Origin of the sequence: Thermocrispum municipale DSM 44069, from assembly GCF_000427825.1 — a bacterium.
Taxonomy (GTDB): Bacteria; Actinomycetota; Actinomycetes; order Mycobacteriales; family Pseudonocardiaceae; genus Thermocrispum; species Thermocrispum municipale.
In genome coordinates this window covers 230,687-286,548 of the sequence record NZ_ATYT01000005.1, presented here as the reverse complement: position 1 = coordinate 286,548, position 55,862 = coordinate 230,687, and the positions used below count along the sequence as shown (strand labels likewise).

General features: G+C 69.0%; 58 protein-coding genes and 2 pseudogenes (1 of these 60 cut by a window edge). 17 read left to right on the top strand and 43 right to left on the bottom strand.

The window, feature by feature from the left end:
* Positions 1-149 precede the first annotated feature (149 nt).
* Positions 150-809 (bottom strand): VC0807 family protein, encoded by a 660-nt coding sequence (locus YWM_RS22485; RefSeq protein ID WP_052344623.1) that lies wholly within the window; start codon positions 807-809, stop codon positions 150-152.
* Positions 806-1,699, bottom strand: a complete 894-nt coding sequence (locus YWM_RS0106595; protein ID WP_052344622.1) for an alpha/beta fold hydrolase — start codon at positions 1,697-1,699, stop codon at positions 806-808. Before YWM_RS0106595 ends, YWM_RS22485 begins: the two co-directional genes overlap by 4 nt.
* A gap of 11 nt (positions 1,700-1,710) precedes the next feature.
* On the opposite strand from YWM_RS0106595, the gene YWM_RS0106590 reads away from it, so the two are divergent.
* The gene (locus YWM_RS0106590) at positions 1,711-2,364 is read left to right on the top strand and encodes a TetR/AcrR family transcriptional regulator (RefSeq protein ID WP_245565939.1); all 654 of its coding nucleotides are present in this window, start codon (positions 1,711-1,713) and stop codon (positions 2,362-2,364) included.
* A 145-nt stretch (positions 2,365-2,509) separates the two neighbouring features.
* Here the strand turns inward: YWM_RS0106590 and YWM_RS22480 are convergent, their stop codons facing one another.
* From YWM_RS22480 to ahcY, 6 genes are all read right to left on the bottom strand, one after another.
* Positions 2,510-2,833, bottom strand: coding sequence for a ComF family protein (locus YWM_RS22480; RefSeq protein WP_043659886.1), 324 nt, complete (start codon positions 2,831-2,833; stop codon positions 2,510-2,512).
* Between the two features lie 638 nt (positions 2,834-3,471).
* A complete protein-coding gene (locus tag YWM_RS0106580) occupies positions 3,472-5,199 on the bottom strand; it encodes an LpqB family beta-propeller domain-containing protein (protein WP_028850052.1) in 1,728 nt (575 codons plus the stop codon).
* Positions 5,196-6,818, bottom strand: a complete 1,623-nt coding sequence (gene mtrB / locus YWM_RS22475; RefSeq protein ID WP_084612230.1) for an MtrAB system histidine kinase MtrB — start codon at positions 6,816-6,818, stop codon at positions 5,196-5,198. Before mtrB ends, YWM_RS0106580 begins: the two co-directional genes overlap by 4 nt.
* Positions 6,819-6,920: 102 nt before the next feature.
* Complete coding sequence (mtrA, locus tag YWM_RS0106570) at positions 6,921-7,598, bottom strand: MtrAB system response regulator MtrA (protein WP_028850051.1); 678 nt, start codon at positions 7,596-7,598, stop codon at positions 6,921-6,923.
* A gap of 36 nt (positions 7,599-7,634) precedes the next feature.
* On the bottom strand, positions 7,635-8,348 hold the full coding sequence (locus YWM_RS22470; protein ID WP_084612214.1) for a dTMP kinase: 714 nt from the start codon (positions 8,346-8,348) through the stop codon (positions 7,635-7,637).
* A gap of 333 nt (positions 8,349-8,681) precedes the next feature.
* The gene (gene ahcY / locus YWM_RS0106560) at positions 8,682-10,157 is read right to left on the bottom strand and encodes an adenosylhomocysteinase (protein ID WP_028850050.1); all 1,476 of its coding nucleotides are present in this window, start codon (positions 10,155-10,157) and stop codon (positions 8,682-8,684) included.
* A 141-nt stretch (positions 10,158-10,298) separates the two neighbouring features.
* Here ahcY and YWM_RS0106555 point away from each other — a divergent pair, with 141 nt between their 5' ends.
* Entirely contained in the window at positions 10,299-12,650 is a 2,352-nt protein-coding gene (locus YWM_RS0106555) for a hypothetical protein (protein ID WP_052344620.1), read from the top strand.
* Positions 12,651-12,704: 54 nt separating this feature from the next.
* Here the strand turns inward: YWM_RS0106555 and YWM_RS0106550 are convergent, their stop codons facing one another.
* From YWM_RS0106550 to YWM_RS0106525, 6 genes are all read right to left on the bottom strand, one after another.
* Positions 12,705-13,637, bottom strand: a complete 933-nt coding sequence (locus YWM_RS0106550; RefSeq protein ID WP_028850048.1) for a cation diffusion facilitator family transporter — start codon at positions 13,635-13,637, stop codon at positions 12,705-12,707.
* A 68-nt stretch (positions 13,638-13,705) separates the two neighbouring features.
* Entirely contained in the window at positions 13,706-14,926 is a 1,221-nt protein-coding gene (manA, locus tag YWM_RS0106545; protein WP_028850047.1) for a mannose-6-phosphate isomerase, class I, read from the bottom strand.
* A 1-nt stretch (position 14,927) separates the two neighbouring features.
* The gene (locus tag YWM_RS0106540; RefSeq protein ID WP_028850046.1) at positions 14,928-16,022 is read right to left on the bottom strand and encodes a hypothetical protein; all 1,095 of its coding nucleotides are present in this window, start codon (positions 16,020-16,022) and stop codon (positions 14,928-14,930) included.
* Complete coding sequence (locus YWM_RS0106535; protein WP_028850045.1) at positions 16,019-16,240, bottom strand: Trm112 family protein; 222 nt, start codon at positions 16,238-16,240, stop codon at positions 16,019-16,021. The genes YWM_RS0106540 and YWM_RS0106535 overlap by 4 nt, the downstream gene beginning before the upstream one ends.
* A 25-nt stretch (positions 16,241-16,265) precedes the next feature.
* Positions 16,266-17,624: a phosphomannomutase/phosphoglucomutase gene (locus YWM_RS0106530; RefSeq protein WP_028850044.1), complete on the bottom strand. Its 1,359-nt coding sequence runs from the start codon at positions 17,622-17,624 to the stop codon at positions 16,266-16,268.
* A 64-nt stretch (positions 17,625-17,688) separates the two neighbouring features.
* Complete coding sequence (locus YWM_RS0106525) at positions 17,689-18,054, bottom strand: DUF3499 domain-containing protein (RefSeq protein WP_028850043.1); 366 nt, start codon at positions 18,052-18,054, stop codon at positions 17,689-17,691.
* 129 nt (positions 18,055-18,183) lie between these two features.
* Between YWM_RS0106525 and YWM_RS0106520 the strand changes: the two genes are divergently transcribed.
* The gene (locus YWM_RS0106520) at positions 18,184-18,618 is read left to right on the top strand and encodes a metallopeptidase family protein (RefSeq protein WP_028850042.1); all 435 of its coding nucleotides are present in this window, start codon (positions 18,184-18,186) and stop codon (positions 18,616-18,618) included.
* Here the strand turns inward: YWM_RS0106520 and YWM_RS22465 are convergent.
* A complete protein-coding gene (locus YWM_RS22465) occupies positions 18,585-21,965 on the bottom strand; it encodes a glycosyltransferase (protein WP_342664930.1) in 3,381 nt (1,126 codons plus the stop codon). The two genes, YWM_RS0106520 and YWM_RS22465, sit on opposite strands and share 34 nt — an antisense overlap.
* 60 nt (positions 21,966-22,025) lie before the next feature.
* Positions 22,026-22,310 (bottom strand): WhiB family transcriptional regulator, encoded by a 285-nt coding sequence (locus tag YWM_RS0106510; protein WP_028850041.1) that lies wholly within the window; start codon positions 22,308-22,310, stop codon positions 22,026-22,028.
* A 341-nt stretch (positions 22,311-22,651) separates the two neighbouring features.
* Here YWM_RS0106510 and YWM_RS0106505 point away from each other — a divergent pair, with 341 nt between their 5' ends.
* On the top strand, positions 22,652-23,461 hold the full coding sequence (locus YWM_RS0106505) for a site-2 protease family protein (protein WP_028850040.1): 810 nt from the start codon (positions 22,652-22,654) through the stop codon (positions 23,459-23,461).
* A 3-nt stretch (positions 23,462-23,464) separates the two neighbouring features.
* Here YWM_RS0106505 and YWM_RS0106500 read toward each other — a convergent pair whose 3' ends face one another.
* Genes YWM_RS0106500 through YWM_RS0106485 form a run of 4 tightly spaced genes read right to left on the bottom strand, consistent with a single transcriptional unit; the run spans position 23,465 to position 26,348 of the window.
* On the bottom strand, positions 23,465-24,232 hold the full coding sequence (locus tag YWM_RS0106500; RefSeq protein ID WP_342664931.1) for a hypothetical protein: 768 nt from the start codon (positions 24,230-24,232) through the stop codon (positions 23,465-23,467).
* Positions 24,117-24,683 carry a hypothetical protein gene (locus YWM_RS22460; protein ID WP_342664929.1) on the bottom strand — a complete coding sequence of 189 codons (567 nt, stop codon included), beginning with the start codon at positions 24,681-24,683 and terminating at the stop codon, positions 24,117-24,119. The genes YWM_RS0106500 and YWM_RS22460 overlap by 116 nt, the downstream gene beginning before the upstream one ends.
* Positions 24,680-25,513, bottom strand: coding sequence for an N-acetyl-1-D-myo-inositol-2-amino-2-deoxy-alpha-D-glucopyranoside deacetylase (mshB, locus tag YWM_RS0106490; RefSeq protein ID WP_028850038.1), 834 nt, complete (start codon positions 25,511-25,513; stop codon positions 24,680-24,682). The genes YWM_RS22460 and mshB overlap by 4 nt, the downstream gene beginning before the upstream one ends.
* Positions 25,506-26,348 (bottom strand): phosphoribosylaminoimidazolesuccinocarboxamide synthase, encoded by an 843-nt coding sequence (locus tag YWM_RS0106485; protein WP_028850037.1) that lies wholly within the window; start codon positions 26,346-26,348, stop codon positions 25,506-25,508. The genes mshB and YWM_RS0106485 overlap by 8 nt, the downstream gene beginning before the upstream one ends.
* A 367-nt stretch (positions 26,349-26,715) precedes the next feature.
* Here YWM_RS0106485 and YWM_RS0106480 point away from each other — a divergent pair, with 367 nt between their 5' ends.
* From YWM_RS0106480 to YWM_RS0106460, 6 genes and pseudogenes are all read left to right on the top strand, one after another.
* The gene (locus YWM_RS0106480) at positions 26,716-28,353 is read left to right on the top strand and encodes a peptide ABC transporter substrate-binding protein (RefSeq protein ID WP_028850036.1); all 1,638 of its coding nucleotides are present in this window, start codon (positions 26,716-26,718) and stop codon (positions 28,351-28,353) included.
* A gap of 131 nt (positions 28,354-28,484) precedes the next feature.
* Positions 28,485-29,408: an ABC transporter permease gene (locus YWM_RS0106475; protein WP_028850035.1), complete on the top strand. Its 924-nt coding sequence runs from the start codon at positions 28,485-28,487 to the stop codon at positions 29,406-29,408.
* Positions 29,401-29,616, top strand: a pseudogene (locus YWM_RS26770) (ABC transporter permease); the annotation flags it as partial. The gene YWM_RS0106475 and the pseudogene YWM_RS26770, both read left to right, overlap by 8 nt.
* 321 nt (positions 29,617-29,937) lie before the next feature.
* Positions 29,938-30,705: pseudogene (locus YWM_RS26765) on the top strand (ABC transporter permease); the annotation flags it as partial.
* 6 nt (positions 30,706-30,711) lie between these two features.
* Positions 30,712-31,749 carry an ABC transporter ATP-binding protein gene (locus tag YWM_RS0106465; RefSeq protein WP_043659883.1) on the top strand — a complete coding sequence of 346 codons (1,038 nt, stop codon included), beginning with the start codon at positions 30,712-30,714 and terminating at the stop codon, positions 31,747-31,749.
* Entirely contained in the window at positions 31,742-32,740 is a 999-nt protein-coding gene (locus YWM_RS0106460; protein WP_028850033.1) for an ABC transporter ATP-binding protein, read from the top strand. Before YWM_RS0106465 ends, YWM_RS0106460 begins: the two co-directional genes overlap by 8 nt.
* Positions 32,741-32,875: 135 nt before the next feature.
* On the opposite strand, the gene YWM_RS0106455 is transcribed toward YWM_RS0106460, so the two are convergent.
* Positions 32,876-33,664, bottom strand: coding sequence for a helix-turn-helix domain-containing protein (locus tag YWM_RS0106455; RefSeq protein WP_028850032.1), 789 nt, complete (start codon positions 33,662-33,664; stop codon positions 32,876-32,878).
* Positions 33,665-33,782: 118 nt separating this feature from the next.
* Here YWM_RS0106455 and YWM_RS0106450 point away from each other — a divergent pair, with 118 nt between their 5' ends.
* Complete coding sequence (locus YWM_RS0106450; protein WP_028850031.1) at positions 33,783-34,184, top strand: hypothetical protein; 402 nt, start codon at positions 33,783-33,785, stop codon at positions 34,182-34,184.
* 171 nt (positions 34,185-34,355) lie between these two features.
* On the opposite strand, the gene YWM_RS0106445 is transcribed toward YWM_RS0106450, so the two are convergent.
* Positions 34,356-36,083: an ABC transporter family substrate-binding protein gene (locus YWM_RS0106445; protein WP_052344617.1), complete on the bottom strand. Its 1,728-nt coding sequence runs from the start codon at positions 36,081-36,083 to the stop codon at positions 34,356-34,358.
* Between the two features lie 108 nt (positions 36,084-36,191).
* Entirely contained in the window at positions 36,192-38,090 is a 1,899-nt protein-coding gene (gene typA / locus YWM_RS0106440) for a translational GTPase TypA (protein WP_028850029.1), read from the bottom strand.
* A gap of 190 nt (positions 38,091-38,280) precedes the next feature.
* On the opposite strand from typA, the gene YWM_RS26385 reads away from it, so the two are divergent.
* Positions 38,281-38,457 carry a hypothetical protein gene (locus YWM_RS26385; RefSeq protein ID WP_169720964.1) on the top strand — a complete coding sequence of 59 codons (177 nt, stop codon included), beginning with the start codon at positions 38,281-38,283 and terminating at the stop codon, positions 38,455-38,457.
* 24 nt (positions 38,458-38,481) lie between these two features.
* On the opposite strand, the gene YWM_RS0106430 is transcribed toward YWM_RS26385, so the two are convergent.
* From YWM_RS0106430 to YWM_RS0106415, 4 genes are all read right to left on the bottom strand, one after another.
* A complete protein-coding gene (locus YWM_RS0106430; protein WP_028850028.1) occupies positions 38,482-38,784 on the bottom strand; it encodes a YciI family protein in 303 nt (100 codons plus the stop codon).
* Positions 38,785-38,860: 76 nt separating this feature from the next.
* On the bottom strand, positions 38,861-39,253 hold the full coding sequence (locus YWM_RS0106425) for a (deoxy)nucleoside triphosphate pyrophosphohydrolase (RefSeq protein ID WP_052344616.1): 393 nt from the start codon (positions 39,251-39,253) through the stop codon (positions 38,861-38,863).
* Positions 39,250-40,608 carry a sensor histidine kinase gene (locus YWM_RS0106420; protein ID WP_052344615.1) on the bottom strand — a complete coding sequence of 453 codons (1,359 nt, stop codon included), beginning with the start codon at positions 40,606-40,608 and terminating at the stop codon, positions 39,250-39,252. Before YWM_RS0106420 ends, YWM_RS0106425 begins: the two co-directional genes overlap by 4 nt.
* A 15-nt stretch (positions 40,609-40,623) precedes the next feature.
* Positions 40,624-41,316, bottom strand: coding sequence for a response regulator transcription factor (locus YWM_RS0106415; RefSeq protein WP_028850025.1), 693 nt, complete (start codon positions 41,314-41,316; stop codon positions 40,624-40,626).
* 135 nt (positions 41,317-41,451) lie between these two features.
* Between YWM_RS0106415 and YWM_RS0106410 the strand changes: the two genes are divergently transcribed.
* The 3 genes from YWM_RS0106410 to YWM_RS0106400 are packed head-to-tail and all read left to right on the top strand — an operon-like array spanning position 41,452 to position 44,506.
* The gene (locus YWM_RS0106410) at positions 41,452-42,594 is read left to right on the top strand and encodes a LolA family protein (protein WP_028850024.1); all 1,143 of its coding nucleotides are present in this window, start codon (positions 41,452-41,454) and stop codon (positions 42,592-42,594) included.
* A gap of 11 nt (positions 42,595-42,605) precedes the next feature.
* Positions 42,606-43,637, top strand: coding sequence for an ABC transporter ATP-binding protein (locus YWM_RS22450; RefSeq protein WP_084612212.1), 1,032 nt, complete (start codon positions 42,606-42,608; stop codon positions 43,635-43,637).
* Positions 43,634-44,506, top strand: coding sequence for an ABC transporter permease subunit (locus tag YWM_RS0106400; protein WP_028850023.1), 873 nt, complete (start codon positions 43,634-43,636; stop codon positions 44,504-44,506). The genes YWM_RS22450 and YWM_RS0106400 overlap by 4 nt, the downstream gene beginning before the upstream one ends.
* Here YWM_RS0106400 and YWM_RS0106395 read toward each other — a convergent pair whose 3' ends face one another.
* Positions 44,507-45,559: a thiamine ABC transporter substrate-binding protein gene (locus YWM_RS0106395; RefSeq protein WP_028850022.1), complete on the bottom strand. Its 1,053-nt coding sequence runs from the start codon at positions 45,557-45,559 to the stop codon at positions 44,507-44,509. It lies immediately after the preceding gene.
* A 53-nt stretch (positions 45,560-45,612) separates the two neighbouring features.
* Between YWM_RS0106395 and YWM_RS0106390 the strand changes: the two genes are divergently transcribed.
* Complete coding sequence (locus tag YWM_RS0106390) at positions 45,613-45,927, top strand: 4a-hydroxytetrahydrobiopterin dehydratase (RefSeq protein WP_043660007.1); 315 nt, start codon at positions 45,613-45,615, stop codon at positions 45,925-45,927.
* A gap of 1 nt (position 45,928) precedes the next feature.
* Here YWM_RS0106390 and YWM_RS26085 read toward each other — a convergent pair whose 3' ends face one another.
* The 10 genes from YWM_RS26085 to YWM_RS25585 all read right to left on the bottom strand — a co-directional run bounded on the left by YWM_RS26085 (position 45,929) and on the right by YWM_RS25585 (position 52,347).
* Positions 45,929-46,096 (bottom strand): hypothetical protein, encoded by a 168-nt coding sequence (locus tag YWM_RS26085; RefSeq protein ID WP_156914672.1) that lies wholly within the window; start codon positions 46,094-46,096, stop codon positions 45,929-45,931.
* Positions 46,097-46,153: 57 nt separating this feature from the next.
* Positions 46,154-46,678: an MmcQ/YjbR family DNA-binding protein gene (locus YWM_RS0106380; protein WP_028850020.1), complete on the bottom strand. Its 525-nt coding sequence runs from the start codon at positions 46,676-46,678 to the stop codon at positions 46,154-46,156.
* Between the two features lie 46 nt (positions 46,679-46,724).
* Entirely contained in the window at positions 46,725-47,636 is a 912-nt protein-coding gene (gene bla, locus YWM_RS0106375; RefSeq protein WP_028850019.1) for a class A beta-lactamase, read from the bottom strand.
* Between the two features lies 1 nt (position 47,637).
* Positions 47,638-48,195: a GNAT family N-acetyltransferase gene (locus tag YWM_RS22445; RefSeq protein WP_052344614.1), complete on the bottom strand. Its 558-nt coding sequence runs from the start codon at positions 48,193-48,195 to the stop codon at positions 47,638-47,640.
* A gap of 71 nt (positions 48,196-48,266) precedes the next feature.
* Positions 48,267-48,788, bottom strand: coding sequence for a putative immunity protein (locus tag YWM_RS0106365; protein WP_028850018.1), 522 nt, complete (start codon positions 48,786-48,788; stop codon positions 48,267-48,269).
* 197 nt (positions 48,789-48,985) lie between these two features.
* The gene (locus tag YWM_RS0106360; protein WP_028850017.1) at positions 48,986-49,315 is read right to left on the bottom strand and encodes a nuclear transport factor 2 family protein; all 330 of its coding nucleotides are present in this window, start codon (positions 49,313-49,315) and stop codon (positions 48,986-48,988) included.
* A gap of 95 nt (positions 49,316-49,410) precedes the next feature.
* Positions 49,411-50,250, bottom strand: coding sequence for an alpha/beta fold hydrolase (locus YWM_RS0106355; protein WP_084612210.1), 840 nt, complete (start codon positions 50,248-50,250; stop codon positions 49,411-49,413).
* Positions 50,251-50,498: 248 nt separating this feature from the next.
* Positions 50,499-50,969: an NUDIX domain-containing protein gene (locus tag YWM_RS0106350; RefSeq protein WP_028850015.1), complete on the bottom strand. Its 471-nt coding sequence runs from the start codon at positions 50,967-50,969 to the stop codon at positions 50,499-50,501.
* Positions 50,970-51,049: 80 nt separating this feature from the next.
* Positions 51,050-51,706 (bottom strand): dTMP kinase, encoded by a 657-nt coding sequence (gene tmk, locus YWM_RS0106345; RefSeq protein WP_028850014.1) that lies wholly within the window; start codon positions 51,704-51,706, stop codon positions 51,050-51,052.
* Positions 51,703-52,347 (bottom strand): radical SAM protein, encoded by a 645-nt coding sequence (locus tag YWM_RS25585; RefSeq protein WP_084612209.1) that lies wholly within the window; start codon positions 52,345-52,347, stop codon positions 51,703-51,705. The genes tmk and YWM_RS25585 overlap by 4 nt, the downstream gene beginning before the upstream one ends.
* A gap of 423 nt (positions 52,348-52,770) precedes the next feature.
* Between YWM_RS25585 and YWM_RS0106335 the strand changes: the two genes are divergently transcribed.
* On the top strand, positions 52,771-53,466 hold the full coding sequence (locus tag YWM_RS0106335; RefSeq protein WP_028850012.1) for an ArsR/SmtB family transcription factor: 696 nt from the start codon (positions 52,771-52,773) through the stop codon (positions 53,464-53,466).
* 82 nt (positions 53,467-53,548) lie between these two features.
* On the opposite strand, the gene YWM_RS22440 is transcribed toward YWM_RS0106335, so the two are convergent.
* From YWM_RS22440 to YWM_RS0106310, 5 genes are all read right to left on the bottom strand, one after another.
* Entirely contained in the window at positions 53,549-53,908 is a 360-nt protein-coding gene (locus YWM_RS22440) for an ACT domain-containing protein (RefSeq protein ID WP_052344613.1), read from the bottom strand.
* Positions 53,905-54,360 (bottom strand): OsmC family protein, encoded by a 456-nt coding sequence (locus tag YWM_RS0106325; RefSeq protein ID WP_028850011.1) that lies wholly within the window; start codon positions 54,358-54,360, stop codon positions 53,905-53,907. The genes YWM_RS22440 and YWM_RS0106325 overlap by 4 nt, the downstream gene beginning before the upstream one ends.
* Positions 54,361-54,519: 159 nt before the next feature.
* Positions 54,520-55,329, bottom strand: coding sequence for an alpha/beta fold hydrolase (locus tag YWM_RS0106320; RefSeq protein WP_169720963.1), 810 nt, complete (start codon positions 55,327-55,329; stop codon positions 54,520-54,522).
* Between the two features lie 11 nt (positions 55,330-55,340).
* Positions 55,341-55,643 carry a HigA family addiction module antitoxin gene (locus YWM_RS0106315; RefSeq protein WP_028850009.1) on the bottom strand — a complete coding sequence of 101 codons (303 nt, stop codon included), beginning with the start codon at positions 55,641-55,643 and terminating at the stop codon, positions 55,341-55,343.
* On the bottom strand, positions 55,630-55,862 hold the 3' portion of the coding sequence (locus YWM_RS0106310; RefSeq protein ID WP_028850008.1) for a type II toxin-antitoxin system RelE/ParE family toxin. It continues 49 nt past the right edge of the window; only the last 233 of its 282 coding nucleotides appear in the window; the start codon falls outside the window, past its right edge — the gene reads right to left on this strand; the stop codon is at positions 55,630-55,632. Before YWM_RS0106310 ends, YWM_RS0106315 begins: the two co-directional genes overlap by 14 nt.

Sequence of the window (55,862 nt, the reverse complement as noted above, 5' to 3'; positions counted from 1 at the left end):
TTCGACCTGAGCCTCACACCCAGACAACGGCCCCCGCGCGCGGAAGGTTCCACCGATCGCGCTACCGCGTGAAATGCGCCAATTGCGCCGGACGGCGCGGCTGTGCCCAGTTTGCCCACCCGCGGTTGCTTGCCGGGCAGGAGCCACCGCTACGAAGAACCGACGGCCGGCTGCGATCGAGCTGCGCCGCTGGGATCTTCATAACGGGACTGCACCCTGGACGAGTACCACATGGTCCACACCGACAGCAGCGCCACCGATCCGAGCAGCAGGATCAGGCTCAGCGCGACCATCAGGTCCGCAGGCAGGAGATAGACCAGCGGAACACGCAGGACGGATTCCACTATCAGCGCCACGCCCCACACCGCGGTCATCAGTACGAAAGCACGTCCGAACTGCGGGATGGATGCGCACAACCGGTCGATTTCGTCGCGCTTGGCGCGCGTCGAGCCGGCCCGCACGGCGGCGAGAACGAGCGGCTTGTCGCCGAAGCAGCTGGCGATGAGGACGACAGCCGCGACCGCGGTGCTGAACGACTCCTTCACCAGGAGGAACTTCTCGTCCCCGGACACGAACGACAGCAGCAGGCCCACCCCGAGCACCGCGGCCAGCAATGCGGCGAATCCGTCGAAGGACCGCTGCTTCACCGCCACGAAAGCCAACCGCGCGGCGGCGCAGCCGGCACCACTCAGGAGGGCGAGCCACTCACCAGCACCTGCCAGACGCATGCCGTAGTAGGCCGCCAGCGGAAACCCCGCGTCCCAGAGCAGCAGTGTCAACAGTGGCCTGGCCTCGGACGACCTACTCATTCCCGCCCCCGCCGCTCGACCGAGGAGAGGAACGCAAGCACCCGCGCGTTCACGGCAGCGGCCGACTCACCGGCGATGGAATGAGTCGCCGACGGCCACAGCTCGCACTGCGCATCGACGAGCAGCCGACGCGCCCGCTCCACTGCCTTCCGGCCGTCGTGCATGACGCTCCGGCCACCCAACAGCACAAGCGCGGGCACCCGGAGGTCCCGAAGCTGGGCGTCGGTGAACACGCGCGGCGTCGGCAATCCGATCCGGAACGTCCGCATACCCTCCTCGATGACGCGGGCGACCGGATCGTCGACGTCGACCTCTGCCCCGTCGGAGATCCAGCTGATGAACGCGGGCCTCCCCCAACGCCGCACCACCGGCAACACTGCCAGCGCGCTGCGCGCGATCAGGCCGGCGGTGAATCGGGCGAAGGTCTGTACCGGCTCGATCAGGGTGAGCGAGGCCAGGCGAGAGGGTTCGTGCACCGCATAGTTCGCGGCCAGCCACCCACCGAACGAATAGCCGACCAGGTGGACATCCTCCAGGGCCAGCTCCGCAAGAACAGTACTCAGCCAGGCAGCCTGGTCAGCACCGTCGCGGATGGGCGCGGTCTGCACGCTACGGCCCGCTTCCCCGATGACGTCGACCGAGTACACCGGGCCGTTGCGGTCGACGAACGCCTGGAGGTTGGGCTGCCACATCACGGTGGCGCCGGCCCGTCCGTGCAGGAGCACCATCGGCGATGGTCCGGGCGCGCCGAATCGGTACACCCGAGCCGTCCCGAACGCCGTCTCGACGTCGAACCGCTCAGCGGCAGGCGGCAAGGCGGTGAACGCCGACTCGTACGCCGCGAAGTACTCGTCGCGCGCCTGCGCCGAGACGAATCCACCGAGCCCCACGGGTCCTCCTTTTGACGATACGATCGGACTATAAAAGCTCGGGCGGATTTTTGCAAGCCGATCGTATTGCGAAAGGGGTGCGTCGCGTGCCCAAGCGCGTCGACCATGAGGAACGCCGACGGCTCATCGCCGCCGCGGTCCGGCGGATAGCGGCCGATCGCGGGTTGGAAGGGGTGAGCCTGGGCGAGGTCGCTGCCGAGGCAGGCATTTCCAAGGGGTTGGTGCAGCACTACTTCCCCTCCAAGGACGCGATGCTGCGCTATGCGACCGGAACGTTGCGCGAACAGGTCGACAACAGCGTCGGTGACAATCTCCCGGACGGGCTGCCAGGGCTTCGCATGCTCGTACACGCGCTGCTTCCCCGCGATGCGGCAAGCCGGACGGATGCGCTGGTGGCCAACGCTTTTCTGGTTCGCGCGTTGAAAGACCCGGTGATCGCCGAACGTTTCCGGGAAGGCCATGAGCAGCTTCGGAAAGCAGTGGCCGCGATGGTCACCGCTGCTCAGCAAGCGGGTGAACTGTCCGCGGACTGCGATCCCGTCACCGAGGCCGACCTGCTGATCGCGGTGGCTCTCGGTTTGAGCGATGCGGTCCTGCTCGGCCATCGGACACTCGAAGAAGCCGAAAGCCTCATCGATCGTCAGATTGCCCGGCTCGCGCACTGACCGCGAAGGCCTCGGGCCCGGCCCGATGCACTGTGGCGATCCCATATCCGTCGCCCGAACACCACCTGCTGAAGCCTTGCGTTGTGCGTGGCCGGCCGGCGCCCGGGCCTGACCCGGCCGAGGCAGCGCGCGATGCGCGGGTCGGTCACCGAACCCAGCGGAAGGCCTGCACCGAGGTCAGCGTCAGCACCACGGCGACGGACAGCCCTGCCTTGGTGAGCACCCGGACGACTTCCGTGGCCGTCGTTCCGGTCGTCAACACGTCGTCGAGGACCACGACCTCGGCACCGGGAGGAGGGCGACCGGCGGGGACAAGATGGATACGCCCCGCCAGGTTCGCCGCTCGCGCGACCGCTCCGAGACCCACCGCGTCCTGCACTCCTGCGGCCAACCGGAGTGCAGGCGCAACCGCGGTCGCGACGCCTCGTGACGCCATCACCGCGGCACATTCCTCGGCGAGCAGCTGCATATGCGGTCCACCGCGTCGGCGCGCGGCGGTTCGCTTGGACGGCACTGGCACCAGGTAGATCGTGTTCCTCGGCGGCCTCGCCGAAGGTGACGTGTTCCTCGGCGGCCCCGCAGAAGATGAACAGATCTCGGCAGGAGCGACACGGGCCCGCGCCCCAGATTCCTTGACCGCGGCACCGCCTTGGCTGCGATCGCCCGGAGCGCTCCCCGTAGCAGCGGTGTTGCGGTGGATCCGTTCCGCTTCACCAACAGGCTCTTGCCGGGGCACGCACAGGTTCAGCACCCCGCTTGCCAGCACACGACCGAGCGGCTTCGCCAGATCGCGCCGCCTCCGCTCCTTGAACGCCAGCACCACCTGCCGCGCCGGCCCGCGATACCCGGCCATCGCGTACGCAGGCGTGCCGCTCGGCAGCGTGACCGGCAGCGGATGCGGACCAGTGAATTCTCGGGTGCAGCGCAGACAGCACGCTTCGCTCGGCGCACCACAACCCGCGCACCGGGACGGAAGGACCAAGTCGAGCAATCCCATGCGCCAAGCGTGACGCCGCCTCGGCGCCTGCGCGAGAGCTCACCGGCAAACAGCGTTACGAGTGCGCCATTCATCCACGTTTTTCGCACCGAGTGGAGCCGTGTGTGCGCTCAACCCGGGTAGAAGGGTGACTGCATGCCCTCCTGCGTGTTCCGCTGGGAATCCCACGGCTCGCCGGTCGACGAAACGGTCCACAAGCCGTTCTCGTCAGCGGCGAGCACACGGCCGCTGGGCAGTGCGGTGATCCCGCTGATCGGCGGCTGCAGGTTCGCAGCGTTGTAGATCGCGGAGGTGAAGCCATCAACGGACACCTGAACGACCGGCTGGGAGTTCGATTCCGTCGCGACCACCAGCTCGTGCTGGGTCGTCCAGTCCACGTCCTTGACGTCGGCCAGCATCGCCGGCTGGAGGATGCGCGGCGTGGTCAGCCGAACAGTGTTGTTCGTGCGCTGCACGGCCGCGACGACCAGCTTCGCGTCGGCCACCATGGCAGCTCGGGTGCCGTCCCTGGACAGCCGGAACGCGGTGATCCGGCCGAACGTAGCCAACTCCTTGGAGTCGACCGTCCTCGGCACCCAAGCTCCGTCCTGAGTCAACTGCGCGCGGACCACCCGCTTGCCGTCGACGACGGTCCACACCTCGTAGCTGACCTTGTTCTCCGGGTAGGCCGGCTGCCACGTGGGCCGGGTCATGCGCTTGCCGCGGATGTTCACCGGGGCGAGAGCTTTACCGAGCTCACCCACCCGCAGCCGGACGCGGTTGCCGATCTTCTCCACCGCCGCGAGCTGGCCGCCCTCCAGCGACTGGGCCGCGCTGACGACGTCGTACTCACCATTGCCCGCAGGTCCCGAGATCGGCGCGCCGTTGGCCAGCGAGCGGATCGTGCCGTCGAGGACCGCGTAACCAGGACTGTCGGCGATCTTCGGCGTGGGCGGTTTCAGGTCGCTGCGTCGCCAGTCGGTGCGGTCCGGCAGCAGTGGTTTGCCGTCCGACTGCAGTCGCACCAGGTCCACGTTCTCCAGCGACATCACGACCTGGGTGACGATGCGCCTGCGTTCCTCCGGGCTGACCCCGACCAGCCCGGTCAGCGGCACTTCCAACGCCGTGCCCACCTCACGCACGTTGGTTTCCATCGTCGCGGCGGCCAGCGGGTCGTCCACCGCGTTGCGAATCGAATAGGAGGGGCCGCTCAGCAGCAGGTGCATGATCCGGCTGCTCAGGCCCTCCGCGGGCTGCGCGGCGACATAGCGCAGGTCCGGAACCAGCACGTCGCTGTTGGGCGCGTAGAAGTACAGCCGCGTGGTGAAGTAGTACCGGCTGAACTGCTCCTTGTTGGTGATCACCTTGCTGGGCAGCTCGACGATCCGCCACTCGCCGGTGTCGGGCTGCCTGCGCAGCCGGAGCTTCTGCTCCATCGGCTCGTTCAGCGGGGTGAACGAGCGGTCCGGCCCGAGCTTGCCGATGACGGTGCCGATCAGGGTGATGACGGTTTCGTTCTCGTCCTGCGGCTGCTCGGACTGGGGCGCCCGAATGGTGTTGAAGTTGTCGTCGAGGATGTGCACCTCGCTGCGCGGCTTCCACTTCTTCGCCGTGTCCGGCGCGAGGTATTGCCGGGAAGCCGCATACAGGTCGGCCTCCAGCGCGTTCGCCTCCACGAAAGCACGCACGACGTCCGCGGCGGGAAGATTCTTCTCCGGCGGCTGCAACGGCTCGGTGAGCTCAGACCCGGTGGTCGCGGCACGGATCGCCTGCGGTTTGGTTTCCAGCGGCAGGTTCGCACAGCCCGCCGCAGCAAGCACGACCGCGATGGCGAGCACACCGAGCTTGCGGGACTTCATCGGCTCACCTCCGCTCGATCGCCACCGCGGCCCGCCTCGTCGCCGCTGGGAAGCGCGCTGGTCGCACTCCCGTTAGGGGATCCCTCCGGGGGATCCGGCGGGAGTGGCAGCGGGCTGCTGGTCACGGTGTTTCCCTGCTCGCGTGGGAGGGTCAGTCGGAAACACGCACCTTTGCCGGGCTCGCCCCACGCGACGAGTTCGCCACCGTGCAGGCGGGCGTCCTCCTGACTGATGGCAAGGCCGAGGCCCGTGCCGCCGGTGTGGCGGTTGCGTGACGGGTCGGCGCGCCAGAACCGGTTGAACACCAGCTCCTCCTCCCCCGGGCGCAGACCGACACCGTAGTCGCGCACCGCGATGGCGACCGCGTCGTCGCTCACGGCCATGATCAACCGTACCGGTTTGCCTTCACTGTGGTCGACCGCGTTGGCCAGCAGGTTGCGCAGGATGCGCTCGACACGACGGGCGTCCACTTCTGCGCTGGCTTCGGCCTCGGGCAGCACCAACTCGATCGGTGTGCCCGCGGTGCCCGCCAGCACCCGGACCTGCTCACGAACGCGCTCGACGATCGGGCGCAGGTCGATGAACTCGGCCGACAGCTCCTCCACGCCGGCATCCAGGCGGCTGATCTCCAGCAGGTCGCCGAGCAGGGCCTCGAAGCGGTCCAGCTCGTCGACCAGGAGCTCCGCGGAGCGGGCCAGGCCGGTCGGGAACTGCTCGCGGGAAGCGTGCAGCACGTCTGCGGCCATCCGGACCGTGGTCAACGGGGTGCGCAGCTCGTGGGAGACGTCGGAGGTGAACCGGCGCTGCAACTGGCCGAACTCCTCCAGCTGCTGGATCTGCTGCTGGATGCTCTCGGCCATCTCGTTGTAGGACACGGCGAGCTTGGACAGGTCGTCCGTGCCGGCAACCGGGAGGCGCTGGTCGAAGTCGCCTTCGGCGAATCGGGCGGCGGCGGTCGCGGCGCGGCGCACCGGGAGCACGACCTGCCTGGTCACCAGGTTCGCGATGCTGGCGACCAACAGCAGCAGCACGAACCCGCCGACCAGGAACGTGTTCTGCACCGTGTTCACGGTGTTCTGCTCGGCGGTCAGCGGGAACAGCAGGTACAGCTGGAGCGGGCGGCCGGTCGCCGCCGTCATCGGTTCACCGATGATCAGATAGGTCTTGCCCTGCACGGTGTGGATCTGCTGCGACTCCTGCCGCTGCTCGACGAAGCGACGCAGATCCTCCGGCACCTTCCAGTAGTCACCTGCGGCGATCGGCTCGTCTCCGCCTGCGACCGTGCCACCGACCAGCACGGGCTCGAAGATGCCCGCGGCGGAACCTTCCGGGTCCTGCGACGAGGGGGCCGAGAAGGTGATCTGCTTGCGCGCATTGTCCAGACGCTCACGCAACGTCTCCGGCGAGATGTCCACACCGGCGAGCTCGTTACGCGCGGTCTCCAACACGGAGCGGGCTTGTGCCAGTGCGGCCTTCTCCTTGGCGTCCAGCAGCCGCTCGGCGATCTGGTACTGCAGCACCATGACCAGGACAAAGACCACCGCGGACGACAAGGCCAGCGTCGACACGGTGACCTTGAACTGCAGGGAACTGCGCCACAGATCGCCGACAGCCGCCATGCGGGCGCGACCGAACGCCACGACCCGGCGAGCCACCCGGCCTAACCGGCGACCGACGTCTTTCACCTGCACGCTTTCAGACTAGATGTGCCCGTTGTGTGGTTACGGTGGGCCGGCCTTGTACCCGACCCCGCGCACGGTCAGCACGACCTCGGGGTGTTCCGGGTCGCGCTCCACCTTGGACCGCAACCGCTGGACGTGCACGTTCACCAGCCGGGTGTCGGCAGCGTGCCGGTAGCCCCACACCTGCTCCAGCAGCACCTCGCGGGTGAAGACCTGCCGCGGCTTGCGCGCCAGCGCCACGAGCAGGTCGAACTCCAGCGGAGTGAGCTGGATCTGCTTGCCGTCGCGAGTGACCTCGTGGCCGGGCACGTCGATGGTCAGATCACCGATGGTCAGCGTTTCCGCGGGCTCGGACTCCAGCCTCCGCAACCGTGCCCGCACACGCGCGACCAGTTCTTTCGGCTTGAACGGTTTGACGACGTAGTCGTCGGCGCCGGACTCCAGGCCGAGGACCACGTCCACGGTGTCGCTCTTGGCGGTCAGCATCACGATCGGCACGCCGGACTCGTTGCGGATCGCCTTGCAGACGTCGATGCCGTTCATGCCCGGCAGCATCAGGTCGAGCAACACCAGATCCGGCTTCAGCTCGCGTACCGCGGGCAATGCCCGAGAGCCGTCCGCCACCACGGCGGTGTCGAAACCCTCACCGCGCAGCACGATGGTGAGCATCTCGGCGAGGGCCGGATCGTCATCGACTACCAGTACGCGTGCCTTCATGACCCTATGTTCGCACTTTCGGTGTGATCTGTTCCTTCAGGCCCCGGCGGTGTCGGCCTGTCTCTTACGCCGAACGGCCTCTTCATGGCCCGTTCGGGTGATCTCGGAGTCGAAACCCAGGTCGATCGCCAACTTCCGCGCGTCGACCTCGTGCTCGCCGTCGACGACGTGCCACTCCGACAGCCAGGCCGCAGCCGCAAGATCATCGTAGACGGAGGCCACTCGGGCCTGAAGCTGTCCGTCGGATTCGTAGCTGTCCCGGCCACGCGCCGCGTCGGCGGCAGCGCGACCACGAGCCCGTTCCCCAGCAACATCCGGCGGTACCCGCAGCAGAATCTGCGCATCGGGTACCGGGAGGTCGAATCGCTCGATCTCCAGCTCGCGCACCCAGGCGACGAACTCACCGTCGACGCTTTGCTGCAACCGAGCGGCGCCGTACGCAGCGTTCGATGCGACATAGCGGTCGACCAGCACGACGTCGTGGCGCTCGAGTGCCTCGCGCAACTCGCCAGCGGCGTCCCTGCGATCGAGGGCGAACAGCAGCTGAAAGCCGTAAACCGACTCCGTCACATCCCCCAAACGGCCGTGCAGGCCGTCCCGGATGAGGTCCGCGTGCACGTCCACCCCGTAGCGCGGGAAGGCCACGGTGTGAACGCCGGCCCCGAGGCCTTCAAGATGTTTCTTCAGCGCACGCATCACGGTGTTCTTGCCTGCGCCGTCCAGGCCCTCGATGACCAGCAGCTTTCCCACGGCCCCGAGCCTACGACGTCGCTTGCCGGCGTGATCGTGCGGCGTCGCTTCGAGGCGAGTCGGCGTGCGGGCACGACGCTGCGGGGACGATCGTGACTCTCAGCCGACGGTCGCGAGGCAGCCAGGCCGGATGAGGCACTGGCCGCCAGGGCGAACAGGCCGCAGGGCGGGCAGGACGCCGGGGCGCCAAGGCGGGCAGGACGCCGGGGCGCCAAGGTGGGCAGGACGGCGGGACGCCAAGGTGGGCAGCCCCCTGAGCAGCGCCGAAAGCCCCCTGACACACCGCGGCGGCAGCCGCATCGGGTGCCGGCTGCCGCCACGAGAACCCGAGACTCAGTACCGGTAGTGGTCCGACTTGAACGGGCCCTCGACGTCGACGTCGATGTACTCCGCCTGCTCCTTGGTCAACTTCGTCAGCTCGCCGCCCAGCGCCTGCAGGTGGATGCGCGCCACCTTCTCGTCCAGCTTCTTCGGCAGCCGGTAGACCTCGTTGTCGTACTCCTCGTGCTTGGTGAACAGCTCGATCTGCGCGATCACCTGGTTGGAGAAGCTGTTCGACATCACGAAGCTCGGGTGGCCGGTGGCGTTGCCCAGGTTGAGCAGCCTGCCCTCGGACAGCACGATGATCGACTTGCCGTTGGGGAACACCCACTCGTCGACCTGCGGCTTGATGTTGATCTTCTGCACGCCCGGGTAGCGGGCCAGACCCGCCATGTCGAGCTCGTTGTCGAAGTGGCCGATGTTGCCCAGGATCGCCTTGTCCTTCATCTGGGCCATGTGCTCGACCGTGACCACGTCCCTGTTCCCAGTCGCGGTGATCACGATGTCCGCGACGTCCAGCACCGACTCCAGCCGCTTGACCTCGTAGCCGTCCATCGCCGCCTGCAACGCGCAGATCGGGTCGATCTCGGTGATGATCACGCGGGCGCCCTGGCCGCGCAGCGATTCCGCGGCGCCCTTGCCGACGTCGCCGTAGCCGCAGACCACCGCGACCTTGCCACCGATCAGCACGTCCGTGCCGCGGTTGATGCCGTCGATCAGCGAGTGCCGGATGCCGTAGCGGTTGTCGAACTTGGACTTGGTCACCGAGTCGTTGACGTTGATCGCCGGGAACAGCAGCTCACCGGCGGCGGCCATCTGGTTCAGCCGCAGCACACCCGTGGTGGTCTCCTCGGTGACACCCCGGATGCCTTCGGCGATCGTGGTCCACTTCTTCGGGTCGGCCGCCAGCGAGGCCTGCAGCCGCTCCAGGACGACGTTCCACTCCTCGGAGTTCTCCTCGTCGACCGGCGGCACGACCCCGGCGTCCTCGAACTCCTTGCCCTTGTGCACCAGCAAGGTGGCGTCGCCGCCGTCGTCCAGGATCATGTTCGGCCCGCCGTCCGGCCAGGTGAGCATCCGCTCGGTGCACCACCAGTAGTCCTGAAGGGTCTCGCCCTTCCACGCGAACACCGGAACGCCCTTCGGCTCCTCCACCGTGCCGTGCGGCCCGACGACGACCGCGGCCGCGGCATGGTCCTGCGTGGAGAAGATGTTGCACGACGCCCAGCGCACCTCGGCACCCAACGACACCAGCGTCTCGATGAGCACCGCGGTCTGCACCGTCATGTGCAGCGAGCCGGAGATCCGCGCACCACGCAGCGGATAGACCTCGGAATACTCCTCACGCAACGCCATCAGACCCGGCATCTCGTGTTCGGCGAGCCGGATCTCCTTCCTGCCGAATTCGGCGAGTTCCAGATCAGCGACGGCGAACTCGATGCCGTTGCGCGTCTGCACCGGTACCGACGGCGGGTTTTCTGCGGTCATAAGGCGTTTCCTCCATGCGTGGTCGTCCTTCGAACACTACCGTGAGCCTGCTGGTCGAAGACCAACGTGGTGCCGGCGCTCGCGCACCGCGCAGGCATCGGCCGAGCCACCCCACCGACACCGAGAAAACGCTGGTCATCAATGTCACTGCCTGGCCAAGACGCCCGAGTCGTCGAACTGCGCGTCCCCGGACTGGTCGGCGTGACCGGGGAGCAACTGCTGGACTCCGTGGCCACGGTCACCGTCGCGGGGGACGAGGCCGGTGAGCTCGTGCGCCCGGCCGACCGGTTGCGCCGTCCCGCGCCCGGACCCGTCCTGCAGGCTCTGGGCCGCTCGCTGCCCCGCACGCTGGAAGGCTACTTGTGGGGCAAGATGACCTCCGGCGGCGCGGTGAAGGCCACCTGGGCACTGCTGTTCCCGTTCTCGCTGGCCAACGTCGCACACGGCATGCTGCCCGCGCCGGCCGGGCGTCCGGGGCGCGCGCTGGTGGCCGTCTGTCAGTCGTTGCTGCGCGTCATCGGACTTCTGCTCACCGCGCTGCTGGTGACCCAACTCGGCGTGATCAGCCTCGACCTGCTCGCCACGCAATGCCTCGGCGGCAGCGAGGAATGCTTGGGGTGGACGCCGAGCCGGCTGCGGGACAGCGAGCAGCTGCGGATGGCCCTCGGCCTGCTGCCACCGGTTCTCGTCGTCGCGGCGATGCACCGCGTGTCCGTGGTCAGTTGGCGGCATGCCGGAGTCCGCACACGGCCTGCGGCCGAAACCACGAGCTCGCGGGCTCGAACGGGCAAGCGACTGGCAGGCGACGTTCTGCAGCCCGGCCCGAACGCGGCGCTCCTGCGGACTTTGCACACTCTCACGTCGCTGCTGTGCATCGCATTGTTGCCCCTCGGCGGACCATTCATTCCGCAGGCCGACACCCGGGCCCAGGTGACCTGGATCGTCACCCTGGGTTTGCTGGTGCTGGTGTTCGTGGCCGTCGCCGCGCTGGACGACGTCGCAACGGGACTTCGCCGGTTGCTCCCGCGGTCCGCACGCACCGTGGGCATCGCGGTCGCGCTCGCGCTGATCATCGCCGCCGGCCTCACAGCCGCCCCACGCGGCGCCGACCGCGCGGGCCTGGACTCGATGACCGAAGGCATCCTCGGCGCGCTGGTGCTCGTCTGGCTCGTCTTCGCGCTGACCCTGATCCCGCTGGCACTCCTTGCCCGGCGGGAGTGGAAGCACCTGCCACGTCGGCTACGCCCCTGGCTGGGCGGCTGGGCCGCGGCGCCGACCGTGCTGCTGGCCGGGTTGATCGGTGCCGGTTTCGGAGCAGGCCTGGCCATCTCCATCCGTGAGCTGCTCAACGCGACATCGCTGGCCCTGCCCGCGAGCTACCAGGCCATCACCATGCTGTGGGGCGCGGGCACGATCATCGCCGCGCTGCTGTGGATCGGATTCCGGCTGATCGCCGTCCCGATTCGCAGACGCAGGCGCGGCATCCCGCCCATCGTGCGCCTCCTGCAAGCCGACGACGAGGAGCAACGGGAAGCGGCGCACGCGTGGGCGACCGCGATCCTCGAGCGCAAGCACCTGCATCGGCTGGTGGCCTCGCTGACGTTGCTGCTCGCCGCTGTCGCCACGGTGCTGATCGCACGCCGGATCGGCGGCTGGGAGATGCCCGACGAACTGCGCCTGCTCGACGACGTCGGCGTGCTGGCACTGGGTGTACTGGCCGCGGGCCTGCTACGCGTCGTCTACACCGCCGCCAGGCAAGCGGGTCGCAGCCGGCATCTCGGCGCGCTGGCCGACCTCGTCTACTTCTGGCCGCGCCGTGCGCACCCGATCGTTCCGCCGTCGTACGCCCTCAAGGTCATCCCGGATCTGGTCGACCGCGCCCAGCAACACCTGGCTGAGCCGAACACCCGGCTGGTACTGGCCGGTTACAGCCACGGTGGCCTGCTCGCCCTGATCGCGGCGGCGCGGCTGACCGAAACCTGCACCCCCGAGCAGGTCGAACGCCTCGGACTGATCACCGCGGGCACTCCGGCGCAGTGGGGCTACCAGCGCGCTTTCCCCGGCCTGTTGCCGACGGGTGAGCTGGCCGAGTTGTTCGGGCGGTTACAGGGGCGGTGGCGCGGACTGTGCCGGGGCACCGATCCGTTCGGCGGCGGGGTGACCACATGGCGCCACCAGGTCGTCGGAGGCAAGTTGCTCGGTATCGGCTACACCGCCGACGGCGGCATCAGCCCGCTGCCGCCCGCCGTGCCAGGGGTCTCGTCGGCACTGGTCATCGGCGGGGACCACTGGCTGTCCGACCCGGTCGCCCAGCAACCGGACGTGGACCGGCGATGGGCGCCCGGAATCCTGCGGCACAGCGACTACCTGGTGGACCCGGAGTGGGATCGCGCGGTCGCGATCGCCGCGGGCTTGGAGCAACCGCAGACCCCCGCGCCCAGGCGGAACGGCGAGCAGTCGTCGTGGCTGAGCGACCTGCCGCGGATCCCGTGAGCGGGTAGGGATCTCGGCGCACCGGGCCGCCCGCAACCAAGCGGGGCGGCGACCTCAGCTCTTGCTTTCCGCCAACAGCTCGCGATCCAGGTCCGGCTCCAGATAGATCAACCTGGCCGCGGGCACTTTGGCCCGCACCCTGGCCTCCGCCTGGTCGATCGCCCGCGCCACCTCGGGCAGCTGCAAGCGCGGTTTGAGCGCCAGCTTCGCGGCCACCAGCAGCTCTTCCGGGCCGATGTACTGCGTCTTGATGTGAATGACCCGCTCGACCTGCTCGTCGGCTTCGAGCTCGCGGACGATCGTGTCCAGCTCCTCCGCGGGCGAGCCCTCACCGATCAGCAGGCTCTTCATCTCGATCACCAGGATGATCGCGATGATGCCGAGCAGCACGCCAATACCCATCGTGCCGACCCCGTCCCACACCGGGTCACCGGTCAACACGGTCAGCCCGACACCGCCGAGCGCCAGCGCCAAACCGATCAGCGCTCCCGCGTCCTCCAACAGCACCACGGGCAACTCCGGCACACGCGACTGCCGGATGAACTGCCACCACGTCGCATCGCCCTTGAGCGAGGTGGATTCCTTGATAGCGGTGCGGAAGCTGAGCGACTCCAGCACGATCGCCACCACCAGGATGGCCACCGCAACCAGCGGGGATTCCAGTTCGTGCGGCTCGATCAGTTTCTCGACGCCCTCGTACAGCGCGAACAGCGACCCGAGGGAGAACAGCATCAGGGCGACGATGAACGACCAGAAGTACCGGTCACGGCCGAAGCCGAACGGATGCTGGGTAGTGGCCCGACGCTTCGCGGTCCGCTGGCCGAGCAGCAGCAAGCCCTGATTCGTGGTGTCCGCTACCGAGTGAACACCTTCGGCCAGCATCGACGACGACCCGGTGATGGCGGCACCGATGAACTTCGCCGTCGCGATTCCCGCATTGGCCAGCAGCGCGGCGATGATTGCCTTGGTACTACCCTCGGCGGCCACGTACGTCCTCCCCTTGCGTGCTAGCGAGACGTCGGGAGCTTAATCGACGCACGGTCAGGTAGTGCTGATCACCCGGTGGTCGCCCGGAACACCTGCGCCCCCGCGGACTCCGCGGGCCGCACCGCCACCGGTGGCTCGCTGGCGGGCAGCCACACCGAGCGGCCACGCGGGACGGTCAGCTCACGCTCACCGCGCAGCACGATCGACCCCTCGCTGCACAACACGATCTGCGGACGGCCGCCGGACAGCACGACCTCGTCGGTGTCACCGCCCGACCACTCGATGCGCGACAGCTCGAATTCCGGCGCCGGGGTGCGGTAGACCCGTATCCGGGGCTCCTGCGCATCCGGCTCGCCCGTGCTCACCGGCATCTCGCGACAGGTGAAATCCAGGACGCGCAGCAGCTCGGGCACGTCGACGTGCTTGGGCGTCAACCCGCCGCGCAACACGTTGTCCGAGTTGCCTTGCAGTTCGATTGCCATGCCGCGCAGATACATGTGCAGGTTGCCCGCGGGCAGGAAGATCGCTTCCCCCGGCTGCAGCGTCAGCCGATTCATCAACAGCGACGCCAGTACGCCCGCATCGCCCGGATGACGATCCGCCAGCTCCAGCGCCGTCCGGCAATGCTCGGTGAACTCACCGCCGGCGTCCACGTGCTCCGCGCACGCCTTCAGCACGGCGGGAAGCAGCTCGTCGAGATGCTGCTGCGGCATCGTGATCCACGTGGTGAACAGTGCACGCAGACCGTTGGCGTCCGGCTGACCGGCCAGCAACCCCGCGCTCTTGGCCAGTTCCGCCGAGTCCAACGCGCGCAGCAACTCGACCGTGCGCTCCGCGGGTGCGAAGCCGGCCATGGCATGGAACTCCGTCAGCGCGCAGACCAGCTCGGGCTTGGGCGTCGGGTCCGGGTAGTTGCGATGCGCCGCCTTGCGCGGAATCCCCAACTCCTCCTCCCGCGCATAGCCTTCCGCTGCTTGTTCGGCCGACGGGTGGGCCTGCAACGACAGTGGCTCCTCGGCGGCCAGCACCTTGAGCAGGAACGGCAACCGGTCGGAGAACCGACGGGCCACCTGCGGCCCGAGCTGCCCTGCCGGGTCGGCATCGATCAGCTCGAGCAGACTCTGCTCGCCCCCGTCCGGACCGGCCACCCGGGACGGATCGCCCGGGTGGGCGCCCATCCACAGCTCGGCCTCAGGATGGTCGGACGGGGACGGCCTCCCGGTGAACTCGGCCAGTGCGGTCCGCGACCCCCAGGCATACGGACGCACCGCGTTACGCAGCAGCCGCATGTCAGGCCTGCACCGGGCGGTAACGGCCGACGGTTCCCGCGGCGAGCCCGAGGTACAACGCCGCCATCTCCATGCGTAGCGCCAACACCGCGGCCAGCGCCGGTTCCGCCACACCCAGTTCATCGGCCATGTCGAGTACCTCCGCTTCTGGCAACACCTCGTGCGCTGACCGCCGCACCACGCCTGCCGCTGCTGACGTGCGGATGGCCAGCAACAGCAGTCGCAGCCGCCGCGCGGGCTCCGGCGACACATCCGGGTCGTCCGGATCGGCGAAGATGTTCGCCCCCGTGTGCTCGTTGACCGCGGCCCGGTGCAGCGCCACCCGGGTCACCGCGTGCCGGTACTCGGCGGCGTCGGCCACCACTGCGGCCTCGGCGGCCAGCACATGCGCCGCGTACCCGGCGACGGCACCCGCCACCGGGTCCAGCCCCCACAGCAGCGGCGTCCGGTCCACCCAGCGCAACGCCAGCGACTTCGCCGGGTTCACGAACGACTCGTGGCCGAGATGGTTCCGCTCCGCCTCCGCGTCGAGTTGATCGGCCACCAGGTCGGCGTCCACCGACAACAGGTCGAGTGCGGACACCGTGAGCAGCCCGGTGATCAGCGCGCTCGTGAAGCTCTCCGGAATCGCCCCGCTCAGTTGGGGTGAGATGACCAGCCCGTGGCCGGCGATCGAGGCGGCAACCGGCCCGTCCGGTGGCGCGGTCAGCACAACCGCGGCGCCGTAGCGTCCCGCGCGGTCCAGCGACGCGGCCAGCTCCTCGTCACCGGGATCGGCCGTGTAGGCGAACACGACGTCCAACGCGCCCACCCAGCTCGGCACGACATCGCAGGTCACGATCGGCACCGGGCATCCGGGCGAGAGCATGCTCGCGATCACCCGGGTGGCGGCTCGGCCGATGCCCTGCCTGCCGACGAGCACCAGCGCGCGCGGCCGCCCGACGTCCAACCGCGACCGCAAGTCCAGCTCGGCCGCGATCTCGGCGGACGCCCGCACCTGCGCACCGGACATGGCGGCCGACCGCAGCCTGCTCTCGGTGTCGGCCTCGGCCAGCCGCACCGGGTCGTCAAGCAGCGTGTCGTCGAAGGTCGTCATTGCTCGCTCGCGCCGTCCGATGTCGTCCGCCCCGGCTCGATCGCCTCGTCCAGCAGCAGCACCGGAATCCCGTCGCGCACCGGGTACTGCCGCCCGCACTCGGTGCAGGTCAACGCATCCGCGTCCGGATCATCCGGGGTTCCCACACGCAACGGAGCATGATCCTCCGACGGGCAGGCCAGAATTTCCAGCAGCTGCGCGTCCAACTCTACGGTCATGCTTCCTCCCTACCAGGGTCCGCCGTCAGCCGCGGATGATCGCCAGAACCTCGTCCGCCAGTGCCGTCACGGCTTGTTCGTCGGCCGCTTCGGCGTTGAGCCGCAGCAGCGGTTCGGTGTTCGACGGACGGACATTGAACCAGCTGCCGTCCGGCAGCTCGACCGTCAGACCGTCCAGCTCGTCGATCGTCACGCCGGGGCGGTGCGCGAACGCCTCCTTGACCGCCATCATGCGGGCCACCTGATCGTCCACGGTGGAGTTGATCTCGCCGGACCCGACGTAACGCTGGTACTCGGCGGCCAGTTCGGACAGCGGCCGCGGCTGCTCACCGAGCGCGGCCAGCACGTGCAGCGCGGCGAGCATGCCGGTGTCGGCCCGCCAGAAGTCGCGGAAGTAGTAGTGCGCCGAGTGCTCGCCACCGAAGATGGCGTTCGTCTCGGCCATCTTCGCCTTGATGAACGAGTGGCCCACCCGGGTGCGCAGCGGCTTGCCGCCGTGCTCGCGCACCAGCTCGGGGACGGCCTTCGACGTGATCAGGTTGTGGATGATCGTGCCGCCGGGCTCCTTGGCCAGCTCACGCACCGCGACCAGTGCGGTGACCGTGCTCGGGGTGACCGGCTCGCCGCGCTCGTCCACCACGAAGCAGCGGTCCGCGTCGCCGTCGAACGCCAGCCCGGCGTCCGCGCCCAGCTCGCGCACCTTGGCCTGCAGGTCACGCAGGTTCTCCGGCTCCAGCGGGTTCGCCTCGTGGTTCGGGAACGTGCCGTCCAGCTCGAAGTACAACGGCTCGATGGTCACCGGCAGGCCGTCGAACACCGTCGGCACGGTGTGGCCACCCATGCCGTTGCCTGCGTCGACCACCACGCGTAGCGGGCGGATGCCGCTGAGGTCGACCAATTTACGCAGGTAGACCGCGTAGTCGGCCAACACGTCGCGCTCACTGCGGCTACCGGGCGGGCCGTCGTGAGCCGGGACGCCGTTCTCCACCGCTTCCCGGATGTCGGCGAGCCCGGACTCCTGCCCCACCGGGCTGGCACCCGCGCGGCAGAGCTTGATGCCGTTGTAGGCGGCCGGGTTGTGGCTGGCGGTGAACATCGCGCCGGGCAGCTGCAGCGCCCCGGAGGCGAAGTACAACTGGTCGGTGCTGGCCAGGCCGATCGACACCACGTCGACGCCCTGCGCGACGACACCATCGGCGAACGCGTCCGCCAATCGTGGCGACGAGTCGCGCATGTCGTGGCCGATCACCACCGACTGCGCGCCTTCTGACCGCATCAACCGGGCGAAAGCCGCGCCGAATTCGCGTACCAGCTCCTCGGTGAGCTGTTCGCCCACCACACCCCTGATGTCGTACGCCTTGACGATGCCCGACAGGTCAGTCACACGGCCCCCGATTCCTCAGCCAACAGCAGTGGATTTCCGGAGCCGAGCCTACCGGGATCGAGCCCTACGTGACCGGGTCGGGCAGCACGCGCAGGTGGCCGCGACGACCGCCTCCGCTCGCCGGGTGCTGCTGCTCCGGCTGCTGGGGCTGCGGGGCCTCTTGCCTGCCCGCCTCGCGGACGGCCTCGGCCAGCGCGGTCAGCTCGTCACTCGACGGTTCGTCGGAGAAGTCGCCCTCGTGCCGGACGACCTCCCACCCCTTCGGAGCGGTCAGACGCATCGCGTGCTCGGCGCACAGATCGTAGGAGTGCGGCTCGGAGGCCGTGGCCAGCGGACCGACGACGGCCGTGGAATCGCTGTAGGCGTAGGTCAGCGTGGCGACCGCGGGAAGTCCACACCCCGACCGAGAGCACACACGCACGGTTCGCATAGCCGGTGACTGTAGCCGGAGACACCGACGACTGTGCGGAGGCGCACCGAGAGAACCTCACTCGTGCCGCGACTGACACCCGGTTGCACGCCCGACGGTGCCCGAACGGACAGCACGTAGGCTGCGGGCGTGGGCAGCAATCGCATTCGCCGACGGGACCGGCGCGGTCGTGGGCTGCGTGGGCCGCTGCTGCCTGCCACGCTGCCCGCGGCGGCCAGCCGCGCGGAACAGTTCGACGCGCTGGTGGTCGAGGTGCTGGAGCCGATCGAGGCGCGGTGGTCGAGCAAGCTGGCGAACCTGGACGTCGCGGTGGACGAGGTTCCCGACGTGCGCGGAGAGCCGGACGACGAAGGGCTGCTGTTGGACGGCCTGGTGCCGTTGTCACGGCTGGTGCCGGTCGGCGTGGACCGGCACGGCGTCCCGACCCGGGCGCGCATCGTCGTGTACCGCAGGCCGCTGGAAGCACGCGCCAAGGATCCGGAGGAGCTGGCCGAGCTGGTACGGGAGGTGCTGGTCGAGCAGATCGCCGGCTACCTGGGCGTGGACCCGGACGACGTGGAGTGAGCTGACCGCTTGCGGCCCGCCGGAATCGCGGTGAGCAGGGTGAACAGCACCGCACCGATCTGTGCGAGCAGCAGGATCTCGCGCACCGTGCTGTCGTAGGTGACCTCGACCTCCGCGGCCCTGGTCGGCACTTCGACGGCGACCTGGTGGCCCCATGCCCGCACGATCGGCTGCTGCTTGCCGTTGACGGTGGCGTGCCAACCCGCCTCGTGGGTGGCGGCCAGCACCAGCAACCGGCCGCCCGGTCCGTCGGAGACTCGCACGCGCACGTCCGGCGGGCTGGTCTCCACCACCGCGACCCCCTCGCCCTCGATGTCGCCGGTCGGCGGTTCGCCGTTGACGGCAAGCTTGGTGACCTCGGGCGCGATCAACGTGACCGGTCCGCTCGGCGGGCGAAGCCGAATCAGCTGACGGCCGTCGGCGAGCGCCGGTGCCGGGGTGGCAACCTCCCCCGCGGCCGCCAGCACGCGGTCCGCGGGCACGCCGGCAGGCAGCGCGACGAAACGAACCCCCGCGGCGCCGGCGGACGCCATCGTGGCGCGCACTGCCTCCGGATCGGGCGGCGCGAGCAGCACCTGCTGCCAGCCCGCGAGCCGATCGGCCGCGCCGGCAGGCAGTCGCAGATCGTCATCGCCGAACCGGGCCGTTCTGCCCGCGACCATGCGCGGCGGATCGTCGTCGGCGCGCAGCTCGAGGATCGCCGTGCCGCTCCTGCGCAACTCGGCCGCGATCGCCGCGGTCGGCTGCACCTGGTCGGCGGGGCGCAGGGGACCTTCCCGCCCGGCGACGACCGCCCCGACGGCCAAGACGACCAGTCCACCGACCGACACCGCGACCGCCAGCCGGTGCGCCACGCCGAACGGCGAACGGCGCACGTGCGCCCCGGTTTCGTACTGCGTGACGGACACCAGGACGCACAACAACCCGAAGCCGATGATCAACAGCGGAGCGCCTGCCCACCCGGTGCGCGCCTCGCCACCGATCGCCGGCGCCATCGGAAGCAACAACACGGCGGCGAGCGCGGCGCCACCGAGCACCACGATCCCGCCGCCGACGACAGCGCTCACCCGCGGGCGAATGATCAACCCGACCAGTGCGGCGATGATGAGCATCGCACCGAGCGGCACCGCACCGACGCCACCCGGATGCAGCGAGAACAGCTCGCCATCGCTCACCGACACCTCGCCCACGCGCGCACCCACACCATGCAGCAGCAGGGCGGGATTGCGCACCCACTCGATCGGCCATGGCAGCAGCAGCGCCACCGGCAGCAGGGCGACCACGGCCAGTCCGGCGACCCGCCGCGACAGGCGAACCGTCGACGGCGTCACGACGAACGCGACCAGCAGGCCGACCACGATCGCCACGTGGGTGAGCGGGCTGAACGCGCCGATCACCGCCACACCGAGGGCGGTCGACCCGGCCGTGGACAGCCAGCGCCTGCCGTCCCGCGCATCGAGCTTGGCCATCGCCTCGGGCCTGAGCACCGCGCCGATCCCGGCTACCACCAGCGGCAACACGATGTGCGCCACCACGACGTCCACCCGGCCCTGCGCTACAGCCGCCGTGGCGGGCGGGAGGAGAGCGTACGCACCGGCCAACAGCGCCCGCACCCACCGGCGAACGCGCAGCCTGCGCGTCGCGGCATAGGCGCTGAGCGCGGCCAGCGGGATGTCGAACAACAGCAGCAGCGCCACGAGCGCAGCGGGCCCGCCGACCAGCACGAACGGCGCGCCGAGCGTGCCGAGCACAGCCAGCGCCGCGGGCGCGTGCGCCGATGTTCCGCCGCCGACGGGGTGCCAACCGGTCAGGTAGCTCGACCACATCTCGCCGAGCGACCCGACCGGAAGCAATCGTCCGCCGGTGAGGTCGAGCGACAACCGCTGCCAGTTCACCGCCAGCGCGAGCGCCACCGTGGCCACCGTCAACAGCAACCCGGGAGCGAGCAGCGTCGCGGCGAGAATGCGCTTGCGATCGACTTCGACGAAGACCAGCCCGCCGGAGCCGGCATGGGCGCCCGGCGACGGCCGCGGCCGGTCCTCGACCTCCGTGCTGCGCTCGGTGGTAGCGAGTGGTGGGGGTGGCGCTTCCCGTTCCGCCAGCGGGACGGCCACGACGCCGCGAGTCCGCCCGCCGAACGCGGCCGCGCGCAACTCCTCCGGCGGTGTCCAGGTCGCCCGCACCGCGGTCATCTCCGGCACGCGACCCAGCGCTACCTCGCGCGCCACGTTGCGCCGCACCAGCGCCAGCACGCCGCGACGAATCGCCAGGCGCATGCGCGCGAAGCGGCCGACCACGAGCCCGCGCACCGACGAGCGCTTTCCGTCCGGACCCAGCCGTCGCCACTCGGCGGTCCGCTCGGCACGAGCTTTGCGGAGCCGCGACAGCCCGCGAAGCACCAGGCCCGCGGCCGCGAACTCGGCCCGCGCCAGGCTTGCCCGGCCGGTCAGCAACAGTCCGAGGCCGCGGAGGAAACACAGCACCGCAAGCCGCGGGACGCCCACGAGGAACGACAACCGCGAGCAGTTGAGCAGGAAGGTTCGTACGCCGGCGCGGCGCTCGGCGATGCGCAGCGCCGCCGGGTCGGTCGACTCGAGGGCCGCGGTGTCCCGCTCCCCCGCATGCAACGCTCGCGCGTGACGGATGCGCGCCTGCGGCACGCTCAGCACCGTCCGGCCGACCGCGTTGGCCCGCCACCCGAAGTCGAGGTCCTCGCCGAGCAGGGCGAACGACTCGTCGAAGCCGCCGAGGGAGTCCCACAGCGACCGATCGACCAGGGCGCCGGCGCTGGGCACGGCGAGCACTTCGTTGCTCTGCTCCGTCGGCCCTTCCAGCGGCGTGCCGGAGGTCGTCAGCCCGCTGTCGAGCCGACGACGGCCGGTCGCGTCGGTGGACAGGCCGGCTTCCACCACCAGCCGAGGGTCGGACCAGTCCACCCCGAGCGGCCCGAGGACAGCAGCCGACGGCGCCGCTTCCGCGGCGTTGAGCAGTGCGGCCAGGCAGTCCGGCTCCGGTGCGCTGTCGTCGTGCAGTAGCCACAACCAGCGCACTTCGTCGTCGAACGTCTCGTCCGCGAGCCGGACGCCTGCTGCGATGGCCGCGGCGAATCCACTCTCCCGAGGGACGGTGACCACCGCGTCGATGGTGGCGATCGACGACTCGGCCGCTTCGGTCAGCAATTCCTTGGTGCGATCAGCAGAGCCGGTGTCAACCGCGACGATACGAGCGGGACGAACACTGCTGCGCTGGACGGCTCGCAGGACGCTGGGCAGCCACGCTTCGCCGTCGTGGCACACCATCACCGCGAGCACGGGCGCCGTCTGTCGCGCCACCTGGCCTTCCGACACGTGCAGACGGTAACCGCTGCCGGGGTCCGCTCCCGTCATCACCCCAAGCAGCGGGAATCGCTACGCCGTGCGCTTCTTCAGCTTGCGGCGCTCCCGCTCCGACAATCCTCCCCAGATGCCGAAACGCTCGTCGTGCTGCAGCGCGTACTCCAGGCACTCGCTGCGCACCTCGCACCCCTGACAGATGCGCTTGGCCTCCCGCGTCGAGCCACCCTTCTCCGGGAAGAACGCCTCTGGGTCGGTTTGCGCGCACAACGCGCGCTCCTGCCAGTCATGCTCCTCGGCCACGTCGAACAACTCGGCGAGAACATCGAGTTCGAACTCGGAGTTCTGCACCCAGTTCATGGCCGCCCCCGCCTGACTTACTTCCGCTTTACCCACGTCCGCCTCCTTGCCTCCACGCAGCTTGCGGCGAACACCATTCGTCCCGGCACAACCGCAGGTCTCCCGCTGTCTACCTGCGCGCCGACGCAAATGACATTACTGTGATTACACCCTTGTGATGCGGCTCGGTCAAGCGAAGTTCCTCAGTTGGGGGATACGAATCCCGACACGCGCAAGCTGACACGCCGAGCAATTGGTTGGTTCCTTACGGTGTCTTCACGACGTCGATGCTTCACCGTTGTGGTACCGGCGGCGGTGAGCCCCACGCGAGGCGGCGATCACCGGTGGTTCAGACTGAACGAGTGCGTCGATCAGCTGTCCGCCCGAGCCCGATTTTCCTTGCCCTGCTGGCCGTGACGGTCGCCGGGGGTGTCCTTGCCGCGCTGTTCCCGCCACCGGACGTCGCCGAGATCATCGGGGGCACCGTCTTCGTCAACAGCGCAGAGCGCAACTACGTCGGTGTCGCGGGCATCGTGCTGCTGGTGCTCGGCGGTTGGGCGGTCTCACTGACGCTGCACGAGTTCGGGCACGCCATCGTGGCCTACCGGGGCGGCGACCGCGAGGTGGCGCACAAGGGCTACCTGACCATGGACATCCGGCGCTACACCGACCCGGTTCTGTCACTGGTGCTGCCGCTGCTGATCCTGGCCATCGGTGGCATCCCGCTGCCCGGTGGCGCGGTGTGGATCAACCAGTGGGCGCTGCGTTCGCGCTCCGTCTCGTCCGCCGTCTCGCTGGCCGGGCCGCTGTCCAACCTGCTCCTCGGCGTCCTGTTCACCGCGGCGGTGGCGATCTTCCCCGGCATGCCGACCGGGCTGCTGTTCGGGTTGTCGCTGCTGGCGCTGTTCCAGGTGCTGGCGTTCGTGCTGAACATCCTGCCGGTGCCCGGGCTGGACGGCTACGGGGCGATAGAGCCGTACCTGCCGCCGCAGGCGCGGGAGTTCGGCGCCAAGGCCCGTCCCTGGGCGCCGCTGGTGCTGTTCGCCCTGCTGATCGCGGTGCCGGAGGTGGCGGAGGTGTTCTTCAGCATCGCCTACTTCGTGTTCGACGCCGTGGGCGGCGACCACACGGCCGCGATGGTGGGCATGGAACTGTTCCAGTTCTGGCGCTGACCGCTACGCGTCGGTCGACGCGTGCTCGTCCATCCAGCGGCGGGCTCGCTTGGCCACCTTCTTCAACGCCGACCGTTCGGCCAGGTAGTCAGCGAGTGCGCCGACCAAGGGGAACACGCCGATCATCCGGTAAATCAGGCGTCCACGCGGCCGCTTCTCCAATTCGTCGCTGACCGCCAGCAGCGAGCGGCCGAGCCGCCAGAGCGTCTTGGCCAGCGACTTGATCGACATCTTGCTGCCGGAGGAACCGGCCAAGTCCTCGGTGAGCTCGTCGACACGTTGCTGTTCCTCCGGCTGATCCCCGGCGGCGAGCGCCGGATCCACGTCGCGGCCGAACAGCACCCAGGCAAGCAGCCGCACACGGTCGGCCTTGACGGTCAGGCCGTGCTCGCCCGCGATGGCACACAGCAGCAGACCCTGCGAGGCGGCGCCGACGGCGTTCTGCACGGGGAAGCGATCGGCGAGCGCGCCACCGAGGCCGGGAACGGCCGTGACAAGCGCGGTGATCCGGCCGACCCGGTTGATCCACCACCCGGTGCGCTGATCCGGGTCCATGCGCTGCCAGCCCGCGCTGCCCGGAAACTGGACCGAAGCCAGCCCGTTGATCAGCCGCCTGCGGACGGTCGGCTCGACCTGCTCCAGTTCGGCAAGCGACTCACCGCGCGCCGCTGCGGCCGCGACCTTCGCGCGCAGCCCCAACGGATCCGCTTCGCGCAGCGCGTCCAGCACCGGCGCGGTCGCCGCCACGAACGGCCGCAGCACGGCCACCACCTGCTTGTCGCTGATCGCCTCCGCCACGCTTGCGCTCCTCGTTGCTCGGATTCGCCCCTCGACCTAACCGCATGCCGAGCGCCATCGCACCCGGAATCACCCCGGCGGCCAGCAGGCCGATGCCCCGCCAGTCCTGGATCAGCACCAGGTCACCGCCCGGACCGCCGAGCCCGAGCCCGAGCACGGTGACCAGCCACAGGCCGAGCGGGAGGGCGGCCAGTCCCCGCGGCGCGTGCATCCGGTCGGCGAACTCGGCGGTTCGCACCACCAGCCACGGCGTGCTGACCGCCGCGAGCAGCAGGCTGATCGGTACCGGGGCCCAGCCGGCCAGCGGCAACACCGCCCCGTCCAGCCGCAGCGGTACGAAGAACAGCTCGAGGACGGCCAGCAGCACCGCGTCGACCAACAACAGTGTCAGCAACAGCTGGTCGACGACCTCACCCTTCTTCACGGCAGCCCCCCGAACAGGTCGTCGGAGCAGCCGTCGGCAGGACCGTGCGCCAGCACGAAGTACTCGGCGGCCAGGTCGGGTTGGACGAGGTTGTTGGACAACGCCCAGCACACCGGCGGCCCGTCCCACACCGCGATCTGGGTGGCGTGCGCGCGCAGGGCCGCTCGTTTGGCCGCAGCGGCGTCCGTGGTGTCGACGACTGTCGTCACCCGGTCGTCCGGAACTGTCGGCACGTCGTCGATGTCAGGCACCACGAACGGCAGATCTGGCACCTCGCGGAAGCCGGCCAGCGACTCGGCGACCGGCGTGCGCGGGGACACCACGTGAAAGACCCGCCGGACCGACGGCGCCTGCGGGGCGGCGGCCATCGTCACGTGGTGCGCCCGGATGTGATCCGGATGCCCGTAGCCGCCGAACTCGTCGTAGGTGACCACGACCTGGGGCCGCAGCTCGTCGAGGATCTCGCGCAGCTGGGCCGCCTGCTCGTCCAGCTCACCCCGCACGAACGCACGCGGATGATCGGCCGACGGTGTGCCCGCCATTCCCGAGTCCCGCCAGCGGCCGATGCCGCCGAGGAAGCGGTGCTCGGCCACGCCCAGCGCCCGGCACGCCGCCATGAGCTCGCCGTGCCGATAGCCGCCCAGCTGATCGGCCGCCCACGCCCCGAGCTGCGACAGCTCGGCGGGAATGATCTCGCCTTCCTCGCCGAGCGTACAGGTCACCACGGCCACCCGGACGCCTTCCGCGGCGTAGCGGGCGATGACTCCCCCGGTCGCCAGCGTCTCGTCGTCCGGGTGCGCGTGCACCAGGAGCAGCGTGCGCTCAGTCATCCGACCACCGTTGGCCGGTCAGCCGCTCGTAGGCGGCCACGTACCGCTCGCGCGTCGCGGCCACCACGTCGGCGGGCAGCTCGGGACCGGGAGGCGTCTTGTCCCATCCGGTGCTCGCGGCCCAGTCCCGCACGAACTGCTTGTCGAACGCCGGCTGCGGGCCTCCCGGCTGCCACTGGTCCATCGGCCAGTACCGGGACGAGTCCGACGTCAGCAGCTCGTCACCGAGGACCAACTCGCCGTCGGCGTCGTAGCCGAACTCGAGCTTGGTGTCCGCCAGCACCAGGCCCACGTCGGCGGCGCGCGCGGCACCCCGGGTGTACAGCTCCAACGAGGCGTCCTTGATGCACTCGGCCGTCTCCGCGCCGATCAGGTCGACCACCTGCTCGAACGTGATCGGCTCGTCGTGCTCGCCCTGCGGGGCTTTGCTGGACGGGGTGAAGACCGGGTCGGGCAGCCGGTCGCCCTCCACGAGACCGGCGGGCAGCTTGACGCCGGAGACCGTGCCGTCGCGCTGGTAGTCCCGCACCGCCGAGCCCGCGAGATAGCCACGGACGACACACTCCACCGGCAGCATCGTCAGCGACTTGCAGCGCATCGCCCTGCCCGCCCACTCGGGCGGGAAGCCGTCGGTGGTGATCAAGTGATTGGGGAACACCTCGGCGGTCTGCTTGAACCACCACGCCGACAACTGGGTCAGCAACGCGCCCTTGTCCGGCACCGGCGTGGGCAGCACGACGTCGAACACCGACACCCGGTCCGAGGCGACGAGCACCACCGTGCCGTCGTCGTCCTGGTATACGTCCCGGACCTTCCCGCTGTGCAGATGCTTCATCCGCCGCCATCTCCCGTCGCTGACCGGCCTTGCCGACAGCCTAAGACGCCTGCGAGGCGGCTCTTGCCAACGCCTCACCCTCTCCGGCAGGCTGACCCGACGGCGTGCATACACATGGGGTAATCGGGCGGGTCCGCTTGGTTACACTCGGACAAAAGTCCACGCCGGAGAACGAGACATTATTAGCCCAAAAGGGCTAGTACTGTCCGATTGTGACGGCTTTGTGACGTCATCTGTGGCCAGTTGACGACAGCGGCGCATTAGCGTCCCAACGTCCGGGATGAGCGACGACTATTCCGACAAAGCCCGCGGCTACCCGAACGCCGCGCAACTCGAGACACCTCATGTATGAGCTCGGAGGAGACCCATGCGTAGACCACGCTGGAAGGCGATAGCGGCTCTCACGTCCGCCGTCGCCTTGACGCTGACCGCTTGCGGCGGTGGCGACGATGCCGGCGAGGCAGCCGACAGCAAGATCACGGTGAGCGGAACCGCCCCGGAGAACCCGCTCATTCCGGGCAACACCAGTGAAGCCGGCGGCGGCAAGATCGTCGAGGTTCTCTACAGCGGTCTGATCCGCTACGACTCGGAGACCGGCGAGCCGGTGAACGAGCACGCCGAGAAGGTGGACATTTCCAACGACGGCAAGAAGATCACCTACACCCTGAAGAAGGGTTGGAAGTTCCACGACGGCACCGAGATCAAGGCGGAGAACTACGTCAAGGCGTGGAACTACACCGCCTACACCCCGAACGCGCAGCAGCACTCCAGCTTCTTCGCCGGGATCAAGGGTTACGAGGACGTGACCAGTGAGGACCCGGACGGCGACGGCCCGAAGAAGGCGCCGACGCCGAAGAAGAAGGAGATGTCCGGCGTCAAGGCGCTCGACGACTACACGCTGCAGGTCGAGTTCGAGAAGCCGATGCCCTCGTTCCAGAACAAGCCGGGCTACAGCGCGTTCATGCCGCTGCCGGACGCGTTCTTCGAGGACAAGGAGGCGTTCGAGAAGAAGCCGATCGGCTCCGGACCGTTCAAGTTCGTCGAGCAGACCTCCAACAGCATCGTGCTGGAGCGGTTCGAGGACTACCAGGGCCCGAAGAAGCCGAGCATCAAGACCGTCGAGTTCAAGTTCGGCACGCCTGAGGCCGACTACGACGCGGTCCGGGACAACAACCTGGACTTCTTGAACAACATGCCGCCGAAGGCGCTGGTCGACAACGTCTGGAAGGAAGACCTCAAGGGTCGCTCCGGCCCGTCGGGCAACCTGTCCATCCAGGAGATCTCCTTCCCGCTGTACGACCCGAAGTTCAAGGACCCGAACCTGCGCAAGGCCATCTCGATGGCGATCGACCGGCAGCAGATCTCGGACAAGATCTACGGCGGCAGCCGTACGCCGGTGAAGGGTTACGGCGTGCCGAACCTCCCGCTGTGGGAGGACGGCGCCTGCGGTGAACTCTGCGAGCACAACCCGGAGAAGGCCAAGGAACTGTTCGACAAGACCGACTGGGGCAACAAGCCCATCGAGATCACCAGCAACGCCGACGGTGGCCACCAGGAGTGGATCGAGGCGGTCTGCGGTCAGATCGAGGCGGCCCTGAAGGTCGAGTGCAAGTTCGTGCCGGTGCAGGAGTTCGGCATCATCCGTGAGCAGGTGAACGCGCGGAAGATGACCCAGATCTACCGGTCCGGTTGGGGTGCGGACTACCCGCACGTGGAGAACTTCCTCAACCCGATCTTCCGCACGGGTGGCTCGTCGAACGACAACGGCTACTCCAACCCGAAGGTCGACGCCAAGCTGAAGGAAGCCGACGCGGCGGTCAACGAGGAAGAGGCCAAGAAGCTCTACCACGAGGCCGAGGAACTGATCGCGCAGGACATGCCGGTCATCCCGCTGTGGAGCAACCCGTACATCGCGGGCTGGTCCGAGCGCCTGGAGAACGTCAAGGTCGGCAAGTTGACCGGTGAGCTCGACCTGCTGGAAGTCCGGATCAAGTCGGACGCCTGACACCCGGTCGAATGCATCGACGGCGGCTGGCCCACGTTACTCGTGGGCCAGCCGCCGTCTGCCGACCACCAACCGGTACGGTGCCGCCGGGTGATCCCCGTAGCGGCGGTACCGGTGGATAAGGAGAGCTCATGGGCCGTTACGTCATAAGGCGTTTACTGCAACTCATCCCGGTGTTCATCGGCACCACGTTCCTGGTCTACGTGCTGGTGTGGGCCCTGCCCGGCGACCCGTTCGCCGGCATGTGCAAGAGCGTGTGTCCGCCGGAGTTCCGCCAGGCGATGATCGAAAAGTACAACCTGGACGAGAACATCTTCGTCCAGTACTTCGCGTACCTGGGTAACCTGCTGCAAGGCGACTTCGGGGTGACCTACTCCGACCGTGAGGTCGGCATGCTGATCGAGGACGCCGCCCCGGTCTCGCTGCAGCTGGCCGCGATCGCGGTCGGATTCGAGGCGTTGATCGGTATCTCCGCCGGTATCCTCACCGGTCTGCGGGGCCGCGGTTTCCTGGACAACCTGGTGCTGGTGTCCACGCTGGTGCTGACCGCCTTCCCGGTGTTCGTCACCGGCTTCATCGTCCAGCTGGTGCTGGGCAGCGGGCTCGGCATCATCGACCTGACGGTGTCGTCGGACCCGAGCTTCGGTGAGTTGCTCGCCCCCGGGTTCGTCCTCGGCAGCCTGTCGATGGCCTACGTGGCCCGGTTGACCAGGACGTCGATCGCGGAGAACCGGCGCGCCGACTTCGTGCGCACCGCGGTGGCCAAGGGCCTGCCGCACCGCCGGGTGGTCGGCGTGCACCTGCTGCGCAACTCGATGATCCCGGTGATCACCTTCCTGGGTACCGACCTGGGCAGCTTGATGGGCGGCGCGATCGTGACCGAAGGCATCTTCGGCATCAACGGCGTCGGCGGTCTCGTGTTCGACGGGATCCTGTCCAAGGAAGGCACCGTCGTCACCGGTGTCGTCATGCTGTTGGTGATCATCTTCCTGGTCACCAACCTGCTCATCGACCTGCTGTACGCCGTTCTCGACCCGAGGATCCGCTATGAGTGACCCCACGATGGCAGCCGGGGGCGTGGCAACGGAGGAACCTGCCGACTACGTCACCGGCGCAGAACACGCTGAGGGCACGAAAGAGAAGACCCGCAGCCTGTGGTCCGACGCCTGGCACGACCTGAGCAGGCGGCCGCTGTTCGTGCTGTCCATGTTCGTGATCGCCTTCCTGGTCCTGGTGGCGATCTTCCCCACGTGGTTCGCCGATGCGAACCACCGGTTGCGCGACCTGGACCGCGCGCGGATCGGCCCGAACGTGCCGTACCTGGCCGTCTGCATGGCGATCATCGGCTCGGCGATCACCGTGGTCGCCGCGATCCTGGCCACCGTCGGCAAGCTGCGCGACGGGGTGTGCCGCACGATGGCGCCGTACGTCGCAGGCATCGGCGGGTTGATCCTGCTGGGCGGCGGCTTGGTGAACTCGGTGACGTTGTACATCGTCATCGGCGCCGTCGTGCTGGCGTGCGGCATCGTCTCCGGTGTGCCGAAGGTCAGCCAGATGCTGCGCGGCAGCGCCAGCACCTGGGGCTTGGTGGCCGTGCTGGCCGTCGCCGGTATCGCCGGCCTGGTCATCTCGTTCGGTGATCTGTCGACCGTCGAGATCGGGGCCGCGTTCGGTTACGACCAGCAGGGCAGGGACATCTACGCCCGCGTCGTGCACGGCACCCGCTACACCCTCCTGGTCGGCTTCACCGCGACGCTCCTGACGGTGCTGATCGGCAGCACGGTGGGCATTCTGGCGGGCTACTTCGGTGGCTGGCTGGACAACCTGCTGTCGCGTATCGGTGAGGTCTTCTTCGGCCTGCCGTTCGTGCTCGGCGCGATCATCATCCTGAGCGCGTTCCGGTCGGCCGGGTTCGACAGCGCGCCTGCCATCGTCGCGATGGTGGTGCTGTCGATCTCGGTGCTGTCCTGGCCGGTGGCGATGCGCATCATGCGGTCGGCGGCCATCTCGGCCAAGCAGCAGGACTACGTCAAGGCGGCGCGGGCGCTGGGCGCGTCGTCCCGCCGGATCATCTTCCGGCACATGCTGCCCAACTGCCTGGCTCCGGTGCTGGTGTACGCCACGATCGCGCTCGGTGCGTTCATCGGTGCCGAGGCGACGCTGTCGTTCCTCGGTATCGGTCTGCGTGACCCCGCGGTCTCGTGGGGCGTGATGATCGCAGACTCGCGCAACTACATCAGGGCCTCGCCGCTGCTGCTGATCTTCCCGGCCTCGTTCCTGACGCTCACCGTGCTGGTGTTCGTCACGATCGGGGACGCCGTCCGCGAGGCGCTCGACCCGAAGCTGAGGTAGACCGACATGACTGCCAATCCGACCGAGTCGGTACTCACCGACCCCACCACGAACGGGCAGGACGGACCCCTGCTCGAAGTGGAAGATCTGTTCGTCGAGTTCCGGACCCGCGACGGCGTGGCCAAAGTGCTCAACGGCGTGAGCTACCACGTCGACGCCGGGGAGACGCTGGCGGTGCTGGGTGAGTCCGGTTCCGGCAAGAGCGTCACCGCCCAGACGATCATGGGCATCCTGGACACGCCCCCGGCGTACGTCACCGGCGGCTCGATCCGATTCCGCGGCCAGGAGCTGCTGAGCCAGTCGGCCGAGAAGCGCAGGCAACTGCGCGGCGACGGCATCGCGATGATCTTCCAGGACGCCCTGTCCGCGCTGAACCCGGTGTTCACCGTCGGGTTCCAGATCGAGGAGCAACTGCGCATCCGGAAAGGGATGAGCCGCAAGGAGGCCCGCAAGCGGGCCATCGAGCTGCTGGATCTGGTGCGCATTCCCAACGCCAAGGGCCGCGTGCGGCAGTACCCGCACGAGTTCTCCGGCGGGATGCGGCAGCGCGCGATGATCGCCATGTCGTTGGCGCTGGACCCGCAGTTGCTCATCGCCGACGAGCCGACCACGGCGCTGGACGTCACCGTGCAGGCCCAGATCATGGACCTGCTGGCCGAGATCAAGGCCGAGCGGCAGATGGGGCTCATCCTCATCACCCACGACCTCGGCGTGGTCGCCGAGACCGCGGACCGCATCGCGGTGATGTACGCCGGGCGAATCGTCGAGCACGGCGACGCCCACTCGGTGTACAAGGCGCCCGGCCACCCGTACACCACCGGGTTGCTGAACTCGCTGCCGCGGCTGGACCTGAAGGGCCAGACGTTGGAGACGATCAAGGGGTTGCCGCCGAGCTTGCTGAACATCCCGAGCGGCTGTCCGTTCCATCCGCGTTGCCCGAAGGCACAGTCGATCTGCAGCGCCGAGGTGCCGGTCAACCACGACCTCGGCAACGGCCGATACAGCAAGTGCCACTTCGCCGAGGAGGTGGTCCGGAATGGCTGAGCCGATCCTTCAGGTCAAGGACCTGGTCAAGCACTTCCCGGTCAAGCAGGGCATCGTGTTCAAGCGCACGGTCGGCCACGTGCGGGCGGTCGACGGCGTGTCGTTCGACCTGCACAAGGGCGAGACGCTCGGCGTCGTCGGCGAGTCCGGCTGCGGTAAGTCGACGCTGGCCCAGGTGCTGATGCGGCTCGAGCCACCGACCAGCGGCTCGGTGTTGTTCGAGGGGCGGGACATCTTCAAGCTCACCGGCAACGAGCTGCGGGCGCTGCGCCGGGAGATCCAGATCGTCCTGCAGGACCCGTACACGTCGCTGAACCCGAGGATGACCGTCGGTGACATCGTCGGTGAGCCGTTCGAGATCCACCCCGAGGTGGCGCCGAAGGACTCCCGGCGGCGCAAGGTGCAGGAGCTACTGGAGGTGGTCGGTCTCAACCCCGAGCACATCCACCGCTATCCGCACCAGTTCTCCGGTGGTCAGCGGCAGCGCATCGGTATCGCCAGGGCGCTGGCGCTGCGGCCGAAGGTGATCCTCTGCGACGAGCCGGTGTCCGCGCTGGACGTGTCGATCCAGGCGCAGGTGATGAACCTGCTGGACTCGCTGCAGAAAGAGTTCGGGCTGTCCTACATCTTCATCGCGCACGACCTGTCGGTGGTGCGGCACCTGTCCGACCGGGTCGCGGTGATGTACCTCGGCAAGATCGCGGAGATCGGCACCGAGGAGGACATCTACGAGCGCCCGACGCACCCGTACACGCAGGCGCTGCTGTCCGCGGTGCCGGTCGCCGACCCGGACGTCCGCGGCACACGGCAGGTCATCCGGCTCGAGGGTGACGTGCCCAGCCCGCTCAACCCGCCGTCCGGCTGCCGGTTCCGCACCCGGTGCTGGAAGGCGCAGGACATCTGCGCCGAGGAATCGCCGGAGCTGATCGAGCGCGCCGGCGGGCACCCGAGTGCCTGCCACTTCGCCGAGGAGCGTTCGGTGGTGCCGTGACGCGGTAGGCATGTCGAAAGGGGTCCTCGCCGGACGGCGGGGGCCCTTTTCGCTGTGCTGACGGAGGCTCTCGCCGGGGGCCGAGGTCCGGTACGCGCGCCGGCAGACACTCGCGCCGGACGCGGGCCGGGTTCGCTATGCCGCCATCGCCCTGACCACGGCGGCCGTGGCGTCGTCGGCCGGAAAGAAGGTCTCGATCGCGATCTCGTCCAGCGTGACGTCGCGGGCGGCGCCGAACACCGTGAGGGCGTAGTGGAAAGCCAGCTCGCCGTGCTCCGACCTGAGCCGCATCGGCACGACGAGGTCATTCGCCTGCGGTGTGCCGTCGGCGAACGTCCCGGTGGGTACCGGATACGACTCGATCTCGGCCAGCAGTTCGGAGAGCCCTTCGGCCGCCGTCCGCTCCCACTGCCGCCGCACGCGGGTGACGACGTGCGCGCGCCACTGCCGGAAGTTCTGGATCCGCGGCGCCAGCCCGTCGGGGTGCAGCGTCGCTCGCAGCACGTTGACCGGTGGCTCGAGCAGGTGCGCTGCGATGTCATCGAGGAACAGCTGCATCGACCTGTTGGCCGCCAGCATCTCCCAGCGGACGTTCACCGCGAGCGCGGGATTCGGCTCGTGCCCCGCCAGCACGGTCTCGACCGCTTCCCGCGCGACGCCGAGGTCGACCAGCGGCCGTTCCGGGTACGCCGGAGCGAACCCGGCAGCCAGGAACATCGCGTTGCGTTCCCGCAGCGGCACATCCAGCTCGACACAGAGGCGCTCGATCATGTCCCTGCTCGGGCCGGCACGCCCGGTCTCGATGAAGCTGAGGTGCCGCGCCGACACCTCGGCGGCGATCGCGACGTCCAACTGCGACCGGCGTCGGCGCTCGCGCCAGCGGCGCAGCAGGTCGCCCACCGTCGCCTCCCGGGTAGCGGTCATGACTGCCAGCCTGCCGACCGCCCGGGCGCGCCACAACTACCTCGCAGGTAATCGACAGGGCTCCCATCCAGCGCGCAACGTGGGACATCGACACACCCACAGCGAAGGGAGTCCACCGATGACCGACACAGCCCACACCTCCGCGTCCACCGCGACCGTGCAGGCCTACCTGCGGTTCTGGAACAGCGAGCCCGGGGACGCCCAGCGGCGCGCCGGAGAAGACATGTTCCGGCCCGACATCACCTACGTCGCGCCGGTCGGAGTGCTCGCCGGAGTCGCGGCGTTGGTGGACTTCACCAGGCAGTTTCGCGAGCACGTCGGCGCCTACTCGTTCGATGCCAGGTCCGAACCGGACGTGCACCACGACCGCGTTCGGCTGCCCTGGCAGCTGAAAGTCGGCGACGCCGTGTTCGCCGAAGGCACCGACGTGCTCATCACCGACGAGTCCGGGCGGATCACCACCGTGAGCACGTTCCTCGACCGGGCTCCGGAAGGGTTCGATCCGCACACCGACCACTGAGCCGCAGCCCGCCGGGCGCGAGCGCGAGGGCGGGCAGAAGCCGAGACCACCGCGCGCCGGAAAGGCCCTGTCGCCGCGCACTGGGGGCATGAGCCCTCTCGCCGTGCTCCGGGGCGGGCAACCGCCCCCTGCGGCGCGCCGGGGCACAAACCCCGCCGCGCGCCGGAACGATCACTCGGTGATGCGGATCCAGTTCACCGCGGAACCGAACGGCCCGCCGAACGGCGGCCCCTCGGTCACGCCGGCCACGTCGGGCCCGACCGCGAGCGTGTCGGCGAGCTGGAACAGCGGGATGACCACGTTCTCGCGCCACAACCACGGCTCGAGGCTGCTCAGCTCGCTGCGCAGCGACCGCTCCCCAGCCAGCACGTCCTCCACCCTGGCCTGCAGGTACTGGTCGCACCAGCCGGCCACGTTGCCCGGCTCGACGTCGGTGTCCGCGTCGTCGGAGGTGTCCACGGTGCGGCAGGCGAAGCGGGACGCGAAGTCCGACGCCGGGTCGAAGCTGACCGCGCGCGGGCCCACCAGCACGTCCACGGTCACCTCGTCGCCGGTGCCGTCGTCGATCGGCTCCGCATCCGGGTCGGCCGGATCCACGGCGTAGAGCTCACGCGGGTTCGGCTGCACCGCCTTGGCCTGGATCCCCGCCTTCTCGAGCTGCTCGACCAGCCGTTCCGCGATCGACGCGTACGGCTCCTGCTCGCCGGGCGAGGCCACGACCAGGCGCAACGGCTCGGAGTCGGCGTTCTGCCACTCGCCTGCCACGCGGCGGTACCCGGCCTGTCGCAACAGCTTCTCCGCCCGTGCCGGGTTCGGCTTGGCCCGGCCGGAAGGCAATGTCGACTTGTAGGCCCGCTGCGAGGGAGCCAGCACCTGCGCGTCGGCGCGCAGCTTCGCGGCCGGGCCGCCCCCGGTACCCGTCTCGATCAGTTCGTCGCGGTCGATCAGCGCGGCGACGGCCTCCCGCACCTTGTCGTCGGCCAACGGGTCGGTCACCGGACGCAGCAGGACCTCTGCCACCTGCGGGCTGCTGACGGTGTGCAACTCGACGCCCTTGCCCAGCTCGCGCAGGTCCGCCAGCTGCTTGGCATCGGTCGCGGTCAACGAGAACTGCAGGTTCTTGTTGCGCAGATCCTCCGCGGGACCTTCGGTGTCCGCCGCGCGCAGGATCAGCTGATCCACCGCCGACGGCTTCTCCCAGTACCGTTCGTTGCGCTCGATGAGGATCTCGCCGCGGCCGACGTCGATGGTCTTGATCGCGTACGGTCCGCCGGACGCCGGATAGCTGCCGACCATGGCCTCCTGCCACCCGCCGGGGATGTCCTTGAGCAGGTGGGACGGCAGCAGGTTCTGGAACAGGCCGCGCCAGCCGGGGAACTTCTCGGCGAAGGTGACCTCGACCCGCTTGCCGCCTTCCCGCGACTGCACGTCGGTGATCAGCCGGTAGCCGGCGGGGCTGATCGTGCCCGGCTGCGCGCGCATCTGGTCGGCCAGGTAGCGGAAGTCCTCCGCCGCGATCGGGGCGCCGTCGGACCAGGAGGCGTCCTGCCGCACGGTGTAGGCGACGGTGAACGGGTCCTCGTCGATCACCTCGACCGACCGCATCAACGTCTTGTCCAGCTTGTACTTGCCGCCCGGGCTCAGCCGGTACACCGACGGCAGCAGCAGCTGAGCCAGCGCCGTCGTGGTGGTCGACATGTCGGCCAGCTGGTGCGGGTTGTAGCCGCCCGCGATCGAGTCGACCCCGATGACGATCTGGTCCTGCGTGGTCTCCGCCGTCGGGCTCGGCGGCACCGAGGTCGGCGGTGGTGCGGGCGGCGGAGTGCTGGTGCAGCCCGCGGCGGCGAGCGCGGCGGCACACAGCGCGGTCCACACCCGCCATCCCCGTCGACGGCTCATCAACCAGCAGCTCCTCACTCGACCCCCGATGATGGGAACTCTGCCAGAGCGTCCGTGAGCGCGCCGCCAACTCGGCGAATTCGCGACCTAGGCCACGGGCCGTCGGGCTCAGCCGACCGTCGCCGCGTCGCGCGACCGTGCCCGGGAGCGCTCCTTGGCTCTCGCCGTTGCGTCCAGAACGACCTTACGTACCCGGATCGCCTTCGGGGTCACCTCCACGCATTCGTCGGCGGAGCAGAACTCCAGCGCCTCCTCCAGACCCAGCTTGCGCGGGCGGTTCAGCCGCTCCAGCTCCTCACCGGTCGACGAGCGGATGTTGGTGAGCTTCTTCTCCTTGGTGATGTTGATGTCCATGTCCTCGGCGCGCGGGTTCTCGCCGACGACCATGCCCTCGTAGACCTCGGCGCCCGGCTCGACGAAGAACGTGCCGCGGTCGGCCAGCTGCAGCAGCGCATACGTGGTCACCGCTCCGCTGCGGTCGGCGACCAGCGAACCGCTGTGCCGGGTGCGCAGCTCACCCACCCACGGGAAGTAGCCCTCGAAGACGTGGTTGGCGATGCCGGTGCCGCGGGTCTCGGTGAGGAAGTCGGTGCGGAAACCGATCAGCCCGCGCGCCGGGATGATGTACTCGAGCCGGATCCGGCCTGTGCCGTGCCCGGACATGTGCTCCATGCGGCCTTTGCGCGCGGCCAGCAACTGGGTGATCGCGCCCAGGTACTCCTCCGGCGCGTCGATGGTCAGCCGCTCGAACGGCTCGTGCAGCTTGCCGTCGATCGTCTTGGTGACCACGTTCGGCTTGCCGACGGTCAGCTCGAAGCCCTCCCGGCGCATCTGCTCGACCAGCACGGCCAACGCCAGCTCGCCGCGGCCCTGCACCTCCCAGGTGTCCGGCCGTTCGGTGGGCAGCACGCGCAAGCTGACATTGCCGACCAGCTCGCTGTCCAGCCGCGCCTTCACCAGACGAGCGGTGAGCTTGTCCCCGCCACCGCGGCCGGCCAGCGGCGACGAGTTGACGCCGATGGTCATCGAGATGGCCGGCTCGTCGACGGTGATCCGTGGCAGGGCGACCGGGTTGTCCACGTCGGCCAGCGTGTCGCCGATGGTGATCTCCGGGATGCCCGCGATCGCCACCAGGTCACCGGCGGCGGCTTCGGTGGCGGGCACGCGCTCCAGGCCCTTGGTGACCAGCAGCTCGGAGATCCGCACGTTCTGCGTCGTGCCGTCCTCGCGCAGCCACGCCACCGTCTGGCCCTTGCGCAACCGGCCGGAGTGGATGCGGATCAACGCGATCCGGCCGAGGAAGCTCGAGGCGTCCAGGTTGGTCACCAGCGCCTGCAGCGGCGCCTCCGGGTCCGCCTGGGGCGCCGGGATGTGCTCCAGCAGCGTCTCGAACAGCGGGTCCAGCGTGTCGTTGTCCGGCTGGCCGCCGTCGGCCGGCTGGTTCAGCGACGCCTTGCCGCTGCGCGCGCACGCGTAGACGACGGGCAAGTCCAGCACCGCGTCGTGGTCGACGTCCTCGAGATCCGCGGCGAGCTCGAGCAACAGGTCCTGCGTCTGCTCGACGACCTCGGAGATCCGCGCGTCGGAGCGGTCGACCTTGTTGACCACCAGCACCACCGGCAGCTTGGCTTCCAGCGTCTTGCGCAGCACGAACCGGGTCTGCGGCAACGGGCCCTCACTGGCGTCGACCAGCAGCAGGACGCCGTCGACCATGGCAAGGCCGCGCTCCACCTCACCGCCGAAGTCGGCGTGGCCGGGGGTGTCGATGACGTTGATGGTCACGTCGCCACGGGTGATCGCGGTGTTCTTGGCCAGGATCGTGATGCCCTTTTCCCGCTCCAGCTCGCCGGAGTCCATCACCCGGTCCACCGGCTGCCCGTGGTCGCCGAACGCCCCCGCTTGCTTGAGCATGGCGTCGACCAGCGTGGTCTTGCCGTGGTCGACGTGCGCGACGATGGCGACATTGCGCAGGTCGGAGCGAATGCGGGGCTGACCGGGTGCGGACACGAGTCGGCTCCTCCAGGGAGTTTCGAAAAGGATGCGTCGGGACGCCACCGCGATCCGCACGCGAGACGCGCTGCCACTGGCGGCCGTTCCAGGATACTGGCCGCGCCGTTGTGGCCATGCGCACACCGTCCGGAGCGCAGCAAACCTCTAGCCTGGGAAAAGCGACACCCGGCGACGACAGGAACCCTCGGTGGGCAAAAAGGCGGCCAAGGCCGAAACGCCGAAACAGCAGGCCAAGGCGCACGTACGCAAGTTGATCAAAAAGGGCAAAGTCAAATCGAAGTGCTGCCAATCCAAGCCGCGCTGCAAGAAATGCCCGATTCGTGCGTTGAAAAAGGCACAGAAGGATCTCGCCCGCGCGGCATGACCCGCGGGCGGCGGCCGCGCGCGCTCAGCGCGTGGCGAGCGCCTCGTTGATGTCGTTCAACTCGCGCGCGGTGCGCGTGGCCTCGAACTCGATGACCTCGTAGTGCACCAGATGCCGGTAGGCCATCGGGTCGGTGGCCAGGATGGCGTCGAGCTTCCCGCGCGGCATGCGCCTGGCCAGGATCACCCCGCCGACCCGCGGCGTGCGCCAGCCGGACAACAGGAAGTCGCCCGCCTCGTAATGCTTGGTCAACCACTCAGCGTGGTCGGGCAGCACCAGGTCGATCTCCTCGATCGGCGCGGTGCAGGTGCTCAACACGACGTACATGGTCGCCCCTCCCTTCACCAGCGGTTCCGGGGCCCATGTCCACGGTAAGCCCGATTCGGCGCGGCGCAGCCGATCGTCACCCGTCCAGCAGCATCCGAAGATCCGGCAGGAGCACGCGATCGGCGGGCAACCAGTCGACGTCGGCCAGCTCGTGAGCCGAGACCCACCGCAGGGCCCGGTGTTGCAGCGCGCGTGGCCGGCGCCCGTCGACCAGCCGGACCTGGAAGATGCGCAGCACCTTCCGGTCGGACAGCGGGACGTCCTGGCCGATCCGACCGCCGACGGTCACCTCGACGTCGAGCTCCTCGGCGAACTCGCGGCGGAGCGCGTCGGCGTCGCTCTCGCCCGGCTCGACCCGCCCGCCGGGCAGCTCCCATTTGCCTGCGATCTCCGCCGGATGCGCGCGTTGGGCCGCGAGCAACCGCCCGTCCCGCACCAACGCCCCACCGACCACCGTCACCTCGGTCATTCCGCCTCCACCGCGCGCCACACCACCTGGAACCGGGCGCCGCCCTCGGGTGATTCGCTCACGGCCACCCGGCCGCCGCGGCGGCGGACCAGCTCCGCCACCAGCGCAAGACCGAGCCCGGAACCGCCGCTGTCGCGCGCTCGATCATCCGCTACCCGGTAGAAGCGGTCGAACACCCGCTCGCGATGTTCGTCAGCGACCCCCGGGCCGTCGTCGTCGACCACCACCCTGGCCACCGACCGCGCCGCCATCACCGAGACGACGATCTGTGCGCGGGCGTAGCGGACGGCGTTGCGCAGCAGGTTGTCCAGCACCAGTTCGACCTCGGCGTGGTTGGCCTGCGCCCACACCTCGCCGACCGCGGCGTTGACCTTGACCAGCGGGCCGCCTTCATCGAGCCGGTCGACCGCTGCCCGCGCTTCGCTGACCAGTTCCACCGGCGTCGCGGGCGGCAGCTCGCCTGCGTCCGAGCGCGCCAGCGCGAGCAGGCCGTCCAACAGCGTGGAGAGCCGCTCGGCTTCGGTGAGCACGTCGGAGAGCACTTCCTGGGCGGTCTCCGGATCCGGGTTGGTGACCGCGACCTCGGCTTGCACCCGGATCGACGCCACCGGCGAGCGCAGCTCGTGTGCCGCGTCGCCGGTGAAGCGACGTAACCGGTCGGCGGCCTGCTGTTGGCGGTCCAACAGCACGTTGAAGTCGCGCGCCAACGCTTGCAGCTCGTCGCCGGTGCTGGGCACCGGGAGCCGCTCGGACTCCGCCAGCCTGCGCACCGAGCGCCGCATCCGTCCGACCGGCCGCAGTGCCGCCCCCACGGCCAGCCAGATGACCACGCCGGCCACCACGGCCGCGACGAGCGCGGCGAGCAGCAGCCCGTTGCCGCCACCGGAGACCACGCCCACGAAGCCGACCAGGCCCGCACCGACAACGACCAGTCGCTGCGAACCATCCGGTGCGGTGGCCACCGTGCCGTGCCAGCGGACCGGTGGCTCACCGGCTGTCGTCATGGGGAGGCCGGCTTTGAGCCGACGGACCGCATCGGAGGCCAGCGGCTTGCTCGCGTTGCCGTCGACGGGATCGCCCGCGATGTCGAGCACGCGCACCGTGAGGCCGGGCCGCTGGGCAGGCATCGTTCCCTCCCGGACCAGCTGAGCCGCTGGTCGCAGCGCGGTGGCCAGGTCCTCGTCCACCGAGTCGAGCAGCAACGACTCGAGCGAGCGACCGGCCAGCAACGCCAGGCCGAGCAGGCACACGACGGTGATCGCGGTGGCCACCAGCGTGATGCGGCCCCGCAGGGTACGGCCCGGCAGGGTGAGCCAGCGTCGACGACGCCCCGTGACGGTGTCGACCGGATGCATTCCTCGGCCTTTGCCTCAGCCGCCGGAGAGGGCTTCGTCCAGCTGGTAGCCGTGCCCCCGCACGGTCCGTACCAGCCCGTCCGCGCCTGCCGCCGCCAGCTTGCGCCGCAGGTAGCCGATGTAGACCTCGACGTTGTTGCGAGTGGCCGCCTGCTCGTCGCCCCAGATCTCGGTGAGCAGCTCGTCCTTGGTCAACACCGCGGGAGCGCGGCTGGCCAGCGCCTCGAGCAGGCCGTACTCGCGCGGGCTGAGCGTGACCGGGGTGCCGTCCCAGCGCACGCTCCTGGCCGCCCGGTCCACTTCCAGTCTGCCGATCCGCAGCGTCCCCCTCGTCGGGGACGCCTCCGCTCTGCGCAGCACCGCACGCAGCTGGGCGAGCAACACCACGAACGAGAACGGTTTGACCAGGTAGCCGTCCGCGCCCAGATCCAGTCCGTCCGCCTGGTCGATCTCCCCGTCCTTGGCCGACACCAGCAGCACCGGTGTCCGCACGCCCTCGGCCCGCAGCTGCTGCAGCACCCGGTAACCGCTCAGCCCGGGAAGCATGATGTCCAGCAGCACGGCGTCGAAGGCCCCCGTGCGCGCGAACCGCAACGCCGTCGGTCCGTCGCCCGCGGTCACCACGTCCATCCCCTCGGCGCGCAGGCCGCGATCGAGCGCCTTGCGCACCCCCGGCTCGTCGTCGACGACCAATACCCGCGGTTGCATGCACCCACTATCCCCGAACGGAGCAGCGGATGGGCGAACTCTCAGCACCATCTCAGCTCCTCAGGCCGATCTCAGGCATCGGGGTGGAGTGTCAGTGGCGAGCGAGCAAGACTGGTCGCAGACAAGGGAGACGACATGCAACCACGAACGAAAGGGCTCGTCGCGGCCGTGACCGGCGCGGCACTCGGTGTCACCGGGCTGGCTTTGGTCGCGATGCCCGCGGGCGCCGACGACGCACCGAACCTGCCGGAGATCAGCGCGCAGGAGCTGGTGTCCTCCACGCTGCAGGCCGACCCGCCCGCGTTCGCCGGATCGGTCGCGGTGCACAACGACCTCGGGCTGCCCAGCGGTGTGCCGGGGATGGACTTCGCCGACTTCGACTCGGCGCGGGTGTTCCATGACGGCGACGACGGTTTCCGGGTGTCGGTCCAGGACGGCAACGCCGAGTACACGCTGGTCGCCAACGGCGACGAGGCCTGGGCCTACAACTCGTCCGACAACACCGCCACGCGCTTCGCGGCGCCGGACGGTGACAAGACCCGTGAGCAGGAGCGGGCCAAGGGCCACCACAAAGGCCAGCGCCCGGAGGAAATGGCCGACCCGGCCACAGCGGCGCAGGAGATCGTGCAGCGGCTGTCCGAGACCAGCACCATCACGGTCGACGGCACCGCCAGGGTCGCCGATCGGGCGGCCTACGAGCTGGTGCTGACCCCGAAGCCGAGCGAGCGCACGGTGCTGCGTGAGGTCAAGGTGGCCATCGACTCGCAGACCCGGCTGCCGCTGCGGCTCGAGGTGATGGCCAACGGCACTCCGGAGCCGATCTTCAGCCTCGGCTTCGACGAGTTCAGCGTCGGTGAGCAGCCCGAGCGGTTGTTCGACTTCACCCCGCCGAAGGGTGTGAAGATCGAGGACGCCACCGACAAGGCACGCGAGCGGGCCGAGCAGGCGCCGGCGCAGGGGGAGAAGGACGCCGCCGAGCGGTTCGGCGAGTCGTTGCAGGTCGTCGGCGAGGGCTGGGACACCGTGGTGACCGGCGCGGCCGGCGAGGAGCTGCTGTCGGCCCGGCCGCAGATGCAGGACGGCGAGCGCGGCATGAGCGAGCGCGACAAGCAGTCCGCCAAGGACCTGCTGGAGCGGTACGGCAAGCGCGTCAGCGGTGAGTTCGGTTCCGGCTACGTGATCACCACCAAGGCAGGCTCGGGTCTGATCACCGACGACGGCCGGTTCGCCGTCGGCGCGGTCCCGGTGCAGGTCCTCGAACAAGCCCTGACGAAGTGACGAGCGCAGACATGACCATTCGCGACGTCACGCAGGCAGTGCCCGCTCCGGAAGGTTCCGGGGCGGGCACCCGCCCGGCCGTGGCACGAACCAGGGGGCTGCGCAAGGTCTACCGCAGCGCGGTTGCGGTGGACGGGGTCGACCTCGAGGTGCCGCAAGGCGCCGTGGTCGGCATGCTCGGGCCGAACGGCTCGGGCAAGACGACGACGATCCGCATGCTGCTCGGCCTGGTGCGACCGACCGAGGGCGAGGTCGAGCTGTTCGGTCAACCGATGCCGGAGTCGGCGGAGTCGACGCTGCCGCACGTCGGCGCGCTGGTCGAGGGTCCCGGCTTCCACCCGTTCCTGAGCGGGCGGGACAACCTGCTCCGGTTCGCCGCCGCCGAGCCGCTGCTGCCGTCGAACAAGATCGGCACGGCGGTCGCCGACGCGTTGGAGTTGGTGGGGCTGAGCAGCGCGGCCAATCGCCGGTACAAGGGCTACTCGCTGGGCATGAAGCAGCGGCTCGGCCTGGCCGCGGCGCTGCTGGTGCCGCGCAAGCTGGTGGTGCTCGACGAGCCGACCAACGGTCTCGACCCCGCGGGCACGCGGGAGATCCGGCGGATCATGGCCGAACTGCACGCCAGGGGCACGACCGTGCTGGTGTCGTCGCACCTGCTGTCCGAGGTGGAGGCGACCTGCACGCACGTGATCGTGCTCAGCAAGGGCACCGTCGTCGCGCAGGGCGAACTCGGTGAGCTGCTCGAGGCGGGCAATCCGACGCTCGAGGTCATCACGCCGGACGCCGCGCAGGCCGTGGACGCGTTGCGGGCCAACCGGATCCCTGCCCGGCTGGCGCCGGACGGTGTCCTGGTCGACCTGGTCGCGTCACCGGCGCCGCAGGTCATCGAGACGCTGGTGCAAGCAGGGGTTTCGGTCCACGAGGCGCGGCGCAAGCGCACCGGGCTGGAGGATTTGTTCGCGCGGCTGACCGAGTCGCACGAGGACGAGGCCCCGGTGGATCTGGAACTGAACGAGGTCGAGCAGGCGGGGGTGGCGTCATGACGGCGACGACGTGGGAAGACGCGCCTGCGGTGACCACACGACGGCACCGGGCCCCGTTGGCCAGGTTGCTGTCGTCGGAGTTGCGGTGGATCTTCCGCAGGCCGCGCACGCTGGTCGTGCTCGCCCTGCTGGCGATCTTCCCGGTGATCATCGGCATCTCGGTGCAACTGGGCACCGACGGCCAGCCGGAGACGTCGGGGGACGCGCCGCTGTTCGTCTCCGCGATCACCAACGCGCTGGCCCTGCCGCTCGGGTCGCTGATGATGCTGCTCGGGCTGTTCCTGCCGCTGGCGGTGGCCATGGCGGGCGCGGACGCGATCGCGGGCGAGCAGTCGGTCGGGGCGCTGCGCGGATGGCTGCTCGCGCCGGTGGTGCGAGGCAGGTTACTCGGCGTCAAGGTCTTCGGCGTGGCGGTGGTCGCGGTGGTGTCCGCGGGCCTGGTCGCGCTCACCGGGCTGGTCACCGGGCTGATCATCAACGGCACCGACGGCTTGTTCACGCTGTCCGGCACCGAGCTCAGCCTCGTCGACGCGCTCGGCCGCATCGGGTTGGCCGTGGCGTGGGTGGCGTTGCAGCTGCTGGCTGTCGGGGCGGTCGCGCTGGCGATCTCCACCACGACCGAGCATCCGATGCTGGTGGTGGCGATGGTGCTGGGCGGGTTGATCGTGTCGCAGGTGCTCGGCCTGTTCGACGCGCTGAGTTGGCTGCACCCGTTCCTGTTGCCGGATCCGTGGGTGTCCGCGCTGCCGGACCTGCTGCGCGATCCGATCGCCTACGACACGCTCGGCGAGGGCGCGTTGCGGGCGGTCAGCTACCTGGTGATCGCGTTGTCGCTGGCCTACGCCAGGATCGTCACGCGCGACGGCTGATCACTCGCTCATCACCTGGTGCCAGCGAGCAAGCACCGCCTTCCGGCCCGCGTCCGCTTCGCGGGCCGGAAGCGTGTTCGGCTCCTCCGGCGCGGCGACCGTCTCGGCCCAGCCCTCCGGTAGCTCGACGCCCTGGCGCACCGGGTACGTGCCGTAGGCCTGGGGGACGGCCTGTTGGAACTGCTGCGTCAGCAGGAAGTCCAGCAGTTTGCCTGCTCGTTCCGTGCTGTCGGCCTTGGCCAGCACCCCGGCGTAGCGGATTTGTTCGTGGCAGGAGTCGGTGAGCACCGATGTCTTGCCCTCGGCGTCCTCCGCCAACTGTGCCGGCAGCGTGGCTGCGGCGACGACCAGCGGCCGCTCCCCTTCGCCACCCGCTGCGGTGTACTGCTCGCGAACCTCGTCCGTCGTCGGCAGCACCTGCAGGCCGTTGGCCTTCAACTTCCGCCAGTACTGCACCCAGTTCTGCTTGCCTTCGCGGGCGATCGAGCCGAGCAGGAACGCCATGCCGTGCGGTGAGGCCTTCGGGTCGGGCATGGCCAGCAGGTCCGCATAGGCGGGCTCGAGCAGGTCGGCCATGGTCTCCGGAGGGGCGATGTCGTGTTCGGCGAACCACGAGTTGTCGACGTTGACGCACACCGCGAGCCGGTCGACCGCGGACAGCCGCTGCTGCTTGTCCACGGAGAATCGCTGCTGACCGCGGTTGGCTTCCGGGCTGGTGTAGGGGATCAGCACGTCGCCGGCCAGCGCCGCACGGACGGTCGAGGTGTCCACACCCAGCACGACGTCACCGAGCTGCTCACCGCGCCGCTCGGCCAGCGCCTCGACCAGCTCGGTCGGGGTGTCCCCGAGCGTGCGGTGCTCCAGCCGCAGCTCGGTCTGCCGTTCGAACGCCGCGTGCAGCTCCTGCGGAATCTTCCACGACGAGTCGGTGACCAGGGTGACCGTGCGCTGCGGTTCCGGCTGTTGCGTTTCGCCGGTGCCGCAGCCGGCTGCGACCACGCCAAGCGTCAGCAGCAACGCGGGCAGCTTTGCACGCCGGACTCGGTTGATCACGTTCCCTCCCTCAGCCCGGGCAAGCCTACCGATCGCCTGGCAGGATGGATCACATGGCGGACGAACCCAGTAACCGCTCGCCGGAGTTGCTCTCCGACGACCAGATCAGCGAGGACCTGGCGCGCCGGGAGCACTGGCGGGCCGAAGGCGGCGCGCTACGCCGATCCGTGGAGTTGCCGTCGTTCCCCGACGCCATCGACGCGGTCGGCAAGATCGGCGCGATCGCCGAGGAGCTGGACCATCACCCGGACATCGACATCAGGTGGCGCACACTGCACTTCTCGCTGAGCACGCACTCGGCGGGCGGTATCACGGCCAAGGACATGCAGCTGGCCGATCGGATCGACGACGTGCTGGCGGAGTACTGACCTAGCGCTGTTCGCGGCGTTGCCGCGGATCGTCCTCGGACGCTTCGGTGGTGCGCAGCGCCTCTTCGGCCTCCGCGACCACTTCCAGCGCCTGCATCTCGCGCGGCTGGTCGATCTCCTCCCGGATGATCCGGTCGAACTTCTCGCGCGTCTTCCTGAACAGTCGCATACGGGCCTTACGTCGTCGTCATCGCCGGGAACGAGCTCGCCCGCGGCATGTCCCAGTCTATCCGCGAAACGCCTTTCCGCTCGCTCTGAGTGACTCCTCGAGTACCCGAATCGCCTTGGGCCCAACCCCGTGCAGAGCAAGCAATTCTGCTTTCGCATGCTCGGCCACCTGCGCCAACGTTCGAATACCCGCACCGTGCAGGGCGCGCGTCGCCGGCGCACCGATGCCCGACGGGAGGTCACCGCCTGCTTCGACACCGGCGTCGAACGTGGCCGCCAATCGTTTCGGCGCCTGGTGCTGCCACGCTTGGCGGATCAGCTCGTTCAACTGCTGACCGTTGACGTCGGCGAGCGGGATTTTCAGGCCGATGGTCCTGCCGGCCCGCTCGATCGGCATACCACCCACGCTTTCCTGCGCCTTGGCCACCTGCTCGGGAGACAGCCGCAGCTGCACGTGCCCGTCCGAGGTCACCGAGACGAAGCCGCGGCCCTTCACCAGAAACGCCTGGAGTCCGAAGTGGTTTCCTTCCTCCACCTCGGGCAGCGCGAGCGCGGCCTTGCGCAGCTGCGTCATCGTGGTCATGAACAGAGTTTAGGAGCGCAATCCCACCACAGTGGGGCTTTTGCGCTCACTCCAGGCCGGCGAGGACGACCTTGGTGGCCTCCGCGAGGAGTGCGTCGTCGGGATCCGCGTCGGCGTCCCGTTTGTCGCTGAGGACGGCCAGCACGATGGGCGCGCGTTCGTCCGGTGGCCACAGGACGGCGATGTCGTTGCGGGTGCCGTGCGAGGCGGTACCGGTCTTGTCGCCGACCGTCCACCGGTGGGGCACGCCCGCACGGATCACCGCGTCGCCGGTGGTGTTGCCGATCAGCGCGTCGACCAGGATCTTCCGGCGTCCCTCCGGCAACGCGGTACCGAGCACGTAGGTGCGCAAGCTGGTCGCCAGCGCCCTGGGCGTGCTGGTGTCACGGACATCTCCTGGGGTGTGATCGTTGAGGTCCGGCTCCCACCGATCGACGTGCGTCGTGCGGTCACCGATGGCGCGCAGGGCACGTGCCAACCCCTCAGGCCCGCCCAGCTCGGCGAGCAAGAGGTTGCCTGCGGTGTTGTCGCTGTAGCTCACCGCGGCGTCGATCAGTTCGCGCACGGTCATCCCCTGGCCCACGTGCCGCTCGGTCACCGGTGAGTACGTGACGAGGTCGTCGGAGGTGAATCGCACCTTGCGTTCGAGGTCGGCCGGTGACCTCCGCGCCAGGACGGCACCGGCCGCCAGCGCCTTGAAGGTTGATGCGTAGGCGAAGCGCTCGTCGGCGCGGTACTTCACCTCGGTTCCGCTTCCGGTGTCGATCGCGTAGACGCCCAGCCGGGCAGCGAACTTGTTCTCCAGCCGCCGGAATCGGCTCGCGAGCTCGTCAGCCTTCTTGTCGACGGCGACGGCGGTGGCGGCGCTCTTCGGGGCGGGGGTTGGTGCCTCGGCAGCAGCGCAGCCGGTGACAACCAGGATGAGGGCCAAGGCGGAGGCCAGGCGAGCGAGGGACATGTCAGCCCTGACCGCGCACGAACCTGGACACCGGTGCCTCGAACTCGATGACCTGGGCCACCTCGCCCGACGGTGTCTCTTGCTCCGTGACGCCGCCCCGCTGTTCGAAGCCGCATGCCTCGAGCACTCGCCGGGACGCGACGTTCTCCGGCGACGTGCGAGCCTCGAGCCACGACAGTCCGGCCTTGGCGGCGAGCGAACCGATTGCCCGTACCGCCGCAGCCGCTGCCCCGCGGCCGCGCGCCTCGGGCGTCAGCCAGAAGCCCACTTCCGCGCGGTCCTCGTGGGGATCGAACAACACGACGCTGCCGAGGAATCGGTCGGACTCCTCGTCCGCGATGGCCAGCACGGCCAGTGAACCGTCAGCCAGTCCCTGCGCGATGACGCCGTCGATCTGCTCCCGCACGATCTCCGGGGTGTAGTTGGCCAGCGGGAGATGGGCGAACTGTTGCACCGCGGGATCCTCGGTACCGCGGGCGAACGCCTCGGCGTCGGCGTGCCGCAGTTGCCGCACTCGGATGCCCGCGTCCGATACCGGAAGATGACCGGTGACCTGCACTGACGTTTCCTCTCATGATCTTGGCGACACGCCGAGGCTATCAAGCGTCGCGCACGGAAGCAGGTGAATTTTCACCGCGACCCACCAGGCAGCAGGGCGTCCAGTTCGGCCATGAGCTCGGTGACGCGACGGTGGCCAGGGGCCGGGGGCGGATAGCGGCGCAAGACGTCGACCATGGTCGGCGTGGCACGTTCGCGTGCCTCTTCGAGCACCTGCTCGGGCCTGCCGCCCTGGATCTCCGCAATGCGTGCCGCGTTCGCCGTTGCCCGCAGGATGTGGCCGACCTGGTGTTCCTTGGAGATCGGATGGAGGTAGGCCGCGGATGCCGCGTCACCGGCAGCTTGGGCTGCCAGGCGGGAGGCTTCGTCCGGGGCGGCACTGGCTGCCCGGTGCGCCTCCATCGAGGTGAGGCGCAACCGCTTGGACCGCTCGGCCCCGTTGATGAACTCCCAGCTCGCATCGACCGCGGCGCGCGGCCGGCCGTCGTCGGGGCAGGCGCTTTCGAACACCGGCAGGACCTCTTGCGCGGATTCCGCGACGAAGCGGGCCACGGCGCGCAACTCGGCGCCGGTCAGCTGGAAATCGGCGGTCACCGGTTCATGGTCTCGTGCCCTGCGGCGCGGGTCGATGGCCGGGTGAAGCCGCGGGTCGGTGGCCGGGTGAAGGCGCGGGTCGATGGCCGGGTGAATCCGGCGCGGACGGCGGTAGGTCGGCGACCGGCGGCTGTCACCGCTCGTGGGTCGTCGACCGGCATCTCGTCACCCCTCGTGGGTCGTCGACCGGCATCTCGTCACCCCTCGCGGATGGTCATCCGCGCCAGCCGGTCCCCGTCGACGTCGAAGACGAACTTCGACCGTCCGTTGGCCCAGTTGGAGCGCCAGTCACCGACGATCGTGACGGAATCGTGCGACGCCTCGACCTCCTCGACGTCGAGCGTGCCGCGCGCGCCGATGAACTCCTTGTCGCTCCACGCCTTGATCTGCTCGCGTCCGGTGAAGACCCGGCCCCAGTCGTCGACCGACCCGTTGTCGGTGAATGCGTTCAAGAAGGCCGCTTCGTCATGCGCATTGACCGCGTCGATGAACGAGGCCACCGGCTCGGGGATGGTTTGCTCGGCCATGTCCGTACTCCTCGGCGATCGGTGTGCCCAGCAGCATGGGTCACCCGGCGGCCGCCGGCAACCTGAGCTTCACCGGCCCGGCCACAGCCGAGGTCTCAGTGCCCGAGCGCCGCCTGCAACACCACATCGGAGTGGGTCCACAGCAGCGCTCCCCCGGCATCAGGGATCACCCGACGGCGCGCCGTCGGTATCCGCCCGGCGAGCGTCCGACCGTGGTCGGGCGAGTGGTTCCGGTCGTCCGCGCCGAACAGGATCGTCACCGGGCAGCGGATCTCGTCCAGCCGCAGCGACCAGGGCTGCATGGCGATGAGCGTGTCGCGGACGTAGCCCGCGCCGTCGTTGGCGAAGCCTTCCGCCAGCGCGCGGCGATACAGCGGCACGAAGCTCTCGTCGGTGTAGAACCGGCGGTCGGCAGCTCCCGAGCCGGACACCACCATGTCTTCCATCGCGTCGGGTGTGAACGAGCCCAGGATCCGGGCGGCTTCGTCCGGGTCGTCCGCCGCCAGCTTCGCCAGCCGGACGACGTCGTCGGGCAGGTGCGCCTGCACGCCGGGGTGGGCGACCTCGTCCGCCGGGGACGCCAAGACGAGCCGGGAAACCCAGCCTGCGGCGGCCGCAGCGAGCCCGAAGACACCGCCTTGCGAGTTGGCCACCACGGGTGGCTGGACATCACCGACCACTTCCCGCACGAAAACGCGATAGTCCTCGGCCGTGGAGGTCAGGTCCCGCTCGAAAGCTACGTCCGACGACCCCATGCCCGGCCGATCCATGGTGACGAGCCGGACGTTCGCGCGGTCGAGGTCACCGAATCGCATGCTCTTGCCGGTGCCTGCGCCCGCGATGAACAGGACCGGCCGGCCACGCTCCGGCCCGAACGACCGTCCGGCCAGCCTGCGCCCGTCAGCGGTGCGCACTTCCAGCTCGGCAGCCACCACGCCCCACGAAGCTATCAGACGTTGAAGCGGAACCCCGTTCTGTCGGGGGACCGAGCAAGACGGCCGGAGCCTTCACGAAGTTCGCGGCGTGGCTGATCATCGCGCCGTTCTGGCTCGCGGGTGCGGCCCTCACCGTGCCGGTGATGGTGTTCGTGTGGGCATGTTGGTTCGGCTACCTCTTCTGGCGCTCGATCTACCGGCTGATCATGCGGCAGCCAGTATTCGGAACTTCGGAGGAACTTTGTGTTTCACGGGACTTGTGCGCCGACAGGTGCTGGCCGGGATTCATGCCAGCCCATGAGCGACATTCCTCGAACTCCACGACGGTAGGCGTCGATCCCGGCGGCTGGGTATTCGATGATGTTTGCGGGCAGGCTGTGGTAGTCGAACCAGCCCAGTCCGTGACACTTCTCGGGTTCCCGGTTGGTGGGCTCGCCGATCCACCGTGTCGTGGCGAAGAAGTGCCCGATCCTGGGTTCGGGACCAAAGCCCGCGACGTGGATGCTGTGCACATGCTCGAGATCGGCCGGGTCGATCAGGACCCCGACCTCTTCTTCAGCCTCACGGGCGGCTGCGGTGAAGATGTCCTCGCCCGCGTCGAGCTTGCCGGATGGCAGGTGCCACATTCGGTCCCACTGGCCGCCCCGTCGCTCGGTGAGGAGCAGTTCGGCGTCGCGGATCAGGAGAACGTGGACATCGACGATGTGGCGATCGGGCACAGCGGTCGATCCTCGTGTTCGTGTTCTGCGGCCATGCCGGGCGCGCACCGGACGGGTAGCGCGCCCGGACATGCGGCAGCTTACGCCGTGGCCTCCTGACCGCTGGCACCTTGGGTGTTCTCGGTGATCCGTTCGGCGATTCGCTCGGCCACCTGCTCCACGACACCACGAGGATCACGACGGGTGGTGTCGATCGTCAGAACCGGCACCCCACGCCCGGCGAGGTAGGAGGCGGCTTCGCGGTACATCCGGGCTTCGATCCGGCTCGTGCTGATCCCGACCTGGAACCGATCGTGGGCACCCCGTGCTGCGACGCGGGCGGCGGCCTCAGCCGCGTCGGTGAGAAGCATGACCGCCAGGTCCGGCCGGTCAGAATGACCGTTCAGGCACTCGATGAACGGCAACGGCACGCCATCCATCTGTTGCAGCACGTACGACGAGGCCACGTACCGATCGCAGAGTACGATCTCACCCTGCTGTACACGGGGACGGATCTCCGTCGCCAGGTGGTGGTACCGGTCGGCTGCGATCAAACACGCGAGCGCGTGGCCTTGGTAGAGGTCGGTTTTGTGCCGGGCCAGCTCGCCCGGCTCGCCGTGAGTCGGCTCCGCGGTGATGTGGACCTGGTACCCCCGGTCTCGAAGGTAGGGGCCAAGCAGGCGGGAGGTCGTGGTCTTGCCCGCGCCTGCCATGCCATCGAGGGTGACGAAGAGGCCGGGGTGGGTGCCATCGGTCATGCCGAGACCTTCCGTTCGTACTGCTCGCGGGACAGGGCGACGAGGTTGCGACGTACGTAGTCGATCGGTGCTTCGGAGAGCTGGAGGTTGACCGAGAAGTTGAACTCGTCGCGCTCACGCATGGCGGCTTCCTCGCCGCTGCTGGTGAGATCGACGGCCGAGTAGTTGAGTAGCTGCTCGGGGGTATACTTGCCGGTCTTCATCAGGCGCTCCCAGTCCGGGGTTCCGGGATATGGCCTGTACTCGAACGCCGAGGCGCGGAAGCTGCCCGGCTGTCCGTCCGCGATTTCCCACAGCTCGTGCACCAGACGGACGGTCTGATCGATCTCGGCCTCGGTCTCGGTGGGGAATCCGAGGATGAAGTAGCCCTTCACCCCAATGCCGCGCTCGGTGAGCCGGCGGACAACCGAGTGCGTCATGGACGGATCGATCCGCTTATCGATGAGCTTGAGCATCCGCTCGCTGCCCGACTCAATGCCGAGTGCGACCTCTCGCAGCCCATTCGCAGCCAGTGTGTCCAGCACGGCGTCGCTGGCGCGGTTGAGCACGTTGATCCGGCCAGTGGCGTCCCACACGGCCCACTCTCCGACACGTGCGGCTGTGAACGGCCATGCATCGAGGGTACCGACCGGTTTGATCACGGAGCCAGGCCGACACGACCGGGGCTCTGCAAGGACGCCGGAACCGCGCGATATCGGGGGAACCGATGTACAGCAACGGCCCCCTTCCCTGAGGAAGGGGGCCGGTCCTGAGTCAGCACCAAGTCAGCACGGTACCGAGAAAGGGCGGGAACCCGCTATGACACACCGGGTATGCCATAGCGGGTATCATAGCCCTGAGCTGCGCGTTTGACTTCTCTGACCTGCGGTGATACGAGCCCGCCAATTTCGGCTCAGACGTTGAAGCGGAACTCCACCGAGTTCCGTCACCGAACAACCTCTGCCTGGAGGTTCAGTGCGCCCTGATGGAACACCATCAACGGCTCCCCTGCCCACGCATTCCCTCACCCTGCCGCTCGATGGTTCGGGAATCCTCGAACCATCGGGCGCGTATCGTCGGTTTCCATGAACGGTGCCAGCAGCCCACGCCTCGCCGAGATCGCGTCGGTTCTCGCGAACGAGGCGCGCGCCACGATGATGCTGGAACTGCTGGACGGGCGGGCGTGGACCGCGACCGAGCTCGCGAAGGCGGCTGGCGTCTCCCGCCCGTCGACGACGGAGCACCTGCACCGCCTCGTGCAGATGGGCCTGCTCGGCGAAACGCATCAGGGCAGACACCGCTACGTTCGCATCGAGGATCCCGCCATCGCAGAAGCGATCGAATCCCTCGCCGCACTGTCCGGGCGCGTCCGCCCCGCCAAGCCGTCACTCCGCGCGCAGAACGTGGACCGCGCGCTTCGAGAGGCCCGCACCTGCTACCGCCATCTCGCCGGCCGTCTGGGCGTCGCCTTGAGCGGCGGCATGCGACGGCTCGGGTACGTGGATGCACAGTGGAACCTGACCGGAAGCGGCCGCGAGTGGCTGACTTCGCTCGGCATAGAACTGCCGTCATCCACGCGACGGCCTTTGCTGCGCCCCTGCCTCGACTGGACCGAGCGACGCGACCATCTCGCCGGCGTGGCGGCCGAACAGATGCTGGTCGCCTTCCAGGACAGACACTGGATCGACCGGTCCACGACATCGCGCGCCGTGCATCTCACGGCGGCCGGTCATGACGCGCTCTCCGCAGTTCTCGCCGACGCCGACGCCGACGCGGCGTGAGGCTCGCTCAGAGACGTGAGCGACCAGTCAGTCATTCACGCGTCGGAGCGGTGCTCGCCCCAAGCATCCGCCAACTCGGCGTTCACCGCGGACCCGTCGTGCCTGCGGAACACCCACCCATGACGAGCACTTTCCGGTTCCGATGGTCGGAGTACTGCGCGACAAGTGCGTCACCGCGCCCTGCGAACTCGGCCATCAGGTGCCCCAATGCCCCGGGCACATCCGCGTCCAGCTCCGCGACCACGACCGGGCGCACCTCCACGTTCACGTATCCAGCGTCGGCCAGCACCGCCTGTGCTCGATCCCCGTCCTCGACGAGGTAGCGCGCGACGCCTTCCCACATTCCCCCACCCTCGAGACCGATCCCCGCCTGCCCCAGCACCCGAGCCACCTCGGCCAGCTCCCCGGCAGTCGTCACGCCGCGAACGGCAACGTCGTTCACGGGATCACCTCGATCGTCGGATCCACGCGGACCTCGCTTCGGAGAGAGTTCGCGATGTAGCAGTGCTCGTGCGCCTGATGGACGAGAGGGACGACGTCCTCAACGCGCGCTCCGCGAACGCGGATCACCGGACGAAGCTCGATCTCCGTGATCGCAACCGGATCCGGCCCCAGCGGCATCGCCCCACGCGCCGCGTCCACGTACGACACCACGTCGACACTCGCGCGGGCTGCCGCACCGAGGAACGAGAGCATCTGGCAGGAGCTCGCGGCCAGGACGAGCAACTGCTCGGGGTTCGTGAGCTCGGCATCGCCCCGGAACGCGGCGTCCGCGCTCACAGCCAAGTCCTGGGTCGCGGTGAGCGTGGCGGCGTGCTCGCGAGAGAAGGATCGGTAGCCGCCAGCGGTGGTGCCCGTCCATTCGATGGTCGTCATGTACTCGTGTTCGGTCATGGAACCACGCTAGAAGCGGGACGCTTCGGCCCGAACCGAACCATCGCACAGGCGAGAAGCACAGGGCCCCGCCGATCATGAAGATCGACGGGGCCCAGCGGGGTCAGCGCAACTCACACGTTGAAGCGGAACTCGACCGCGTCGCCGCAGCTAACAACCTCAGCGGACAATGGTCCGCGAGTCGCTGGCCTGATCGCGAGATAACCAGCCGCGAAGCACGTCGATCCACTCGTCGAAGGCGTCGAGGTGCGCATCATGGCTGCCGCCAAAGAGATCGACTCTGACCGTCTCGGGCCTGCGCCGGATCAGCTCGTCCTTGTCGGCATCGCTGAACATCCCGTGCCTGGCGAAAATCGCGAGCGTCGGAACCTGCAGAGCTTCCCACTCGTCCCAGCGCGGTTCATGCACAGCCTCGATCGTGCGTTGCATGACCGCGGCGTCGAAACGCGGGACGAGCCCATCATCCGTCGACTGGAGATCCGCTACCCAGGCATCAACGATCGCGTCATCACCGAGGAACTCGCGGGCAGCGGCCTCGTCCCGGAACGGAACCGGCCAGGACGCGAAGTACGCGCCGAGACCAGCAGCCTCGCGCGGATCGTCACTCCCCGACACATGACCTTCGAGCATCACGAGCCCCTCGACCAGGTCTGGGCGCGCTGCTGCTGCGAGAAAAGCAGTGTGGGCTCCCATCGACTGCCCGACGAGCGTCGCCCGACTCCCTGGGGCGAGCTCCTCGATCGCCGCCACGACGTCGCCGACGAAGGCGTCGCGGGATAAATCATCGGGAAGCCGCGTGCTCGCACCGTGCCCTCGCTGGTCCACGAGCAGGACCCGATGGTCCTGCAACGCTCGCGCCGTGCGCAGCAACTCCCGCGAGCTCCCGGCAAGCCCGTGCAGCAGCACGACGACAGGGCCGTCGCCGCCGAGGTCGGTGACCGCGATGCAGACGCCTCCGGGGCGTTGCACGACGCAGCTGGTCACGCGACCTGTAGCGGCTCGATCGCCGCGATCTGCTCACCTGCTGCGTCCTCGGCGCGGTCGAGCTCATAGTGGCTCTGCAGGTTGATCCAGAACTCGGCCGACGTGCCGAAGTACCTCGCGAGCCGCAGCGCCGTGTCTGCGGTGATCCCCCGCTTGCCGTGCACGATCTCGTTGATCCGCCGGGGCGGGACGCCGATCGACACGGCGAGCTTGTTCTGTGTGATGCCGAAGCCCTCGATGAAGTCCTCCATGAGGACCTCACCCGGGTGAATCGGCTCGATCCTGTCAGTGGTAGTCAACGATCTGCACCTCCTCTGGTCCAGCGTCGGTCCACACGAAGCAGATCCGCCACTGGTCGTTGATCCTGATGCTGTGCTGCCCGACCCGATCGCCCTTGAGCGCCTCGAGCCGATTGCCAGGCGGGACGCGGAGGTCCTCGAGAGACTCTGCAGACCCCACCTGACGTAGCTTGCGCAGCGCGACCCGATGGATCCTCGGATCGATCGAGCGCACGCGCT

Bases quoted from the DNA above. Each gene is read 5' to 3' on its own strand.
- YWM_RS22485 (WP_052344623.1), bottom strand. From the start codon at position 809: ATGAGTAGGTCGTCCGAGGCCAGGCCACTGTTGACACTGCTGCTCTGG.
- YWM_RS22480 (WP_043659886.1), bottom strand. From the start codon at position 2,833: ATGCAGCTGCTCGCCGAGGAATGTGCCGCGGTGATGGCGTCACGAGGC.
- YWM_RS0106580 (WP_028850052.1), bottom strand. From the start codon at position 5,199: ATGAAGTCCCGCAAGCTCGGTGTGCTCGCCATCGCGGTCGTGCTTGCT.
- mtrB (WP_084612230.1), bottom strand. From the start codon at position 6,818: ATGGCGGCTGTCGGCGATCTGTGGCGCAGTTCCCTGCAGTTCAAGGTC.
- mtrA (WP_028850051.1), bottom strand. From the start codon at position 7,598: ATGAAGGCACGCGTACTGGTAGTCGATGACGATCCGGCCCTCGCCGAG.
- ahcY (WP_028850050.1), bottom strand. From the start codon at position 10,157: ATGACCGCAGAAAACCCGCCGTCGGTACCGGTGCAGACGCGCAACGGC.
- YWM_RS0106555 (WP_052344620.1), top strand. From the start codon at position 10,299: ATGTCACTGCCTGGCCAAGACGCCCGAGTCGTCGAACTGCGCGTCCCC.
- manA (WP_028850047.1), bottom strand. From the start codon at position 14,926: ATGCGGCTGCTGCGTAACGCGGTGCGTCCGTATGCCTGGGGGTCGCGG.
- YWM_RS0106540 (WP_028850046.1), bottom strand. From the start codon at position 16,022: ATGACGACCTTCGACGACACGCTGCTTGACGACCCGGTGCGGCTGGCC.
- YWM_RS0106535 (WP_028850045.1), bottom strand. From the start codon at position 16,240: ATGACCGTAGAGTTGGACGCGCAGCTGCTGGAAATTCTGGCCTGCCCG.
- YWM_RS0106525 (WP_028850043.1), bottom strand. From the start codon at position 18,054: ATGCGAACCGTGCGTGTGTGCTCTCGGTCGGGGTGTGGACTTCCCGCG.
- YWM_RS0106510 (WP_028850041.1), bottom strand. From the start codon at position 22,310: ATGAACTGGGTGCAGAACTCCGAGTTCGAACTCGATGTTCTCGCCGAG.
- mshB (WP_028850038.1), bottom strand. From the start codon at position 25,513: ATGACTGAGCGCACGCTGCTCCTGGTGCACGCGCACCCGGACGACGAG.
- YWM_RS0106485 (WP_028850037.1), bottom strand. From the start codon at position 26,348: ATGAAGCATCTGCACAGCGGGAAGGTCCGGGACGTATACCAGGACGAC.
- YWM_RS0106480 (WP_028850036.1), top strand. From the start codon at position 26,716: ATGCGTAGACCACGCTGGAAGGCGATAGCGGCTCTCACGTCCGCCGTC.
- YWM_RS0106475 (WP_028850035.1), top strand. From the start codon at position 28,485: ATGGGCCGTTACGTCATAAGGCGTTTACTGCAACTCATCCCGGTGTTC.
- YWM_RS0106465 (WP_043659883.1), top strand. From the start codon at position 30,712: ATGACTGCCAATCCGACCGAGTCGGTACTCACCGACCCCACCACGAAC.
- YWM_RS0106460 (WP_028850033.1), top strand. From the start codon at position 31,742: ATGGCTGAGCCGATCCTTCAGGTCAAGGACCTGGTCAAGCACTTCCCG.
- YWM_RS0106455 (WP_028850032.1), bottom strand. From the start codon at position 33,664: ATGACCGCTACCCGGGAGGCGACGGTGGGCGACCTGCTGCGCCGCTGG.
- YWM_RS0106450 (WP_028850031.1), top strand. From the start codon at position 33,783: ATGACCGACACAGCCCACACCTCCGCGTCCACCGCGACCGTGCAGGCC.
- YWM_RS0106445 (WP_052344617.1), bottom strand. From the start codon at position 36,083: ATGAGCCGTCGACGGGGATGGCGGGTGTGGACCGCGCTGTGTGCCGCC.
- YWM_RS0106430 (WP_028850028.1), bottom strand. From the start codon at position 38,784: ATGTACGTCGTGTTGAGCACCTGCACCGCGCCGATCGAGGAGATCGAC.
- YWM_RS0106425 (WP_052344616.1), bottom strand. From the start codon at position 39,253: ATGACCGAGGTGACGGTGGTCGGTGGGGCGTTGGTGCGGGACGGGCGG.
- YWM_RS0106420 (WP_052344615.1), bottom strand. From the start codon at position 40,608: ATGCATCCGGTCGACACCGTCACGGGGCGTCGTCGACGCTGGCTCACC.
- YWM_RS0106415 (WP_028850025.1), bottom strand. From the start codon at position 41,316: ATGCAACCGCGGGTATTGGTCGTCGACGACGAGCCGGGGGTGCGCAAG.
- YWM_RS0106410 (WP_028850024.1), top strand. From the start codon at position 41,452: ATGCAACCACGAACGAAAGGGCTCGTCGCGGCCGTGACCGGCGCGGCA.
- YWM_RS22450 (WP_084612212.1), top strand. From the start codon at position 42,606: ATGACCATTCGCGACGTCACGCAGGCAGTGCCCGCTCCGGAAGGTTCC.
- YWM_RS0106400 (WP_028850023.1), top strand. From the start codon at position 43,634: ATGACGGCGACGACGTGGGAAGACGCGCCTGCGGTGACCACACGACGG.
- YWM_RS0106390 (WP_043660007.1), top strand. From the start codon at position 45,613: ATGGCGGACGAACCCAGTAACCGCTCGCCGGAGTTGCTCTCCGACGAC.
- YWM_RS26085 (WP_156914672.1), bottom strand. From the start codon at position 46,096: ATGCGACTGTTCAGGAAGACGCGCGAGAAGTTCGACCGGATCATCCGG.
- YWM_RS0106380 (WP_028850020.1), bottom strand. From the start codon at position 46,678: ATGACCACGATGACGCAGCTGCGCAAGGCCGCGCTCGCGCTGCCCGAG.
- bla (WP_028850019.1), bottom strand. From the start codon at position 47,636: ATGTCCCTCGCTCGCCTGGCCTCCGCCTTGGCCCTCATCCTGGTTGTC.
- YWM_RS0106360 (WP_028850017.1), bottom strand. From the start codon at position 49,315: ATGGCCGAGCAAACCATCCCCGAGCCGGTGGCCTCGTTCATCGACGCG.
- tmk (WP_028850014.1), bottom strand. From the start codon at position 51,706: ATGACCGATGGCACCCACCCCGGCCTCTTCGTCACCCTCGATGGCATG.
- YWM_RS0106335 (WP_028850012.1), top strand. From the start codon at position 52,771: ATGAACGGTGCCAGCAGCCCACGCCTCGCCGAGATCGCGTCGGTTCTC.
- YWM_RS0106325 (WP_028850011.1), bottom strand. From the start codon at position 54,360: ATGACCGAACACGAGTACATGACGACCATCGAATGGACGGGCACCACC.